The sequence below is a fragment of the Paracoccus caeni genome (assembly GCF_016629665.1).
In the GTDB taxonomy this organism is placed as follows: domain Bacteria; phylum Pseudomonadota; class Alphaproteobacteria; order Rhodobacterales; family Rhodobacteraceae; genus Paracoccus; species Paracoccus caeni.
Map to the genome: position 1 here is coordinate 1 of NZ_JAEPRQ010000005.1, position 55,142 is coordinate 55,142.

General features: G+C 63.0%; 56 protein-coding genes, 1 other RNA gene and 1 pseudogene (1 of these 58 running past the window's edge). 27 read left to right on the forward strand and 31 right to left on the reverse strand.

From position 1 onward, the window contains the following. Positions 1-117: pseudogene (locus JJJ17_RS13390) on the forward strand (IS5/IS1182 family transposase); the annotation flags it as partial. Positions 118-160: 43 nt separating this feature from the next. Here the strand turns inward: JJJ17_RS13390 and JJJ17_RS13395 are convergent. The 3 genes from JJJ17_RS13395 to JJJ17_RS13405 are packed head-to-tail and all read right to left on the reverse strand — an operon-like array spanning position 161 to position 2,682. Further along, positions 161-1,180 (reverse strand): histone deacetylase family protein, encoded by a 1,020-nt coding sequence (locus tag JJJ17_RS13395; protein WP_325168809.1) that lies wholly within the window; start codon positions 1,178-1,180, stop codon positions 161-163. Further along, positions 1,180-1,725, reverse strand: coding sequence for a DUF924 family protein (locus JJJ17_RS13400; RefSeq protein ID WP_325168810.1), 546 nt, complete (start codon positions 1,723-1,725; stop codon positions 1,180-1,182). Before JJJ17_RS13400 ends, JJJ17_RS13395 begins: the two co-directional genes overlap by 1 nt. 21 nt (positions 1,726-1,746) lie before the next feature. After that, complete coding sequence (locus JJJ17_RS13405) at positions 1,747-2,682, reverse strand: pirin family protein (protein ID WP_200687315.1); 936 nt, start codon at positions 2,680-2,682, stop codon at positions 1,747-1,749. Positions 2,683-2,860: 178 nt separating this feature from the next. Between JJJ17_RS13405 and JJJ17_RS13410 the strand changes: the two genes are divergently transcribed. After that, the gene (locus tag JJJ17_RS13410; RefSeq protein ID WP_200687317.1) at positions 2,861-4,375 is read left to right on the forward strand and encodes a VOC family protein; all 1,515 of its coding nucleotides are present in this window, start codon (positions 2,861-2,863) and stop codon (positions 4,373-4,375) included. Between the two features lies 1 nt (position 4,376). After that, entirely contained in the window at positions 4,377-4,706 is a 330-nt protein-coding gene (locus JJJ17_RS13415) for a GNAT family N-acetyltransferase (protein ID WP_200687319.1), read from the forward strand. Positions 4,707-4,778: 72 nt separating this feature from the next. On the opposite strand, the gene JJJ17_RS13420 is transcribed toward JJJ17_RS13415, so the two are convergent. Further along, a complete protein-coding gene (locus JJJ17_RS13420) occupies positions 4,779-5,459 on the reverse strand; it encodes a L,D-transpeptidase (protein WP_200687320.1) in 681 nt (226 codons plus the stop codon). A 223-nt stretch (positions 5,460-5,682) separates the two neighbouring features. Between JJJ17_RS13420 and dalA the strand changes: the two genes are divergently transcribed. Both dalA and map read left to right on the forward strand, forming a co-directional pair. After that, a complete protein-coding gene (gene dalA, locus JJJ17_RS13425) occupies positions 5,683-6,195 on the forward strand; it encodes a divisome-associated lipoprotein DalA (protein WP_200687322.1) in 513 nt (170 codons plus the stop codon). 87 nt (positions 6,196-6,282) lie between these two features. Beyond that, on the forward strand, positions 6,283-7,032 hold the full coding sequence (map, locus tag JJJ17_RS13430; RefSeq protein ID WP_200687324.1) for a type I methionyl aminopeptidase: 750 nt from the start codon (positions 6,283-6,285) through the stop codon (positions 7,030-7,032). A gap of 27 nt (positions 7,033-7,059) precedes the next feature. Here the strand turns inward: map and JJJ17_RS13435 are convergent, their stop codons facing one another. The 6 genes from JJJ17_RS13435 to hslO form a co-directional block, all read right to left on the reverse strand. Continuing rightward, positions 7,060-7,575, reverse strand: coding sequence for a L,D-transpeptidase family protein (locus JJJ17_RS13435; protein WP_200687325.1), 516 nt, complete (start codon positions 7,573-7,575; stop codon positions 7,060-7,062). 66 nt (positions 7,576-7,641) lie between these two features. Continuing rightward, positions 7,642-8,865 carry a class I SAM-dependent RNA methyltransferase gene (locus JJJ17_RS13440; protein ID WP_200687327.1) on the reverse strand — a complete coding sequence of 408 codons (1,224 nt, stop codon included), beginning with the start codon at positions 8,863-8,865 and terminating at the stop codon, positions 7,642-7,644. Next, positions 8,862-10,706, reverse strand: a complete 1,845-nt coding sequence (locus JJJ17_RS13445; RefSeq protein WP_200687329.1) for an ABC transporter ATP-binding protein — start codon at positions 10,704-10,706, stop codon at positions 8,862-8,864. The genes JJJ17_RS13440 and JJJ17_RS13445 overlap by 4 nt, the downstream gene beginning before the upstream one ends. After that, positions 10,703-11,863 (reverse strand): CCA tRNA nucleotidyltransferase, encoded by a 1,161-nt coding sequence (locus JJJ17_RS13450; RefSeq protein ID WP_200687331.1) that lies wholly within the window; start codon positions 11,861-11,863, stop codon positions 10,703-10,705. Before JJJ17_RS13450 ends, JJJ17_RS13445 begins: the two co-directional genes overlap by 4 nt. Next, on the reverse strand, positions 11,860-12,453 hold the full coding sequence (locus JJJ17_RS13455) for an NUDIX hydrolase (protein WP_200687333.1): 594 nt from the start codon (positions 12,451-12,453) through the stop codon (positions 11,860-11,862). Before JJJ17_RS13455 ends, JJJ17_RS13450 begins: the two co-directional genes overlap by 4 nt. Next, positions 12,450-13,481 carry an Hsp33 family molecular chaperone HslO gene (hslO, locus tag JJJ17_RS13460; RefSeq protein WP_200687335.1) on the reverse strand — a complete coding sequence of 344 codons (1,032 nt, stop codon included), beginning with the start codon at positions 13,479-13,481 and terminating at the stop codon, positions 12,450-12,452. Before hslO ends, JJJ17_RS13455 begins: the two co-directional genes overlap by 4 nt. Positions 13,482-13,653: 172 nt before the next feature. On the opposite strand from hslO, the gene JJJ17_RS13465 reads away from it, so the two are divergent. Beyond that, positions 13,654-14,103 (forward strand): NUDIX domain-containing protein, encoded by a 450-nt coding sequence (locus JJJ17_RS13465; RefSeq protein ID WP_200687336.1) that lies wholly within the window; start codon positions 13,654-13,656, stop codon positions 14,101-14,103. A 22-nt stretch (positions 14,104-14,125) separates the two neighbouring features. On the opposite strand, the gene JJJ17_RS13470 is transcribed toward JJJ17_RS13465, so the two are convergent. The 5 genes from JJJ17_RS13470 to JJJ17_RS13490 form a co-directional block, all read right to left on the reverse strand. Continuing rightward, positions 14,126-15,382 carry a PP2C family protein-serine/threonine phosphatase gene (locus tag JJJ17_RS13470; protein WP_200687338.1) on the reverse strand — a complete coding sequence of 419 codons (1,257 nt, stop codon included), beginning with the start codon at positions 15,380-15,382 and terminating at the stop codon, positions 14,126-14,128. Between the two features lie 116 nt (positions 15,383-15,498). Beyond that, entirely contained in the window at positions 15,499-16,746 is a 1,248-nt protein-coding gene (ilvA, locus tag JJJ17_RS13475; protein WP_200687340.1) for a threonine ammonia-lyase IlvA, read from the reverse strand. A 52-nt stretch (positions 16,747-16,798) separates the two neighbouring features. Beyond that, complete coding sequence (locus JJJ17_RS13480; RefSeq protein ID WP_200687342.1) at positions 16,799-17,533, reverse strand: hypothetical protein; 735 nt, start codon at positions 17,531-17,533, stop codon at positions 16,799-16,801. A 115-nt stretch (positions 17,534-17,648) separates the two neighbouring features. Further along, positions 17,649-17,828 (reverse strand): hypothetical protein, encoded by a 180-nt coding sequence (locus tag JJJ17_RS13485; protein WP_200687343.1) that lies wholly within the window; start codon positions 17,826-17,828, stop codon positions 17,649-17,651. Positions 17,829-17,930: 102 nt separating this feature from the next. After that, positions 17,931-18,701 carry a hypothetical protein gene (locus tag JJJ17_RS13490; RefSeq protein WP_200687345.1) on the reverse strand — a complete coding sequence of 257 codons (771 nt, stop codon included), beginning with the start codon at positions 18,699-18,701 and terminating at the stop codon, positions 17,931-17,933. A gap of 105 nt (positions 18,702-18,806) precedes the next feature. Between JJJ17_RS13490 and JJJ17_RS13495 the strand changes: the two genes are divergently transcribed. The 3 genes from JJJ17_RS13495 to JJJ17_RS13505 all read left to right on the forward strand — a co-directional run bounded on the left by JJJ17_RS13495 (position 18,807) and on the right by JJJ17_RS13505 (position 22,241). Beyond that, a complete protein-coding gene (locus JJJ17_RS13495) occupies positions 18,807-20,033 on the forward strand; it encodes an argininosuccinate synthase (protein ID WP_200687347.1) in 1,227 nt (408 codons plus the stop codon). Positions 20,034-20,379: 346 nt separating this feature from the next. After that, positions 20,380-20,913 carry a molybdopterin adenylyltransferase gene (gene mog / locus JJJ17_RS13500; protein WP_200687349.1) on the forward strand — a complete coding sequence of 178 codons (534 nt, stop codon included), beginning with the start codon at positions 20,380-20,382 and terminating at the stop codon, positions 20,911-20,913. Positions 20,914-21,053: 140 nt separating this feature from the next. Beyond that, the gene (locus tag JJJ17_RS13505; RefSeq protein WP_325168811.1) at positions 21,054-22,241 is read left to right on the forward strand and encodes an HPP family protein; all 1,188 of its coding nucleotides are present in this window, start codon (positions 21,054-21,056) and stop codon (positions 22,239-22,241) included. A gap of 174 nt (positions 22,242-22,415) precedes the next feature. Here JJJ17_RS13505 and JJJ17_RS13510 read toward each other — a convergent pair whose 3' ends face one another. The 6 genes from JJJ17_RS13510 to ssrA all read right to left on the reverse strand — a co-directional run bounded on the left by JJJ17_RS13510 (position 22,416) and on the right by ssrA (position 26,629). Further along, positions 22,416-22,649 carry a ribbon-helix-helix domain-containing protein gene (locus tag JJJ17_RS13510; protein ID WP_200687351.1) on the reverse strand — a complete coding sequence of 78 codons (234 nt, stop codon included), beginning with the start codon at positions 22,647-22,649 and terminating at the stop codon, positions 22,416-22,418. Continuing rightward, positions 22,642-22,824, reverse strand: coding sequence for a DUF4169 family protein (locus JJJ17_RS13515; protein WP_200687353.1), 183 nt, complete (start codon positions 22,822-22,824; stop codon positions 22,642-22,644). Before JJJ17_RS13515 ends, JJJ17_RS13510 begins: the two co-directional genes overlap by 8 nt. Before the next feature lie 142 nt (positions 22,825-22,966). After that, the gene (fumC, locus tag JJJ17_RS13520) at positions 22,967-24,361 is read right to left on the reverse strand and encodes a class II fumarate hydratase (protein ID WP_200687355.1); all 1,395 of its coding nucleotides are present in this window, start codon (positions 24,359-24,361) and stop codon (positions 22,967-22,969) included. Positions 24,362-24,455: 94 nt separating this feature from the next. Further along, positions 24,456-25,364, reverse strand: coding sequence for a dihydrodipicolinate synthase family protein (locus JJJ17_RS13525; RefSeq protein ID WP_200687357.1), 909 nt, complete (start codon positions 25,362-25,364; stop codon positions 24,456-24,458). A gap of 15 nt (positions 25,365-25,379) precedes the next feature. Beyond that, a complete protein-coding gene (locus JJJ17_RS13530) occupies positions 25,380-25,856 on the reverse strand; it encodes an SspB family protein (protein WP_200687663.1) in 477 nt (158 codons plus the stop codon). Positions 25,857-26,274: 418 nt separating this feature from the next. Continuing rightward, positions 26,275-26,629: a transfer-messenger RNA gene (gene ssrA / locus JJJ17_RS13535) on the reverse strand. Between the two features lie 77 nt (positions 26,630-26,706). Here ssrA and JJJ17_RS13540 point away from each other — a divergent pair. Further along, entirely contained in the window at positions 26,707-26,985 is a 279-nt protein-coding gene (locus JJJ17_RS13540) for a PepSY domain-containing protein (protein ID WP_200687359.1), read from the forward strand. Positions 26,986-27,061: 76 nt separating this feature from the next. Here JJJ17_RS13540 and gndA read toward each other — a convergent pair whose 3' ends face one another. From gndA to JJJ17_RS13560, 4 genes are all read right to left on the reverse strand, one after another. Next, complete coding sequence (gene gndA / locus JJJ17_RS13545; protein WP_200687361.1) at positions 27,062-28,465, reverse strand: NADP-dependent phosphogluconate dehydrogenase; 1,404 nt, start codon at positions 28,463-28,465, stop codon at positions 27,062-27,064. A 244-nt stretch (positions 28,466-28,709) separates the two neighbouring features. Beyond that, a complete protein-coding gene (locus JJJ17_RS13550; RefSeq protein ID WP_234464099.1) occupies positions 28,710-29,153 on the reverse strand; it encodes a PaaI family thioesterase in 444 nt (147 codons plus the stop codon). An 81-nt stretch (positions 29,154-29,234) separates the two neighbouring features. Beyond that, the gene (gene pdxY, locus JJJ17_RS13555) at positions 29,235-30,095 is read right to left on the reverse strand and encodes a pyridoxal kinase (RefSeq protein ID WP_234464100.1); all 861 of its coding nucleotides are present in this window, start codon (positions 30,093-30,095) and stop codon (positions 29,235-29,237) included. Next, positions 30,092-30,769 (reverse strand): MOSC domain-containing protein, encoded by a 678-nt coding sequence (locus JJJ17_RS13560; protein WP_200687362.1) that lies wholly within the window; start codon positions 30,767-30,769, stop codon positions 30,092-30,094. Before JJJ17_RS13560 ends, pdxY begins: the two co-directional genes overlap by 4 nt. Before the next feature lie 212 nt (positions 30,770-30,981). On the opposite strand from JJJ17_RS13560, the gene JJJ17_RS13565 reads away from it, so the two are divergent. Then, on the forward strand, positions 30,982-32,103 hold the full coding sequence (locus JJJ17_RS13565; RefSeq protein ID WP_200687364.1) for a Ppx/GppA phosphatase family protein: 1,122 nt from the start codon (positions 30,982-30,984) through the stop codon (positions 32,101-32,103). Between the two features lies 1 nt (position 32,104). Next, complete coding sequence (locus JJJ17_RS13570) at positions 32,105-32,857, forward strand: RlmE family RNA methyltransferase (RefSeq protein WP_200687366.1); 753 nt, start codon at positions 32,105-32,107, stop codon at positions 32,855-32,857. On the opposite strand, the gene JJJ17_RS13575 is transcribed toward JJJ17_RS13570, so the two are convergent. Both JJJ17_RS13575 and miaA read right to left on the reverse strand, forming a co-directional pair. Continuing rightward, complete coding sequence (locus JJJ17_RS13575; RefSeq protein ID WP_200687368.1) at positions 32,842-33,894, reverse strand: helix-turn-helix domain-containing protein; 1,053 nt, start codon at positions 33,892-33,894, stop codon at positions 32,842-32,844. The genes JJJ17_RS13570 and JJJ17_RS13575 overlap by 16 nt on opposite strands. Before the next feature lie 85 nt (positions 33,895-33,979). Next, on the reverse strand, positions 33,980-34,879 hold the full coding sequence (miaA, locus tag JJJ17_RS13580) for a tRNA (adenosine(37)-N6)-dimethylallyltransferase MiaA (protein ID WP_200687369.1): 900 nt from the start codon (positions 34,877-34,879) through the stop codon (positions 33,980-33,982). Positions 34,880-34,980: 101 nt separating this feature from the next. Between miaA and pyrH the strand changes: the two genes are divergently transcribed. The 9 genes from pyrH to JJJ17_RS13625 all read left to right on the forward strand — a co-directional run bounded on the left by pyrH (position 34,981) and on the right by JJJ17_RS13625 (position 44,761). Then, on the forward strand, positions 34,981-35,715 hold the full coding sequence (gene pyrH, locus JJJ17_RS13585) for a UMP kinase (RefSeq protein ID WP_200687371.1): 735 nt from the start codon (positions 34,981-34,983) through the stop codon (positions 35,713-35,715). A gap of 14 nt (positions 35,716-35,729) precedes the next feature. Continuing rightward, positions 35,730-36,515: an ion transporter gene (locus tag JJJ17_RS13590; protein ID WP_200687669.1), complete on the forward strand. Its 786-nt coding sequence runs from the start codon at positions 35,730-35,732 to the stop codon at positions 36,513-36,515. Between the two features lie 438 nt (positions 36,516-36,953). Beyond that, positions 36,954-37,517 (forward strand): ribosome recycling factor, encoded by a 564-nt coding sequence (frr, locus tag JJJ17_RS13595; RefSeq protein ID WP_200687372.1) that lies wholly within the window; start codon positions 36,954-36,956, stop codon positions 37,515-37,517. Positions 37,518-37,524: 7 nt separating this feature from the next. Beyond that, the gene (uppS, locus tag JJJ17_RS13600; RefSeq protein WP_200687373.1) at positions 37,525-38,259 is read left to right on the forward strand and encodes a polyprenyl diphosphate synthase; all 735 of its coding nucleotides are present in this window, start codon (positions 37,525-37,527) and stop codon (positions 38,257-38,259) included. Beyond that, positions 38,256-39,104 (forward strand): phosphatidate cytidylyltransferase, encoded by an 849-nt coding sequence (locus tag JJJ17_RS13605; protein ID WP_200687374.1) that lies wholly within the window; start codon positions 38,256-38,258, stop codon positions 39,102-39,104. The genes uppS and JJJ17_RS13605 overlap by 4 nt, the downstream gene beginning before the upstream one ends. Positions 39,105-39,107: 3 nt before the next feature. Continuing rightward, the gene (gene dxr, locus JJJ17_RS13610) at positions 39,108-40,256 is read left to right on the forward strand and encodes a 1-deoxy-D-xylulose-5-phosphate reductoisomerase (protein WP_200687375.1); all 1,149 of its coding nucleotides are present in this window, start codon (positions 39,108-39,110) and stop codon (positions 40,254-40,256) included. Further along, complete coding sequence (rseP, locus tag JJJ17_RS13615) at positions 40,253-41,584, forward strand: RIP metalloprotease RseP (protein ID WP_200687376.1); 1,332 nt, start codon at positions 40,253-40,255, stop codon at positions 41,582-41,584. Before dxr ends, rseP begins: the two co-directional genes overlap by 4 nt. Before the next feature lie 100 nt (positions 41,585-41,684). Then, the gene (gene bamA, locus JJJ17_RS13620; RefSeq protein ID WP_200687377.1) at positions 41,685-43,985 is read left to right on the forward strand and encodes an outer membrane protein assembly factor BamA; all 2,301 of its coding nucleotides are present in this window, start codon (positions 41,685-41,687) and stop codon (positions 43,983-43,985) included. Continuing rightward, complete coding sequence (locus JJJ17_RS13625) at positions 43,985-44,761, forward strand: OmpH family outer membrane protein (protein WP_200687378.1); 777 nt, start codon at positions 43,985-43,987, stop codon at positions 44,759-44,761. Before bamA ends, JJJ17_RS13625 begins: the two co-directional genes overlap by 1 nt. Positions 44,762-44,763: 2 nt before the next feature. Here the strand turns inward: JJJ17_RS13625 and JJJ17_RS13630 are convergent, their stop codons facing one another. Together JJJ17_RS13630 and JJJ17_RS13635 are read right to left on the reverse strand one after the other, a co-directional pair. Then, entirely contained in the window at positions 44,764-45,258 is a 495-nt protein-coding gene (locus JJJ17_RS13630; RefSeq protein ID WP_200687379.1) for a hypothetical protein, read from the reverse strand. An 822-nt stretch (positions 45,259-46,080) separates the two neighbouring features. Continuing rightward, on the reverse strand, positions 46,081-47,019 hold the full coding sequence (locus tag JJJ17_RS13635) for a nucleoside hydrolase (RefSeq protein ID WP_200687380.1): 939 nt from the start codon (positions 47,017-47,019) through the stop codon (positions 46,081-46,083). Positions 47,020-47,139: 120 nt separating this feature from the next. On the opposite strand from JJJ17_RS13635, the gene JJJ17_RS13640 reads away from it, so the two are divergent. Beyond that, positions 47,140-48,951, forward strand: coding sequence for an ABC-F family ATP-binding cassette domain-containing protein (locus JJJ17_RS13640; protein WP_200687381.1), 1,812 nt, complete (start codon positions 47,140-47,142; stop codon positions 48,949-48,951). Between the two features lie 272 nt (positions 48,952-49,223). Here JJJ17_RS13640 and JJJ17_RS13645 read toward each other — a convergent pair whose 3' ends face one another. Beyond that, positions 49,224-50,195 carry a putative zinc-binding metallopeptidase gene (locus tag JJJ17_RS13645; protein WP_200687382.1) on the reverse strand — a complete coding sequence of 324 codons (972 nt, stop codon included), beginning with the start codon at positions 50,193-50,195 and terminating at the stop codon, positions 49,224-49,226. A gap of 278 nt (positions 50,196-50,473) precedes the next feature. Between JJJ17_RS13645 and rplU the strand changes: the two genes are divergently transcribed. From rplU to JJJ17_RS13660, 3 genes are all read left to right on the forward strand, one after another. Further along, entirely contained in the window at positions 50,474-50,893 is a 420-nt protein-coding gene (rplU, locus tag JJJ17_RS13650; RefSeq protein WP_200687383.1) for a 50S ribosomal protein L21, read from the forward strand. Positions 50,894-50,905: 12 nt separating this feature from the next. Continuing rightward, positions 50,906-51,178: a 50S ribosomal protein L27 gene (gene rpmA / locus JJJ17_RS13655; RefSeq protein WP_200687384.1), complete on the forward strand. Its 273-nt coding sequence runs from the start codon at positions 50,906-50,908 to the stop codon at positions 51,176-51,178. A gap of 91 nt (positions 51,179-51,269) precedes the next feature. Beyond that, complete coding sequence (locus tag JJJ17_RS13660) at positions 51,270-51,851, forward strand: GNAT family N-acetyltransferase (RefSeq protein WP_234464101.1); 582 nt, start codon at positions 51,270-51,272, stop codon at positions 51,849-51,851. 104 nt (positions 51,852-51,955) lie between these two features. Here JJJ17_RS13660 and JJJ17_RS13665 read toward each other — a convergent pair whose 3' ends face one another. After that, the gene (locus JJJ17_RS13665; RefSeq protein ID WP_200687385.1) at positions 51,956-53,335 is read right to left on the reverse strand and encodes an amidohydrolase family protein; all 1,380 of its coding nucleotides are present in this window, start codon (positions 53,333-53,335) and stop codon (positions 51,956-51,958) included. Positions 53,336-53,474: 139 nt separating this feature from the next. Between JJJ17_RS13665 and JJJ17_RS13670 the strand changes: the two genes are divergently transcribed. Both JJJ17_RS13670 and JJJ17_RS13675 read left to right on the forward strand, forming a co-directional pair. Next, entirely contained in the window at positions 53,475-54,320 is an 846-nt protein-coding gene (locus JJJ17_RS13670) for a LysR family transcriptional regulator (RefSeq protein ID WP_200687386.1), read from the forward strand. A gap of 44 nt (positions 54,321-54,364) precedes the next feature. After that, on the forward strand, positions 54,365-55,142 hold the 5' portion of the coding sequence (locus JJJ17_RS13675) for an LLM class flavin-dependent oxidoreductase (RefSeq protein WP_200687387.1). It continues 212 nt past the right edge of the window; the window shows 778 of its 990 coding nt (coding positions 1-778); its start codon is at positions 54,365-54,367; its stop codon lies beyond the right edge, outside the window.

Sequence of the window (55,142 nt, forward strand, 5' to 3'; positions counted from 1 at the left end):
AACAAGCTGAAAAACAGCCGCCGGCTGGCAAACCGCTACGACAAAACTGCAGACAGTTTCCTCGGCTTCGTAGACGTCGCCTGCATCAGGCTATGGCTCCGCCATTCGTCAACATGACCTAGATGTACCACCTAGGGATGAGTTGCGGTTCTTGGCTTCGCTAGGTCCACGGACGCAGGAATGCCTCGATATTGTCGCGGAGGTCGTTGGACAGATAGCCGCCTTCCTGCACGATTACCGTGGGCAGGCCCGCCGCCCGGATAAGCTCGGCGGCGCGGGTGAAGGCGGCTGTCGTCACCTTCATTCCCTTGAACGGGTCGTTTTCATGCGCGTCCAGCCCAAGCGCCAGAACCAGAACGCCGGGTTGAAAATCGGCGATCCGGGCCAGCGCCTTGTCGATGGTGGCGAGCCACAGATCGTCGCCGCTACCTTGCGGCAAGGGCAGGTTGAGGTTGAAACCTTCGCCCGCGCCTGATCCGGTTTCATCGGCATAGCCAAGGAAGAACGGATAGAAATTCGACGGATCGGTATGGACGGAAACGGTCAGCACATCGGCGCGGTCGTAGAAAATCTCTTGCGTGCCGTTGCCGTGATGAACGTCGATGTCCAGCACAGCAACGCGTGGATGTATATCCAGCAGGGATTGCGCGGCGATGGCCGAATTGTTCAGGAAACAATGCCCGCCCGCATTATCCGCCGTCGCGTGATGGCCGGGCGGGCGGCACAGCGCGTAGGCGGCGGGCGCACCATCGCGCACCGCAGCCGCAGCGGCCAGCGCGGTATCAGCCCCGCGCAGGGCGGCGGCCCATGTGTGTTGGCCCAAGGGGCAGCCGGTATCGGACAGATGCCAGCCCGCGCGCCCGGTAATGCCTGCGGGATAATGGTGGCGGTCCTTTTGCGGATGCAGGTTCGGCACCACCTCTGGCCCGGCATTGGGCATCTTTTGCCACTCGGCCCATGCGGTTTCGAGGAAGGCCAGATAGTCCGGCGTATGCACCTGCCGGAGCGCAGCCTGATCCGCCACGGGAGGTGATTGCGGCGTCAGGCCCAGACGCGCGAGCCCGGCCAACAGGCGATGAGCGCGTTCGGGCAGTTCCTTGTTGGTCGAGGGCACGCCCCGCAGCATCCAGAACTGCGGGTCATGAGCCTCGGATTCGGGGGCGTAGAAGACCGGCAGCATCAGAAGCCGGTATGGGTTTTCAGAAACTCGGTCTCTTCCGGGGTGTTCTCGCGACCCAGAACTGCGTTTCGATGCGGGAAGCGATCAAACTCTTTGACGATATCACGATGCTCGACAGCGAATTTCAGGCTGTAGTCACTGCCCAGTGCCTCATAGAGCTTCACGCATCGTTCCTGATCGGCCAGATCCTCGCTATGCATGAAGGGCAGGTAGAAGAAGGTCCGCGCATCCTCATCCACCTGCTGGTCATAGCCGCGATCCAGCGCCTCGCGCGCATATTCCAGCACAAGGTCGTTGCTTTCGAAGCTGCGCGGAGAGCCGCGGAACATATTGCGGGGAAACTGGTCCAGCGTGATGATCAGCGCCAGCGCGTCATCGGCATTGTCCAGCCAGCCGGGCAGTTTTCCCTGTGCCGCCGCCTCATAGGTCTCGCCGAATTCGCTGATGATCTTGCGGTCGATCTCTTCCGATTTGTCGAACCAATAGGGCTTCATCTCTTCCGAGAACCAGAAGCTGCGGATGGCGTCGGGGGTTTTGATCGTCACGGGTCTCTCCTTAATCGGGCCTTAATCGGGCAGCGGGATATGTTCATCGCGATCATCGGGCGGCAGGTCGAATTGTCCCAAGCCCCAACGTTCCTCGCGCCATTCGCGTTTCGCCTCTTCGATCTTTTCGCGGGACGAGGCGACGAAGTTCCACCAGATGTAACGCGGCCCGCCCAGCGTCTCGCCGCCAAGCGCCATCAGCCGGGCGCCGCGGTCGCCCGACTGGACGGTGATCTGATCGCCGGGGCGGAAGATCATCATCTGCCCGGCCTGAAATTCCTGCCCGGCAATGGTGACCGAGCCTTCGGTGATATAGATGCCGCGATCCTCGTGATCGCTTGGCAGCGGAAACAGGGTGCGCGGTTGCAGGACCACGTCCAGATAGAAGGTGTCCGAATACAGCGTCGCCGGGGCGGTTTCGCCATAGGCGCGGCCAAGAATCAGCCGGGCATTGATGCCCTGATCGGCGATCTCGGGCAGTTCTTCCTTGCCGTGATGTTCGAAAATCGGGGTCATATCCTCGCAATGTTCGGGCAGGGCGATCCATGTCTGGATGCCGAACAGACTGTGCGGACCCGCGCGACCCTCGGCAGAGGTGCGTTCGGAATGGGTGACGCCCTTGCCCGCCACCATCCAGTTCAGCGCGCCGGGGCGGATGATCTGATCGCTGCCGATGCTGTCGCGGTGGTGGAAATCGCCGCGATAGAGATAGGTGACCGTGCCCAGCCCGATATGCGGATGCGGGCGCACGTCGATGCCCTGGCCGGTCAGAAACTCGGCCGGGCCGGCCTGATCGAAGAAGATGAACGGGCCGACCATCTGCCGTTTCGGGGCGGGCAGGGCGCGGCGCACCTCGAACCCGCCCAGATCGCGGGACCGGGGAATGATCAGCGTCTCGATGGCGTCGGTGCCGATTTCGTCGGGGCAACCTGGCGTCAGCGCGGGGTTCCAACTCATCACGCTTCTCCTTGATTGGCTTCGCGTCGCTGTGATCAATGGTATGTACGAAAGAGGTCCGGGGCCAAGGGGGAAAGCGTTCGGGATCGCCGAACGCGGGGTTGCGGCCCGTCCCGATGGCGCCCGGCAGCGGGGAACCGCATCTTTGCAGAGTTCGTTCAATGAAGGCAGGAGTGTCATGACCAGCGGTATCCATCACGTAACGGCCCTTACCCGCGACGTTCAGGCGAATGTCGATTTCTGGATGGGTTTCATAGGGTTGTCGCTGGTCAAGCAAACCGGCGGCTTCGAGGATGCCGAACAGTTGCACCTGTTTTACGGCGATCCCGAAGGCAATCCCGGCAGCCTCATCAGCTTTCTGGTCTGGCAGAAGGGCGCAACAGGGCGCGTGGGCCACGGACAGGTGGCCGAAATCTCGTTGGCGATCCCGCGTGGCCGGATCGGCGACTGGCTGACCCGCGCCATGCAGCAGCGTCTGCGGATCGAGGGCCCGTCGCGCGAATTCGGCGAGCCGGTGTTGCGGCTGAAAGACCCCGACGGGATCATCGTCAAGCTGGTCGGCACCGATATTCCCGATACCGGCTGGCCCGCCGCGCCCACCCGGCTGCGCGCCGTCACCATCTGGAGCGAGGTTCCCGAACAGACCGTCAGCTTCCTTGGCCGCTTCGGCTATCGTCAGGATGCGGTCGAGGGTGGCGTGACGCGCCTGATCTCGGACACGGATGTTCTGGATATCCGCGATGCCTCGGGCTTCGTGCCGGGCATTCAGGGGACTGGGGTGATCGATCACGTCGCCCTGCGGGTGGCCGATGTCGATGAGCTTGAGGAAAAGCGGGTGGCGCTTGCCGGTCGGAATGCGGGCGATGTGACCTGGCATGACCGCAAGTATTTCACCTCGCTTTATGTCCGCGAGCCGGGTGAGACGCTGATCGAGATCGCGACGGACGGCCCCGGCATGGCCATTGACGAAGCCCCGGATCAGCTTGGCCGCAAGCTGCTGATCCCGCCACATTTCGAAGACACGCAGGATCTGCGTGTCCGGTTACCGCAATTTGCCCGACCGGGCGAGGAGAGGATTCCCATGAGAGATCTACCTTTCGTGCATCAACTGCGTCAGCCCGACGCGCCCGACGGATCGGTGATCCTGCTGCTGCACGGCACTGGCGGGAATGAAACCGACCTGATGCCGCTGGCCCATCGCATCGCGCCAAATGCGACGCTGCTGGGGCTGCGTGGCCGTTCGACCGAAGAAGGCATCGCGCGGTTCTTTCGCCGCAATTCGATGACCACCTTCGATCAGGACGACATCAAGTCCGAGGCCGAGGCTTTCGCAGGCTTCTGGGAAGGCGCGATCGCGGCCTATGGTCTGGACCCGGAAAAGATCACCGTGATGGGATATTCCAACGGCGCGAACTTTGCCGGGGCGGTGATGGCCTTGCATCCGGGCCTGATCCGGCGCGCGATCATGCTGCGACCGATGGCGGTTCTGGACGATCTGCCGCAGGTCGATCTGGCCGGGACCAAGATGCTGACCGTGACCGGCGCGCGCGACCCCTATGGCCCCTATGCGCCGCGCCTGAACGAATGGCTGGCCGCGTCCGGGGCCAATCTGGACGCCCGCGTGGCCGAGGCCGGGCATGAATTGTCGCAGGCCGATCTGAGCATTGCCGAAGAGTGGATGAAAGGTGAGTGAGATGAGTGAGATTACGGTAACCAAGGAAGACCTCGACGGGCGGCATGGCCGATATGTTGCCCGGGTCGAGGGCATCGATGCCGAGGCCGAACTGGTCTTCACCAATCGCGGCCCCGGAAAGATCAGCGCCGATCATACCGGCGCGCCCGACGCCCTTCGCGGCACGGGTGCTGCTGCTGCGCTGGTTCGGGCATTGATTGACGACGCGCGCGAGAACAGCTTCGTGATCATCCCGCTGTGCCCCTATGTCCGGGCGCAATATGCCAAGCACCCGGAATGGGCGGACGTGTTCACCACCAAGCCCGGCGAAGACCCCGAATTGCCCGGTTGAAAATCAGCCTGAACCGCAAACAAAAAGAGGCCGCATTGCGGCCTCTTTTTCGTTCAGCGGGTCGGCAAGTGGTCAGAGGACCAGAACCTGCGTCCCGATCTTCGCCAGTCCGAACAACTGGGCGATATGTTCGTTGTAAAGCCCGATACAGCCGTTCGAGGATTTCCGGCCGATCTTGCGCGTGTCGTGGGTGCCGTGGATGCGGTAATACTGCCAGCCCAGCCACAATGCATGGGTGCCCAAGGGATTGTCCGGTCCGGGCGGGACGAAATCCGGCCATTCCGGGTTGCGGGCCTTCATCTCGGGCGTGGGCGCCCAGCTTGGACCCTCGACCTTCTTGATGATTTCGGTCCGGCCGGTCCGCGTCAGGTCTGCGCTGACCGGGATCGAGGACGGATAGACGTGATAGATGCTTTCATCCTCGGACCAGTAATGCACCGCGCGCGAGGTGAGATCGCACAGGATCGCACCATTGGTCAGGTTCGAGAAATGCGGCCGCCAGTCCTGCGCATGGAAGCTGGAGATATTGTGCCGCTGATCGGCGGCGCTGTCGTATTGCACCTGACCGGCATCCGGCGTCGCGCCCATCGTTGCGCCTGTCGCACCGTCATAGGTCGGACCGCCGCCATAGATGGGCTGGCCGGTATAAGGGTCGATCTGCTGCGCAAAGGATGGCAACGCCAGACCGGCTGCGCCAAGCGCTACAGCCGAGCCAAGGAAAGCACGACGATTCAGAGCAGGTGATTTGCTCATCGGAGAATGTCCTTCGTTCGGAACAGCCGTTCTTACGGACGGCCTTGCTACTCTGCCTCAAGGGGTTGGATTTATATAGTCTGCCCGCGCGATTCCGGCAATTCAAACTGAAGCCGGCTTGCAACGCTGCCACAACCTTCGCTGCTCACGCATTATTGCGTTTGAAGGGCGAAGGGCCATTCGGTAGATCTTGCGGCAAAGAAAAGCGAGGGATGGCGACTAGATGTTGAATTTCAAGGTGATTGCGACACTGTCGCTGGTCGGACTGACGGCCTGTGCACCGCGCGGCGTCCCGCAACTGACGCCGGACGGGCAGCCGCTGCCGGTTTCCCATGCCATCGATGCCCGAGAATCTGAGGTAATTCCGCAGCGCGTGTTGCAGCAAATCAACACGTTGCGGGGGAATGTTGGGTCTTCGCAGCTTATGCTGAACCCACAGCTTTCCGCGGCGGCGATGGCGCATTCGCGGGATATGTCGGCGCAGAACCGGGCGTGGCACTGGGGCTCGGACGGGTCTTCGCCGCTGGATCGCGCCCGGCGGCAGGGATATATGGGCCATATCATCGGCGAGAATATCTCGGAAACCTATGAAAATGACATCCAGACGCTGAATGCGTGGATGACCATGCGGGACACCCGCGACATCATCATGGACCCGGCGGCGACCAGTCTGGGTCTGGCCTGGTATCAGGAACCCTCGGGCAAGTTGTGGTGGACGCTGCTGACCGGCAGTTGAGCCGTTGATCCCGACCGGAAACAGCCCCGCTTTGACGGGGCTTTTCTTTTTCGTAAGAATGCCGGGTCGTTTCAGGAAAGGCAGCGCATGACCATCACCCAACAGGAAGAGCTTGAGGGCATGAAGGTGATCGGCCGGATCGTCGCCAATACCATGCGCGATATGGCGAAAGCGATCGAGCCGGGAATGACGACCCGCGAGTTGGACCAGATCGGTCGTGACATGCTGGAGCGCGAAGGCGCGGTCCCGGCGCCGGAATCGACCTATGGCTTTCCGGGCGCCACCTGCATCAGCGTGAACGAAGAGATCGCCCATGGCATCCCCGGCGACCGGGTGATCGCGGCGGGGGATTTGATCAATATCGACGTGTCTGCCTCGAAGGACGGCCTTTATGCCGATACCGGCGCGACCTGGCGGGTAGGGCAGGTCAGCCCGGAGCTGGACCGGTTGTGTCGCGACGGCAAGCGGGCCATGCAGATCGGTATAGACCAGGTCGGCAGCGGCAAGCCGATTTCGGGGATCGGCAAGGCCATCGGGCGCTTTGCCTCGGCGCGCGGCTATACGCTGATCTGCAATCTGGCGAGCCACGGCGTTGGCCGGTCGTTGCACGAATATCCGCAGGAGATCGCGACCTGGCCCGACAACCGTGACAAGCGCCGCATGAACAGAGGTCTGGTGCTGACGGTCGAGCCGTTCCTGTCCAAAGGCGCGCTTTGGGCGAATGAGGGCGATGACGGCTGGACCCTTTACGGCGAGCCGCCCGCCCCGGTCGTTCAATATGAACATACGGTGGTCGTGACCGATCGCGGAGCGATGGTTCTGACCTTGCCGGGCTAGGCGCGGCCCGCCCGGCGATGCGGTTGATCAGGCGTTGATCACCACCGGGATACCGCCCTGCACCATGGCGAAGATCTCTTCGATTTCTTCGTCCTTCACGGCGATACAGCCCGCCGTCCAGTCGCGGTTGTTCGGCGCGAAGCGATTGCCTTCCGGCCCCCAGCCATGGATGAAGATGTCCCCGCCCGGCCTGCGACCCACGGCTGTCGCAAAGGCACGGTCCTGATCGTTCGGATAGGACACACCGACCGACAGATGATAGCGGCTGCGCGGATTGAAGCGGTCGATGAAATAGACCCCTTCAGGCGTTTTGCCGTCGCCTTCGAACTGCTTGTGACCGACCGGCTGGTTGCCAAGGCCGATATCGTAGGATTTCAACACGGTCTGACCGCTCAGCAGATACATTCTGCGCGGGCCTTTATTGACCACGATCTGCGTGACGGGGGGGCCGCTATAGCCCCGGAACTTGGATTCCGGCTTTCCACACGCCGCCAGCAGAGCCAGCAGCGAAAAGGTCACCGTTCGTCGGTCTGCGCGATACATCACTGCCTCTGACGTTTCTTCGGTTTTTTTATTCTCTACCGAATAGCATAGAATCCAGTGATTTGACTAGCTTCTGGCAAATTTCGCGACAATTTCGACATGCGGCGACCAACGGAACTGATCCACGACGGAAAGATTTTCCAGCTTAAACCCGCCATCGGCGAGAATCTGCGCATCTCTTGAGAAATTCACCGGATCGCAGGCGACGAAAGCGATGCTTTGGACGCCGGATTTCGTGATCTGATGGCATTGCGCCTCGGCCCCAGACCGTGGCGGATCGATCACAATTGCGTCAAAGCGGTTAAGCTCGTCGGGCAGAAGCGGGTTGCGGGCAAGGTCGCGAATCTCGGTGGTGACGCGGTTCAAGCCCGGCGCGGTGCGCCATCCCGCATCCAGCGCGGCCAGCGGCGTGCCCAGCCCCTCGACCGCGTGAACCTGCGCCCGCGCCGCCAAGGGCAGGCTGAACGTGCCACATCCGGCGAACAAATCAACGATCCGGCTGGCTCCTTCGGTGTGGCGCATGACCCCGTTCAACAGCGCTACCTCGCCCTCGGCGGTCGCCTGCAGAAACGCGGCGGGCGGCGGCACAACAAGCGCGCGGCCAAAGGGCAAAGCGGGCGTTCGGCGGGTGATCGGCTGACCGTCCCAATCAAGCCGCGCCAGATCGCCTTCTTCGGCCAAAGCCGCGAGCGTCTGGAACAGCGCCGCATCCATCGGCTTGCCGCCTGTCACCGCCACGTCCAGCCCGGCAGGCCCGTGGATCACCGTCAGTGTCAGTTCGGCAGAGCGTGACACGCCTGCCACGACGATCCGTCGCAGCAGGGGCAGCGCTGCCGTGATCTCGGGCCGCATGACGTGGCAATCGGTCAGATCGACGATAACCTCCGAGGCGCGGGCGTGAAAGCCAAGCAACGCGCCCTTCTTCGTCCGCCGCCCCGACAGGACCGCCCGCCTGCGCGAGCGCGGGGGCGAGACATGAAGCGCCTCGACCGTCGCGGCCAACCCGCGCGCCTCAAGCGCTGCGACGACCACCTGCCGCTTCCAGTCGGTCGTGAACCCTTCCGAGGCATGCATCAGCGAACAGCCCCCGCAGGCGCGGAAATGCCCGCAGATCGGCTTCACTCGCTGCGATGACGGTGTCACGATCCGCGGCGCGGCAATACGGCCATCGACCGCCTCGCCCTCAATCTCCTCGCCGGGCAGGGTCAGGGCGGCCAGCGCGCGCCCGTCCTCGCCGACTGCGACGCCGTCCCCCTTGCGGCCCAGACGTTCTACGCGCCAGAGGCTCATTCCGCGGCCTCCTGCGTGCCAAGGAAGCCGCCCGACTGACGGTTCCAGTAGCGTGCATAAAGCCCGTCCAGCGCCAGCAATTCCTCATGCGTGCCCTGTTCAACGATCTCGCCTGCATCCATGACGATGATCCGGTCCAGCTCGGCAATGGTGGACAGCCGGTGCGCAATCGCCAGCACCGTCTTGCCCTTCATCGCGCGGGAAAGCGCGGTCTGCACCTGCGCCTCGACTTCGCTGTCCAGGGCGCTGGTCGCCTCGTCCAGCACCAGAATGGGTGCATCCTTCACGAAAGCGCGGGCCAATGCGATCCGCTGCCGCTGTCCGCCCGACAGCTTCACCCCCCGCTCGCCCAGATGCGCGTCATAGCCCCGCCGTCCGGTGAAATCGCGCAGGCCAAGAATGAAGTCATGCGCTTCGGCAGCGCGCGCGGCGGCCTCGATCTGTTCCTGCGTGGCGTCGGGGCTGCCATAGCGGATATTGTCACGGGCCGAGCGGTTGAACATCGCCGTTTCCTGCGTGACCATCGCGATCTGGCGGCGCAGGCTTTCCTGCGTCACCTCGCGGATGTCCTGCCCGTCGATACGGATGCTGCCCTTTTCAACGTCGTAAAGCCGCAGCAGCAGTGCCACCATTGTCGATTTCCCCGCACCCGAGGCACCGACGATGCCGATCTTCTCGCCGGGTTTCACATGCAGGTCGATCCCGCGCAGCCCACCTTCGTCGCGGCCATAAGCAAAGCCCACATGGTCGTAATCGACCCGCCCCTGCACCCGCGACAGCGCGTTGGCGCCGGGCTTGTCGGTCAGCGAATGTGGCGGCGACAGCGTTCGCATGCCGTCCTCGACCTCGCCGATACTGCCCCACATACCCATCAGGGCCATGCTGACCCATCCGGTCATCTGCGACAGCCGCATCGCAATCGCGCCCGAAGTCGCCACATCGCCCGGCGTTGCCAGCCCGTCGCGCCACAGGATGATCGAGCCGCCGACAAGGATCACTGGCAGAATGCCCGCGATGATCATCAGCGACGCCCGGAACGCGCTGCTGATCACGCCGAAATCCAGCGCCCTTTCGCGAAAGCCCGCCATCGCGCTCAGCGCTTCGCGGTCCTCATGCTCGGCATGCGAGAACAGTTTGACCGTCTTGATATTGGTGATCGTATCGACGACCTGCCCGGTCACCATCGCCCGCGCCGAAGCCCGTGCCCCGGATTTCGAACGGATGCGCGGCAGGAAGAAGCGGATCAGCCACAGATAGGCCAGCAGCCACAGGATCAGTGCCACCGCGCCCCATCGATCGACGCCGACCAGAAAGGCCACCGAGCCAAGGACCGAGGCCAGCGCAAAGGCCACCACGTTGACCATCTCGGTCGCGACATCGGTGACGGCGCGGGCGGTCTGCATCTGCTTCTGTGCCAGCCGCCCGGCGAAGTCGTTGTCGAAGAAGGTGACGGAATGGCCCATGGTCCAGCGATGGATGCGCGACAGGACCAGCGGCATGATGTTCGGGCCGACGATCACGCTGGAGGTCGCGGTCGAGAAGCCGAAGATGATCGGGCGGATGATCAGGAAGAAGCCGGCGAAGATGGCAACGGCCATGGCGCTGTCGGCCCAGAACGTCTCGGCACTGCCGGAAGCCACCGCATCGACGACGATGCCCAACAGCACCGCCGCCCCGACATCTGCCGCCCCGCCAAGGGCCGAGGCCACCGCCGCCAGCGTCAGCCCGCCCCACGCGCCGGACAGGCACCACCGAAAAAACGCCAGAAGCGTATTCGGCGGCGGGCCGTCCGCCGGGCGGAAGGCGTCGATCATGCGGCCAAGACGTTGATGCAGGCTCATTCTTCCTCTCCGGCAAGCAATGCGGCGTCGATCAGCGCCGGTGCGGGGGTCTTGAAGCCGCTTGCGATCCACAGCGCTTCGGCGGCCTGCAATCCACGCCCGATCGCCTTCCCGGTCAATGGCGGTGACAGATCCCGCGCCGAGATCGGCAAAGGCGACGAGGCCGCATCCGCCAACCGCTCGCGCCAACCTTCGGGCAGCGCCTCGCCCTGCGCAATGTGGATCAGCGCCAGATCCGTCGCGGTCTCAAGCCCCAGATGATAGCCTGCCGCGTCAAGCCCCGGTTTCGCGGCGATGGCGTCGCTCAGCACGGCCTGCGCCTTTGCCTCGCCCCGTGACAGCCGCAGCATCCCGGCAGGATCATCCGCACCAAGCGCGGCCAATCTGCGTGACCAGTTGGGCGGCGCATCCTCTTCAGCAGCGATCAGCGCCGCAAGATGTGACGGATCGGCGCCAGGCAGGATCTGGACCAGCACCCCGGTCTGGGCCATCAGTGCAATCGCAGGTGCGGGATTGGGTGCCGACAGCAGTTTGCGCATTTCGGCGCCGATACGCTCTTTCGCGATCCGGTCCAAACCGGGGCGCAGTTCGGCGCAGGCGGCGATGGCCTCGGGCTGGGCCTCGCGGCCATACCACGCCAAAAAGCGGAAGAAGCGCAGGATGCGCAGGTAATCTTCAACGATCCGCGCCTTGGGGTCGCCGACGAAACGCAGCCGACCGGCGTGCAGATCGGGGATGCCACCGACCGGGTCGATCACCCGGCCCGTGCGATCCGCGTAAAGCGCGTTCATGGTGAAATCGCGCCGCGCTGCATCCTCGGCCAGTTCGCCGGAAAAGGCGACGGTGGCGTGGCGGCCATCGGTTTCGACATCGCGGCGGAAGGTGGTGACCTCGAAGCCAATGCCCTCACTGACGACGGTGACGGTGCCGTGGTCGATGCCGGTCGGAACCGGCTTCAACCGTGCCGCGCGGGCAAGTGCGACCACTTCTTCGGGATGGGCATCGGTCGCGATGTCGATATCGTCTACCGTGACGCCCAGCAGCGCATTCCTGACCGCCCCGCCGACCAGATAGGCGCGGTGCCCGCCTTGTTCGATCATGTCCAGAACCGCGATCAAGGCGGGATCGGACAGGATGGTTGCAGGGATCACGGTCATGCGCGCACCCGTTCGGCCAGTCCCAGCAGCATCCGTGCCGTTGCGCCCCAGAGATAATAGGGACCATAGGGTGCGATGTAATAGCTGCGCCACTGGCCTCGCCACGGGCGTCGCTCGATCCGGTAGCTGGCGGGATCGGCGATATGCGAGAAGGGCAGGGTGAAGATTTCGTCAACCTCGCCGGGTTCGCGGCGGGGGGTGAAGGGACCCCGGATCAGACCGACCAGAGGCGAGATCAGAAAGCCCGTCACCGTGCTGTGCGGTGGCAGATGGCCGATGATCTCGACGGCGTCGGGCTGAAGCCCGACCTCTTCCCAGGCTTCGCGCAATGCGGCAGCGGTCTCGTCGGCGTCGCCGGGATCAACCTTGCCGCCGGGCAGCGAGATCTGACCCGGATGGTGACGCAGGCCCGAGGCGCGTTTGGTCAGCATCAGCCGTCCGTCGTCGGGATGGAATGCCGCCAGCACCCCGGCGGGGCGCAATGTCCCCGCCGGCGGTGCAAATTCAGGGTTCAGGTCAAAGTCCGAACTGGCCGTTGCCGGTTGCGACAGCGCCTTTCGCAAGATGTGTTCAGACCACTCGACCGTCACTTCTCTGCCTTGTCCTCGCTGTCCACGGATTCCAGCGGCTTGCCTTCGGCATCGACCGTCGCCTCGAAACCAAGGCTCTGCGGATCGAATTCGTAATGCGCGCCACAGAACTGGCAATCAGCGGTGACGATGCCGTCGTCGGTCGTCATATGCGCGATATCCTTGGCCGAATAGATCGACAGCGTGTCGCGCACCCGGTCCGACGTACAGGAGCAACCGAATTCCACCCGCTGCGTGTCAAAGACCCGCGGGGTTTCCTCGTGGAACAAACGCAGCAGCAAATCGGTCGGCCCGATCGAAGGACCGATCAGTTCCAGCACCTCGACCGTATCCAGCAGGATATTGGCACGGTTCCAGTCCTCGGATTCCGCGCCCTGCAGGATGTCCGCAGCTTCGATCAGACCGCCTTCACCGCTGCCGCCTTTTCCAGCGTCCATCGGCTCACCGGGAAGCGTTTGCAGCATGACGCCGCCCGCACGCCAATGCCCGGCCTCGCCCGACAGGCGCGAATAGCCGCTGGCAAGCTGGAACCGGGCCGGCAACTGCTCGGACTGCGCGAAATAGGTCTGCGCACAGGCCGACAGAGAACCGCCGGTAAGCGGGGTGATGCCCTGATAAGGCTGCGTGCCTTCGCCCTGATCGATCAGGATCGCGAAATAGCCTTCGCCGATCTGGTCGAACGGGGCGCTGTTATCCAGCCGGTCGGCGTCGAAACTGGCCCATGCGCGGATGCGGGCGGGCTTGTCGTCAGCTTCGGGTGCGTAAAAATCGGCGGCGATCGTGCGGATCGCGCCGCTGCCACGGACCTGCAGGCTCAGCTTCCAGCGCAGTTTCATCGTCGGGCCGATCAGCGCCATCAGCAGCGCAAGTTCGGCCACCAACGCACTTACCGGGGCGGGATAGTCGTGGCGCGAGAGGATATGGTCCAGCACGCCATCCAGCCGCGCGATGCGGCCGCGGATGTTCGAGCGGTCCAATTGGAACGGCAGAACCGTGTCGTCCCAGGCGATCTGGTTGATTTTGCTCATGGCATATCCTTGAAGACTCTTGTGGCCAGCGCAAGGGCGGCCTGTTCCCGCCCAATATAGGGTATTCGCGCGCGATCCCAAGGGGCCAGCCCGGCAGTGCCCGGCTTCCCCCGTCCCGCTTTCCGCAGTAGAGGGAACGGGTTCAGGGAAAGAGTTGCAGGACGGGGCGACGATGATACCAAGATACGGCAATGCGCCAAGGCCGGGCCTGCACTATCGTCGCCGACCGGGCGCCTATGCCATTCTGTATCGCGATGGTCGTTTGTTGCTGACCCATCAGGCCCAGCCCGAACCTGAATTTCAGTTGCCGGGCGGCGGTCTGGACCCCGGCGAGAACGGGATCACGGCGCTGCATCGCGAGGTCTTCGAAGAGACCGGCTGGTCTATCGGAGAGGCGCGGTATCTGGGCTCCTATCGCCGGTTCTGCTTCATGCCCGATTATGGTTTTCACGCCGAAAAGCTGTGTCAGATCTGGTTGGCCCGTCCGTTGCGCCGGCTGGGCGAGCCGTCGGAGATCCATCACCGCGCTGTCTGGATGACCCCGGATCAGGCGGATACGGCGATTGTGGACCCCGGATCGCGCGCCTTTCTGCGGCACGCGCGGTCTTTAAGGGGCTGGTGACGATACGACGCCTTGCGCCCTGTCAGCGTCGCGGGAAAGCGACTTGTTCGCCCGAGCCCTGATATTCGATCAGCAGGGCGGAAATGTCGTCCTGTCTTTCGCCATTGCAGAATTCCGATACCGACCACGCCATCGATTCAAGGAAGGAATGCCCCGACAGATAGGCGTTCGTGTGCATGATCGCATTCAGCCCCTTATCCCCCAAAAGCGTACCGTTACGGTCCTGTGCCTCGACAATGCCATCAGAGCAGAGCAACAGCCGGTCGCCCGGTTCAAGCTGGACCTCGATCTCGTCGAAGACAGGGTTTTCCATAAGCCCGATCGGCATGCCGCCGATGCCAAGGCTTTCGATCTCTCCTGATTTGCGATGCAGCAGGGGCAGGGGATGACCGGCCAGAACCATATTCATCCGGCCCGTGACATGGTTCAGTTCGCCGTAAACCATAGTGAAATAGGTATCGGTCCGCATCTCCTCCAGCATCATGTTGTTGAAGAAATGCGCCAGCGAGGACGGCGGAGCAGCGGCAGAATTCGTCTGCGCAGCGCGAAGCGCCACGTTCTGTTCGGATGAGCCGGAAAGATGCACGGATAGCTGCGCCGTCAGCAGCGCCGCCGCGACACCATGGCCGGATACGTCCAGCGCATAGAGGCCGACACGATCCTTGCCGATGGGAAAGAAGCCCACCAGATCGCCACCGATATGACCGGCTGGACGCAAAAGCACCGACATGTGCATCTGCCCGAACCGCCCGGTCCGTTCGCGGACAAGACCCTGCTGCAGCTTGCGGGCGTCGCGCATATCACGCTCCATCGCGTCCTGCGCCTGCCGCAATGTTTGCAGTGTTTCGTTCAGCCGGGCATTGCTGTCGCGCAGTTCGCTTTCGATCCGCAACACCCGTTCGCCCGCCATCAGGCGGGTCAGAAGCTGGAACGGCGCAATCGGGGTCGTCAGCACATCATTGACGCCGATCTCCAGCACGCGGGCGATTTCGGAATGCGCTCGCGCATAGGTCATCAGGATGACATAGCCATAGCTTTTGCGGGGCAGATCGCGAAAGGCGAGGTACAGTTCCGGTCCGGTAAGGCCGGGCAAATCCCAGTCTGCCACTAGAAAATCCGGATCGACGCGACGCGCCATCGACAGGGCTTCTGCCCCGGAATCCGCCTGCAGGACGTTGTAGCCGGATGCGGAAAGCTGCGACCGGAGAAGGTGACGCCGATCGGCATTGTCATCGACCAGAAGAACCGTCCTGACATTGTCCGGAGCGGTCTTGGTCATGTGGAGCGAGGAGGAGGACTGATTCGCGTTTTTCATACACCCGTCTTACGCCCAGGGCCGTAAATATCGGGTAAATCGCGGCCCGTGACGGGGCCGCGAGATGCGATCAGATAGGGTCAGACCAGAAGTTCGGCCAGCAACTCATCGTTGGTGATGTCGCGATAATCGAAACCGGATTGCTTCATCCGTTGGGTGAAGGTGGTCAGGTTCGAGGGATCGTTCGTCTCGATCCCGATCAGGATCGAGCCGAAATTCCGCGCCGATTTCTTCAGATATTCGAACCGCGCGATATCGTCATGCGGACCCATCAGCTCCAGCAGATCGCGCAAAGCTCCGGGGCGTTGCGGAAGGCGCAGGACGAAGTATTTCTTTATCCCGGTAAAGCGCAGCGCGCGTTCCTTCACCTCGGGCAGGCGTTCGAAATCGAAATTCCCGCCCGAACAGACGCAGACCACGTTCTTGCCTGCCAGATCGCCCAGATCCTCCAGCACATCGACGGCGAGCGCGCCTGCCGGTTCCAGAACGATCCCCTCGGTGTTCAGCATTTCCAGCATGGTGCGGCAGATACGATCCTCGGGGGCCAGATGCACGTCCGAGGGACGGAAGCGGCGAAGGATTTCAAACGGCAACGCACCGATCCGGGCGACGGCCGCGCCATCGACGAAATTATCAACCGCGGGCAGGGCGACGGGGGCACCCGTCTCCAACGCGGCCTGAAGGCTGGCTCCGCCCAAAGGCTCGGCAAAGGCAAAGCGGGTGTCCGGCGAAAGCTCTGCCAGATAGCGGGTCACGCCTGAGGCAAGCCCGCCGCCGCCGACCGGCAGCACCACCAAATCCGGCGCGGTGCCAAGCTGTTCAAGCATTTCCAGCGCCACCGTGGCCTGTCCCTCGATCACATCCAATGCGTCGAAGGGCGACAGGAAGGTCGCCTCGTGTTGGACCGCAAAAGCCTGCGCGGCGGCGAGGGTCTGGTCGAAATAGTCGCCGGTCAGGACAATCTCGATTGCGTCGCCGCCGAAAATCTTGGTCTTGTCGATCTTCTGCTTCGGCGTGGTGACCGGCATGAAGATCGTCCCCTTGGCGCCGAAATGGCGGCAGGCATAGGCCACGCCCTGAGCATGGTTGCCGGCGCTGGCGCAGACGAAATGCGCGTTGGTCGCGGCACCGGGGTGGACCTGTTTGCGCATGGCGTTGAAAGCGCCGCGCAGCTTGTAGCTGCGGACGGGGGTCAGATCTTCGCGCTTCAGCCAAATGTTGGCGCCATATTTCGCCGACAGATGGTCGTTGCGCTGCAACGGGGTAGGCTCGAACAGGTCGCGAAGCGCGGCCTCGGCCTGACGGACGGAGGCGACAAAGTTTTCCATGGGTCAGCCCATGCCGCGAAAGTGCGGCTTTGGCAAGGCCCGCCGCAACGGATCAGCGCAATGGCCTGCCTTTACCGTAATATCCGTAAAGCGTCGTCACCAGACTGAGTTGGATTATGACGCTGACCATCAGCCAAAGCAGCCGATAGCCCGCCAGTGCGACCAGCAGCATCTTTGAAGGCAGGTGGTCGGTATCGGGGAAGAGGACACTGAGCAGAATATCTTCGGTCGTGGTCGCAGTTATCCCCGCCACCATGACGATGACGGCGATCAGGGCCAGGGTGCCCCGCGCCCCGCTGCCGCGCCGGAAGACTTGTTGCAGATGCTCGCCAATCGCAAGGCCGGGCAGTTGCGAGAACAGGTAGAGGCTGAGGATCGTCACCACCAGATACACCGCCAGCATATAGGCCGAGGCCCAATACCACCAGCCGGGCATGCCGAAGGGCACGATATGCGTGGCCAGCGTGCCAGCGAAGAAAAGCAGCGCGCCAAGGATCAGCAGGAAGGGGATGCACATGATCCCATAGCTCAGCATCTCGCGAAAATGCACGGGTGGGACCCAACCGATCTGTGCGCTCAGCAGGATTTTCCGATGAAAGTTGACCGCGCTCCATAGCAGGCAGAAAGCGCCGATGGCGATCAGCGTGACAATGCCCAGCTTCGGGGAATAGCCGATAGGATCGGCAGACATCACCATCAGCGTCATCACGAATGCAGCGATCATGATGAAGCATGGCAGCAGGAATATTTTCAGCGTCTGCAGGAAATCCACAAAGATCTCCAGCACGGCATTCTTTAAAATTCGGAGCGCAAGCATCGGTAAATCGCCGTTTTTTCAGGACAATGTCCCGGCTCAATCTATCGGTGAGGGCGCTGCTGCGCGATAAGAGGATTTTGGCCGATCATGAAACCGCCGATGCTGCACCTTTCGGCGTCACCGATCGATAGATGGCGATAAGCAGGATCATACTCGACACGGCGTTGCTGCCCTTAGGGATGCCCAGAAACTCCAACCCCTCGTCAGGAAGCATCGAGCCGTCGCCAAAGAAGTCGAGCAGTTGCAGCAGCCAGATAAGCGCCATCAGGTGCAGGACTTGTCAGGGCTGACGAATGACCTGCCTGATGGCATCCCCGACCAGATCACCGGCGCTGACAGCTTGTATGATGCGGTCCTTTGATGCCTGTCAGCGCAGCTCACGTTTCTCGACGAAATAGCCGTAAAGGGTGGTGAGGATCGACAGGCTCAACAGCATCCAGAACCAGTAAGTGACCAGTTGCAAGACCAGCGTCGGTATGACCCCCAGACCAAGGTTAAAGATCAGGATGGAAAACAGATACCGATCGAACAGTAACTGAAGTGCCGTCATGAAAAGTGCGAGGGCAAGGAGCGTGCCCGTCGCCCCGATGGTTTCGCGCCACGCGATGGTGATAGGTTGTTGAGCTCCGATTGCCGCAGCCGGAAGACCGATCGACAGGCGCAGGACCAGGGTCATCAGAAGCGCCGCGAAGATCAGATTGATCAAGACGGTCGCTGCCAGGCCTAACTGTAACATACCCAGAAGCGCACCCGCGACGAAGCCGAACGCCAAGAGGACCGGGATAATGATAAGCCCGATGGCAAGCATTGAAATCGCATATTTCCAGACCGGGCGACCCTTGAAGCCCGGCAGCAGACCCTGCCGTTCATGCAGCAGCACGTATCGGTGCCAATTCACCGCGATCCAGATGGTCGTCAGTGCGAAGATCAGCGCAAAGGCAATAATCGGCAGGATCATATCGCCGAACGTGCTGATCTGCGTGGCATCGATCTGGGGCTTCCGCGTGGTAATGAAAGCAAGAGCTCCTGCGCCTGCAAGAACCTGCAACAGCATTGGCAAGAAAGAGATCGCCAGCGCCTGCCGCCAGTTGCCGATCAATTGCAGAAAGGAATGTTTCAGTATGCGGAGCGCCAGCATGGTAAGATCCTGAATGAATGTCGCAAAGCATTATCTGTCGCATGCTCTTGTGACAACGCGCGAATGGGCCTATTCCCTGCGAAAATTCGACAAAGGGTAAACCGCATGTCCGACGCGCCGAAAAAAGTCGTCCTTGCCTATTCGGGCGGGCTCGACACCTCGATCATCCTCAAATGGTTGCAGACCGAATATGGCTGCGAGGTCGTCACCTTCACCGCCGATCTGGGGCAGGGCGAGGAACTGGAACCGGCCCGCGCCAAGGCCGAGCTTTTGGGCATCGCGCCCGAGAATATCCATATCGAAGATCTGCGCGAAGAATTCGTCCGCGATTTCGTCTTCCCGATGTTCCGCGCCAATGCGCTGTATGAGGGGCTGTATCTGCTGGGCACCTCGATCGCGCGGCCGCTGATCTCGAAGCGGCTGGTCGAACTGGCACATCAGCACGGCGCCGATGCCGTGGCGCATGGCGCGACCGGCAAGGGCAACGATCAGGTCCGGTTCGAGTTGTCGGCCTATGCGCTGGACCCCTCGATCAAGGTGATCGCGCCGTGGCGGATCTGGGATCTGACCTCGCGCACCAAGCTGATCGAGTTTGCCGAAGCGAACCAGATCCCGATTGCCAAGGACAAGCGCGGTGAGGCGCCGTTCAGCGTCGATGCGAACCTCTTGCACACCTCGTCCGAGGGCAAGGCGCTGGAAAACCCTGCCGAGGCCGCGCCGGATTACGTCTATCAGCGCACCGTCAACCCCGAGGATGCGCCGAACGAGCCTGAATTCATCGAAGTCACGTTTGAAAAGGGCGATGCGGTCGCGATCAATGGCGAGGCGATGTCGCCCGCCACGATCCTGACCCGCCTGAACGAGCTTGGCGGCAAGCATGGCATCGGTCGTCTGGACTTCGTCGAGAACCGTTTTGTCGGCATGAAATCACGCGGGATTTACGAAACGCCGGGCGGCACCGTGCTGTTGGAAGCGCATCGCGGCATCGAACAGATCACGCTGGATAGCGGCTCGGGCCACCTGAAGGACAGCCTGATGCCGCGCTATGCAGAGCTGATCTATAACGGCTTCTGGTTCAGCCCCGAACGCGAGATGCTGCAGGCGCTGATCGACAAATCGCAAGAGCATGTCTCAGGCACGGTGCGTCTGAAGCTTTACAAAGGTCTGGCGACCTGCGTGGGTCGCTGGTCCGATCAGTCGCTTTACTCCGAGGCTCATGTCACCTTCGAGGACGACGCTGGCGCCTATGATCAGAAGGACGCGGCGGGCTTCATCAAGCTGAACGCGCTGCGGCTGAAGCTGGTGGCGAACCGGAATGCGCGGGTAAAATAAGCCCGCCTTTACCGACACAGAACCCCGCCAGCCCAAGCTTGGCGGGGTTTTTCTTTGGCTGCATCTCACCAAACCGCTTCGTTCAAGAGAGAGTTCGCCCGGAATCAAGTCGCCTTCAGGCGACGCCGGGCAGTGCCCGACCGCCCGGACGGGCGGGCACTTCGGTGAGGTTTCGCACTACAGAAAAGTTCGACGGGGTGGCACGATAAAGTGTCAAATACGAGCGTTGCTGTGCCCACCCGCGGTCGGGCAATGCCCTCAGCTCTCTTGAGCCGAAGTCGCAGCGGCACTTTCCTTTCCCGCGCCTCTCCGCCAGACTTTCCCTGTCCCAACGAAAGCTGTTCGCATGACCCGTCCCGCCCGTATCGCCATCCTCACCGTCTCGGACCGTGCCGCGCGCGGTGAATACGAGGACAAGGGCGGTCCCGGCGCCGAAAGCTGGCTTCGCGAGGTGATCACCTCGCCGATGGAAATCGCCCGCCATATCGTGCCCGATGGTCGTGAGGGTGTCGCCTCGAAACTGCGCGAACTGGTCGAGCACGGCGCGGACCTGATCCTTGTTACCGGCGGCACCGGCCCCGCGCCGCGTGACCAGACGCCCGAGGCTGTCGCGGATGTCGCCGAGAAAGAGCTTCCCGGCTTTGGTGAGGAGATGCGCCGGGCCTCGCTGGCCGAGGTGCCGACGGCGATCCTGTCGCGACAGACGGCGGTGATCCGCGATGCCGCGTTGATCATCACGCTGCCCGGCAAGCCTTCGGCCATCGCCACCTGCCTGAACGCGGTCTTCGCAGCGGTGCCCTATTGCCTCGACCTGATCGGCGCGGCGCGGATCGAGACCGACCCGCGACAGGTGAAGGCGTTCAGACCGGGCGAGAAGTAGCAGCGGTTCCCGATCCTTCGCGGGCCGTCGCGCAGTCATGTCGTGGCTGGATGACGGAACGACGTTCTGATGCCTTGCAATCCTCGCGGATGCGGGGATAACGGCGCATCTGAACGTGCCTCATAAAAGAGCAATCTGCCGTGGTTCTGCTTGCGAAAAGTGCATTGAAGGCGATTGGGCCTGTCATCCCGGCAGGTTCATGGGTCGAGGCCCTGCGGGCGGGTTTGGGCGCGCTGGTGGGCCTGAGCGTTGCGGTTTTGCTGGTCTTTTCGGTGCAGGTCGATCTGCAGCTGGGATTGTATCTGATCGCGCCGTTCGGTGCCTCGGCGGTGCTGCTTTTTGCGGCACCGAGTTCGCCGCTGGCACAGCCATGGTCCACGGTGGTTGGCAGTTCTATCGCGGCGACGGTTGCGGTGACGATCTGCCTGCTGGTGCCCGAGCCGATCTTCCGGGTGCCGCTGGCGGTGGGCGGCGCGATCACGGCGATGATCGCGGCGCGGGCGATGCATCCGCCGGGGGGCGCGGTGGCGATGACCGTCGCGCTGAGCCCGGATGTGGTGCGTGAACTGGGTTATTGGTTCGTGCTGAGCCCGGTCGCGCTTGGAACGGCGGTGCTGGTTCTGGTGGCCATTCCCTATGCGCGGATGACGGGGCGTCGCTATCCGTTCCGGCAGTTCGATGATCCCAATGCGCGCGGCACGGTTGATCATGAGCCGGTCGAGCGGTTGGGGCTGACCGAGGAGGAACTGACGGGCATTCTGACGCGCTACCGGCAGTCGCTGAACCTTGGGGTCGAGGATCTGGCGCGGCTGATCGCAGCGGCGGAAATTCAGGCGGCGGGGCGCAGGGCGGGGCCGTTGGAGGCGCGGGATATCATGTCGCGCGATCTGGTGACGGTGGGGCCGGATGCCACGCTGACCGAGGTTGCGGATCTGTTCCGGCGGCACGGTTTTACCTCGTTGCCGGTGGTCGCGGCGGATGGGAATTTTCTGGGCGTGATCTTTCAGATTCACCTGATCCGTAAGGCTCGGGACGAGGGTTTCGGTCATCGCGAGCGGTTCTCTGTCGCGATGACGCGGTTGCTTGACGGAGCGCGCGACAAGCCGGTTCTGGCCTCGGAGGTGATGGCGGTGAATGTCCCGCAGACCCAGCCGGATGCGCCGATTTCCTCGCTTCTGGCGAAGATGGCGGATGGAAGCTGCGATGCCGTGCCGGTGCTGGATGGCGGGCAGATCGTGGGTATCGTCACCCGGACCGACCTGATCGCGGCGCTGGCGCGGTCGAGCCTTGATGTGCCGATTGCCGAGGACGAGGCGGCGGCCATTTGAGCCCTGCGCAACGGGTGCGGGCGTTGCATTCGGTATTTTTGCAACGAAGAAGCGGCTGTGTGGTTTAGTCCAGCAAATGCTGGGTGTTTTGCTGCACGGGGCGTACACCGCGCATGCACAAGGCGTACACAGGCTGTACACAGCTTGCGAACGCTGGGTGTTGCGTGGGGATGTTCAGTCGCGCTGAACTTCGGCCAGAACGAAAAGGCGGAGCGCGGTGGCAAGGCCAACCTCGGGCTGGCGGGCATGGTCGATTGCGGCGATCAGATTGCCGCGCGTCACCCCGCGCTGGCGGGCGAGTTGTCCGAGGATCAGCCAGAATGCGTCCTCAAGAGAGACCGAAGTGCGATGGCCGTCGATCGTCACCGAACGCTTGATCGGCGGCGTCAGGGGCGGCAGGTCAATCATGATCCTGCTGCCGGTGGCCCTCATGCTGGCGGGTGGCGCGTTCTGCCTCGGCCTTGCGAGCGTTGCGTTCGGATTTGGCCTCGCCGAACTTCGCCGCATTGGCATCGCCTGCCGCCCGTCGTTCGGCGCGGTCGCGTTGTTTGCGGACCTGTTTCAGATTGACGATCTTGTTCATGTCTCGACCGGCGGCGGTGGCGTCTGCGTCAGGGTAACAGGAAATCCGTGCGAAATCCAAGCGCGCGGGGCGGTGGCATGATTTCGCAGGAAAAAGGCGCGGCCGTTTTGACAGCCGCGCCCGGTCAGGTGCCGGAAGAAGATCAGCCTTTCGGGCCGATCATGTCCTCGGGGCGAACGATGCGATCGAAGGTTTCTTCGTCCACAAAGCCAAGCGCGACCGCCTCTTCCTTCAAAGTGGTGCCGTTCTTATGCGCGGTCTTGGCGACCTTGGTGGCGTTGTCATAGCCGATGGTGGGAGCCAAAGCCGTCACCAGCATCAGCGATTCCTTCATCAGTTTGTCGATCCGGGCGATGTTCGCCTCGGTCCCGACGACCATGTTGTCGGTAAAGCTGGACGCCGCATCGCCCAGCAATTGCATGCTTTGCAGCACGTTATAGGACATCATCGGGTTATAGACGTTCAGTTCGAAATGGCCCTGCGATCCGGCAAAGGTCACCGCCGCGTCATTGCCCATCACCTGCGCGCAAACCATGGTCAGCGCCTCGGCCTGGGTCGGGTTGACCTTGCCCGGCATGATCGACGAACCCGGTTCATTCTCGGGCAGGATCAGCTCGCCCAGACCCGAACGGGGGCCGGAACCCAGCAGGCGCATGTCATTGGCGATCTTGAACAGCGATGCCGCCACCGTCTTCAGCGCGCCCGAGAAGAACACCATCGCGTCATGGGCGGCCAAAGCCTCGAACTTGTTCGGCGCGGTGACGAAAGGCAGGCCGGTGATCTTGGCGATCTCGGCGGCGATTTCGCTGTCCCAGCCTTTGCGGGTGTTGAGCCCGGTGCCGACCGCGGTGCCGCCCTGCGCCAGTTCGTAGATGTCGGGCAGGGCCAGCTTGACCCGCTCGATCCCCTTGGCGACCTGATGGGCATAGCCGCCGAATTCCTGGCCCAGCGTCAGCGGCGTCGCATCCTGCGTATGGGTGCGGCCGATCTTGATGATGTCCTTGAACTCATTCGACTTTGCGACCAGCGCCTTGTGCAGCTTTTCAAGGCCGGGGATCAGCACGTCGCGGGCCATCATGCCGATGGCGACATGCATGGCGGTCGGGAAGGTGTCGTTCGAGGACTGGCCCATATTCACATGGTCGTTCGGATGGACCGGCTTTTTCGAGCCAAGCTCACCCCCCAGAATCTCGATGGCGCGGTTCGAGATGACCTCGTTCGCGTTCATGTTCGACTGCGTGCCCGAGCCGGTCTGCCAGACGACCAGCGGGAAGTTGTCGTCGAACTTGCCTTCGAAAACCTCGGTCGCGGCCTGTTCCATCGCCTTGCCGATGCCGGAGTCCAGATCGCCATGCGCCTGATTGATCCGCGCCGCCGCCAGCTTGATCGCGCCAAGCGCGCGAATGATCGGCACCGGCTGACGTTCCCAGCCAATCGGGAAGTTGATGATCGAGCGCTGCGTCTGCGCGCCCCAGTATTTCGAGGAGTCCACCTCGAGCGGGCCGAAGCTGTCGGTTTCGGTGCGGGTGTTGGTCATCGCTATATCCCTCGCGGTTTCGCCGGGGTTTTAGCCCCCCGGCGCGGGATCTGCAATTCGTATGCCAATGTATGCTGGCGCTATCATGCGCCGGTCAGGCTGCATTCAAGGTCGAAAGCGCCTCTTGCAGGGTGGCATGTTGGTCCTGTGGCAGCGGCTGGATCGGCAGCGGGGGCTGGGCGGTCGTGATGCCCAGCAGATTGGCTGCCGTATAGACGACGCGCAGGCTGCCATATTGCCGGAACAGCGCCCAGAGCGGCGAGAAGCAATCTTGCAGGCGTGCGGTCTGAGCCGCGTCGCCCCGCATCGCGGCATGGGCCAGTTTCAGGGTCGGTTCCGGCAAAAGCCCGGCGATGACGCTGAACCAGCTATCCGCCCCGGCCAGCAAGGCGTCGGGGCATTCCCAGTCACCGCTATAGCCGATGATGAAGCCGTCCGGCAGGTCGGCACGAAGGTTCGCGATCTCGACCTCGAAACCGCCATCGGCGGGCAGGGGCATCTTCACCGCCTCAATCGTCGGCAGCGCGGCGAGGCGTTGCAGCAGGGCGGGAGTGAAGGTGAAATGCGTGGTCGAGGGGTTGTTGTAGATGCAAAGCGGCAGGTTCGTCGCCCCGGCAACCGCGGCGTAATGGGCCAAGACCTCGGCCTCGGTCAGGGGCGTGTAGGACATGGGAGCCATCAGCAGACCATTGGCACCGGCGTCGTCGGCATGGCGGGCCAGTCTGACCGCATCATCGGTCCGCAATGTGCCTATGCCGACGATGACCGGAAGCTGTTCGCCGATCTGGTCGATGGCGGCCTCTGCGGCCAGCATCCGTTCGTCCGGGGTCAGATAGGCATAGGTGCCGGTGCTGCCCAGAATGCAGATGCTGTCGAGGCCGTGGCCGTCAGCGCGGGCGCCCGCAAGATGTGCAAGAAGGCGGCGGAAGGCGTCGGCATCCAGTTTGCCGACCGTATCCGTGGGGGTCAGTGGAAAGCCGGACAAGCCATTGAAAATGCCCATGACGTTGGCCGAAGTCTATTTGCGCCAGCGGTCAAGCTGAACGACCTCACCGCCGCCGGGAGGATCGTCGTCGGGCGAATCATCGCCGCCGGTTTCGTCGCTGTCTTCGTCTTCATCCTCGTCGTCCTCATCGGCGTCCTGCGTTTCGAATCGCAGGCCGAATTCCACCGAGGGATCGACAAAGGTGCGCAGCGCGTCGAAGGGAATCCGCATCGGCTCGGGCGAGTTGCCGAAGTTCAGGGTGATGGTGAACCCCTCGTCATCGACGTTAAGGTTTTCGAACCAGTGCTGGATGACGATGGTCATTTCTTCCGGGTAACGCTCGCGCAGCCAGTCGGCCATTTCGACGCCTTCTTCGCGCGTGTCGAAGGTGATGAAGAAATGATGTTCCCCCGGCAGGCCATGCGTCGAGATATCGTCCAGAACCTCGGCGATCAGCCCCTGCATCGCGCGATGCATCATCTTTCCATAATCGATCCCGGACCGCGCCATGCCTTCACCCTTCATGATTGGCGCACAGCATAGGGATATGAATCCAGTTGAAAAGGGGGGCTATCGCGCGATGCGGGAAGATTTCGGGCCGTCTGCAAGGAGAGGTAGCCCAGCATCAGCGGTGCTGGAACAAGGGCAGCTTGGCGGTGTGGCCAAGGTTCGGATCGTGCAAGCCCGCGCCGCAACACTCTGCTGATGCGGGATCACGCCTTTTCAGCGGCTTGTGACGATCCACGTTTGCTGATGTTTCGCTGAGGCGATCCTGCGTTCGCGAATGATGAGTCGGCGCGCTGTTGTCGGGCTGACCCGGCAGGCAGAACATTTATCAATATCGATAAACAGTCTTAGCAAATGGATGGCTGAAATAACGTTCTGCGTGTGCAGGCGTAGGCGTTGCAGGTCAGATTGTGGGGGGGAAAGTGCAGGATTCTGTTGCCAGGCTCCTGCGGGCCCCGCCTTACGCTGCTAGGCGCAAGGACTTAGGTTTCGGTTACCCGAGCTGCTTACGCAGCCAGAGCGACCGGAGCACGGTTGTCGTTGGCAACTGTACATTTTGCACCGATAACGGTGGTAGCTCACCGAGACAAAGCAAACATCTTTAGACGTTCGTCGATCCTGTTTCGACCCCATGAGCCCCCAACGAAGGTGGTTTGGTGGAGTCGCCGGGTACCGCCCCCGGGTCCGATCCGCTTATTACATGCGCGTTTATGTCCATAGCCCGGCTTGCGCCGAACAGATCGAATATATGGGGGCGGAACGCCGCTCGCAAGGGGCGGGGTGGCGGTCGGCTTGGAACCTGTGGGCGGGGGATACGTTGGGTGGGCACGACCAAGCAAAGAGGAAACGACACATGATCAAACAAGCCTCAGCCCTCGTTGCACTGGCCACGATTGTTGCCCTGCCGACCACGATTCTTGCCCAGCAGGCCGACCGTGACGTGCCGCCCGCTGGTTCGATGGCACTGTCCGAACTGGTTCAGAAGCTGGAAACCGATCTGGCATCGGAACTGGGCACGATCACCGATGTCTCTTGGGATGACGACGGCTTCTGGGACGTCGAATACCGGAATACCGAAAACCGTGAGGTCGAGATTCGCGTGGATCCCGCCAGCGGTGAGGTTCAGCAATAGTTTAACCAGTGTGACGTTACCAAAACACCCGCCAAAGCTGGCGGGTGTTTCTTTATTCACGGAAGGCGTTCGTGGTTCAGCCTTGCTGCATGGCCCATGGGCCGTGACTGTCCTCGATCCCGTCCAGACGCTCGAAACCATGCGCGCCGAAGAAATCGCGCTGCGCCTGGATCATGTTCGCCGTGCCGCGCGACGTGCGCATCATGTCGAACCACATCAGCCCGGAAACAAGTGCCGGGACCGCATGTCCCGCATCGATCGCTTCGACCACGACGCGGCGCAGAGACGGCAGTGCCTTTTCCACCAGATCGGCGAAGAACGGGGCCAGAACCAGATTGCGGGCCGGATCTTCGGCCAGTGCCTCGGCCATGTCGTTCAGCATGGTTGACCGGATGATACAGCCCGCCCGCCAGACTTTCGCGATCTCGGGCAGGTTCAGCGTCCAGCCGAAGGGCTTCGACGCTGCCGCGATCATCGCAAAGCCTTGCGCATAGCAAAGGATTTTGCCCGCGATCAGCGCCTGTTCCAGCGCGCCGGTGTCGAAATCGGCGCGTTTCGGGGCGGCGCCGAACCGCGCCTCGCCCGCCTTGCGCTGATCAAGCTGACCCGAGACGTTGCGCGCCATCACCGCCGCCTCGATCACCGGGATCGGGGCTGCCAGATGCTGCGCCTCGATGGCGGTCCAGCGGCCGGTGCCTTTCTGGCCCGCACGGTCAAGGATCACATCGACGATCGGCTTGCCGCCATGCGGATCGGCGGTCGCGGTCACGGCTGCCGAAATCTCGATCAAGTAGGATTGCAGCGGGCCTTCGTTCCAGCGGCTGAACACTTTCGAGATCTGGGCCGCATCCATACCCATGCCGTCGCGCATGATGCCGTAAACTTCAGCAATCATCTGCATGTCGGCATATTCGATGCCGTTATGCACCATCTTCACGAAATGGCCCGCGCCTTCATCGCCCATCCGTGCGGCGCAGGGCGTGCCGTCTTCGGCCTTGGCGGAAATGGCGGTCAGGATATCGGCGACGCTGGACCAGTCGGCCTCGCTGCCGCCGCCCATGATCGAGGGACCATGCCGCGCGCCTTCCTCGCCGCCCGAGACGCCCATGCCAAGGAAATGGAACGGCAGACCGGCCTGATTGCGGCGGTTGGTGTCGTGGAAATCGGCGTTGCCCGCATCGATCACCAGATCATCCGGGCCAAGATAGGGGGTCAGCGCCTCGATCTGCTGATCGACGGCGGCACCTGCCGGAACCATCAGGATGATGGCGCGGGGGGGCGTGATCGCCTCGACCAGTTCCTTCAGGCTGTCGGTCGGAATGACCCGGTCTGCAAGTTCACCGGCATCGGCCTTGAAGCGGTGGGTAACATCGGTGGTGCGGTTCCAGACCGCGATGGGAAATCCTTTTTCAGCGATGTTCAGTGCCAGGGCCGCGCCCATGGTGCCTAATCCGATCAGACCTATCCGAGCCTGTGCCATGTCAGAACATCTCCTGTTTTCTTCTAACGTAGTCAGTGATTACGCTAACATATAGTGAGTGTCACGCCATCATCTGAGGGGGTGTCAAGGATGGCGTTTCAGGGTTGCGGAATTGTAGGTCGGTCATCGCAGAAGGTGAAGCGCGTGGCCGACCCCAAGGCGGAAAACGCGCCGTCGCGGCGGGATCGATTTTTCAGCCCAATCGCTGCCATCTCCGGCTTGCCTGCGTTGCTTCGCACCAGCGTCACCCTCTGGGCCGCATCTGCATCAATGTCTGCAATCCGGTCGCCACATGCACCCGTCTGTTGCCGGTCACGCCCCAGACATCAAGCTGACACACGGTCAGATTTCGACCCGGCTTGATCACCCGGCCCACCGCCTCCAGCCGGTCGCCCTGACCGGGATTCATCAGGTTCAGCTTGAACTCGACCGTCAGCACCGAACTATCGGGATCGAACAGCGTATAGGCCGCATAGCCCCCGGCGGAATCGGCGATGGCCGAGCTGCCGCCAGCGTGGAAATAGCCGTTATGCTGGGTCAGGTCGTCGCGAAACGGCAGGATGATCGTCACCTCTCCGGTGCGGATGGTGGTCATCGTTGCCCCCATCAGCCGCATCAGCCCCTGCGACGCAAAACTGTCCCGCATCCGCAGAACCGTTGCCTCGTCCAATGCTTCGCCAATCTGCATCGCCGCCCCCGTTTTGCCTCCGAAGGTCATGAGAGGGCAAAGCCCGCGTGGGGAAAAGCCCCCAAGGCCTGTGACCTAGGGTCAGATGCTCAGCAGCGCGCGGCGGAATGACGGCTCATAAAGCACGATTTCGCGCGCGCCGGCCTTTGCGGCATAGTCGAGCGCCCGGCCCGTCAGATCCTGCGCCCGGGCCACTGCCTGAGGCAGCGCATCGCCCCGGCCCAGCCCGGCCATGACCAGCCCGGAAAAGAGATCGCCGGTGCCGGGCAGGGCGACGGGAATATGCGGTGTGGGGTGACGCGAAACGCCCCGAGGCCCGATGATCACGCTTTCCAGATGCCCGTCGGGGCTGTCCCGCAGCACGCAGCCGGTCGCGATCAGCGAGGCTTCGGGCGCGAGGTGCAGCTTGGCCGCCGCGGTCTCGACATCGGCAAGGGTGGTGATCGGCGTGCCGGTCAGATGGCCCAGTTCGAAAGAGTTTGGCGTCGTCAGATCGGCCATCGGCAACAGGCGGTCGCGCATCAGCCGGGCCAGTTCGGCGGGCACGTAAAGCCCCGGCCCGTGATCGCCCATGACCGGATCGCACAGATAGCGCAGCGACGGATTGGCCACCTTGGCCCGCGCCACGAAATCGGCGGTCAGTTCCGCCACCTCGACCGAGCCGATATAGCCCGTGATCAGCCAGACCGCCCGCTGCGGCAGGCCACGCTCTTCCGCGCCCAGCAGCAGGTCGGCGAAAATGGCGGGGGGAACCGGCGCACCGCGCAGCGTCGGATAATCGGGTGTGTTGGAGAACAGCACCGTCGGGATCGCCGCCACCTCCAGCCCCGCCGCCTGCATCGGAAAGACCGCCGCCGAATTGCCGACATGACCGTGGACCACCTGACTTTGGATCGAGATGATCAGCGGCGCCTTGTCGATCCGGGTGTCGATGTCGCTCATGTCTTGCCCTCCAGCCTTGGTCGCCAATCCTCGACCCGTCCGCTTTCCAGCCTGCGGGTGGCATAGCGGCGCCATCCCTCGGCCAGCACGTCCAGCGCGGCGATCTGTTCCAGCGCATCGCGGTTCAGCCGGTCCACATACATGACATGCCAGAGCCTGCGCAAAGTCCAGTCGGGGGCCAGCCGGTCGATCCGCGTCATCCGGTCATCCGGCGCAACCATGCCGGTCTGAAGGACGCGGTAATACCAGCCGGTGCGGCCCGTCCCCTGCACCCGCCGCGCCATATCCGGCACGCCGAAGCGGTGGTTCAGTTTCCAGCAGGGCTGCCGCCCCTGCGAGACCTGTATCAGTGCCTCGCCCAGCCTGAAGATATCGCCGACGGCCACGTCATCCTCGGTCAGGCCATAGGTTGACAGGTTTTCGCCGAACGCGCCGGGTTCCCGCAGAACCGGCAGCGGGCCAAGATCGTCGCGCCACGCGGAATAGTGATCGCGGGGATAGTGATGGACGGCCTTTTCCGGCCCACCATGAACGCGCCGGTCGGCCTGCTCATCGGTCTCGAACCCCTCGGGGCCAAGATGCAGCGCCTCTGCGACCGGGCGCTTGACGATACCGCTGTGGCTGTCACTTCCGGCCAAAGGTGCGGCTTTTCCAGTCAGCAGGGTGATCAGCATCGGCGTTCCGGGGCAGGGGTGAGGGTGCAAGCACAGGAAGGGAAACAGGAAAGCCGTGAACCGGCGCTTGGCCGGTCCCGGTCGGAAAGTGATAGACCCGGCGCCGCGCCTGTTCAATCCGTTCGCGCGGCCCACTTCTGTCGGCGCTGCCCCTTGAATGAACACGGGCGGCAAGCTACTTTTTATTCAACTTGTCATCGGAGGGCGTGATCATGACGCCCAAGCGTCCTGCGGGTGCGGACGCGTTCCCGAGAAAAACGGTCGAGCCGTCTGCCACCCGCAACGTCGAGGAAGGGCAGCTTTATGCTGCGCTGGACCTCGGGACCAACTCGTGCCGGATGCTGATTGCCCGACCGCGCGGCAGTCAGTTTCAGGTTGTGGACAGCTTCTCCAAGCCGGTTCAGCTTGGGCATGGGCTGGAAGCTTCGGGACGCCTGTCCCGCAGCTCGATGGCGCGTACCGTTCACGCGCTTCAGGTGTGCCGGCGCAAGCTGGAGCAGCACCGCGTCGGCAATATGCGTCTGGTCGCGACGGAAGCCTGTCGCCGGGCGCGCAACAGCCGTGATTTCCTGCGCACCATCCGCCGGGAAACGGGCCTGCCGTTGGAGGTGATCGACGCCGAGGAAGAAGCACGGCTTGCCGTCATTTCCTGCGCGCCGCTGGTCAGTCACCGGACCGAGACCCTGCTGGTCGTCGATATCGGCGGCGGCTCGACCGAGCTGGTCTGGATCGATCTTGAAGATGTCGAACCGACCGAGCGGTCGCGGGCCATCATGCGGCTGTCGGACGGGTTCACCAATCCGGTTCCGGGCGGCGCGCGGGTCGTTGACTGGATCAGCGTGCCGCTTGGCGTGGCGACGCTGCGCGACCAGTTTGCCGATGTCGAAGACGATCAGGGCCGGTTCGCGCTGATGTCGTGGTATTTCGAAGAGATGCTGTCGGGCTTTTCCCCCTATGCCAATGGCTCGCCGGATGAGGGTTTCCAGATCATCGGCACCTCGGGCACCGTCACCACCGTCGCGGCCAGTTTCCTTGGCCTGCGCCGCTATGACCGGACCAAGGTGGACGGGCTGGAGATGACCACCGAACAGATCGACCGGGTCATCCATTCTTATCTGCAGCTTGGCCCCGATGGCCGCCGCGCCGATCCCCGGATCGGGCGGGAACGGCACGCGCTGATTATGTCGGGCGTGGCGATTCTGCAGACCCTGATGCGGGTCTGGCCCACGAACAAGCTGTCGGTCGCGGATCGGGGGCTGCGCGAGGGGTTGCTTTACGCCCAGATGGTGCGCGATGGAGTGCTGACGCCGGACGGAATGAACGGAGTGGCATGAAATGACGAAAATACCGGGCAGCCGCGCGGGCAAATCCAGCGGGCGCGGCCAGCGCGATCTGCGCGTGCGGGTGAAGACCGCGAAGGGGCGGAGGCTCAGCAGCAAACTGTGGCTGGAGCGGCAGTTGAACGATCCCTATGTGGCCCGCGCCAAGCGTGAAGGCTATCGCGGCCGGGCGGCGTTCAAGATTTTGGAACTGGACGACAAGTATCGGTTTCTGCTGCCGGGTGCGCGCGTCGTGGATTTGGGCTGCGCGCCGGGCGGCTGGTGTCAGGTCGCGGTCGAGCGCGTGAACGCGCTTGGCGAGAAGTCGGGCAAATCCGTCGGCAAGGTTCTGGGCATCGATCTGCAAGAGGTCGATCCGATTGCGGGTGCCGAAATCCATGTGCTTGATTTTCTTGAGGATGGTGCCGATCAGCAGGTCAAAGACTGGCTTGGCGGGCCCGCCGATGTGGTGATGTCCGATATGGCCGCATCATCCTCGGGCCACAAAGGCACCGACCATTTGCGCATCGTCGCGCTGGTCGAAGCGGCGTTGCAACTGGCCTTCGACGTGCTGGAACCGGGCGGGACGTTTGTGGCCAAGGTGCTGGCTGGCGGGGCAGAGGCCGACATGCAGGCATTGCTGAAGCGCAACTTCGACAAGGTTGCCAATGTGAAGCCGCCCGCAAGCCGCAGTGATTCATCCGAAAAATTCGTGGTTGCGACCGGGTTCCGGGGTCGGAAAGACCCCGAGGATCAGGACCGGGACTGAGCGCGGAACACCTCGGGCGTGCGGCCTGTCGCTGCGACGAAGGCGCGGGTGAAATGGGCGTGGCTGGTATAGCCCAACTCTGACGCGATCCGTGCCGGAAGCGTGTCGGTTTCGCGCAGGACTCGCACCGCGCGATCCAGCCTGAGACGATGGACCAGCTCGACCGCGCGCTGTCCGCGCGCGGCAAGACAGGCCCGATCCAATGCCGCGCTGGTCGTGTTCAGTTGCGCGGCCATCTCGGCAATCAGGTCGCAGGAGCCAAGACGAGTTGCCGCCAGCGCAAGAAACCGCTCGACCAGCGGTCTGTCGGGCAGCGGGGGAGGCGTGGTCGCAATGCGGTCACGCTCTGGCTCCAGTTGGCTGAGGCGCAGCGACAGCAGATTCATCAGACAGGCGATGGTGGCGGTCTGCGGCGCGCGCGCCTCGGCGGCAAGATCGTTCAGCGTGGCAAGAAATTGCGGGCCGTGGCCGCCGATATGCGCGGAAAGCCCCTCGACAGGGAACGCCGGTGAACTGCGCCCGGCAAGGGCTGCCGAGATCAGGGCGACATGCCCCTCGGCCCCCGGCGCGGGCAGGGTCGCGAAGGCGGTCCCGGCCGGGATCAGCCGCAGATCGCCGCGCCGCATGATGTGATGGCGGCGCGGGAAATCAAGTTGCATCCGCCCCTCGGTCACCCAGATCAGCGTGTGGTCTGGCCGGGTGCGCGGTTGTGGCGGGCGGGCGGGACTGCCCCAGACGAAGGCCGCAATGGGCAGCAGGCGCAGACCCGGCTGCGGTCCAGCCGGGCGACCGGCACGGGCCAGTGGACGCGCGATCAGTTTCGCGATTGCCGCCAGATGCGCGTTTTCGGGGTCTTGATCGTCGCCCGGCACTTCGGCGGAATTTGGCGGATAGGTGGGATTGCGCGGCGGGAGAGGGGCGTTGCCGGAGGGGTTGGTTTCCGCGCTGGAATCGGGAATGCGTTCACCTGTCGCCCGCAAGCGGCTGGGCGAGAATGGAAAACCAGATTGCCATTCCGATCGTTCGAACACTGACATGGTTCGCGCCCAAGACACCCTATAATAGGCGAATTATCGCCGGTATCGTCGGGCTGTTCAATGAGTCGTCAGCGTCAACCGAAGATCAGCGAACCTGTGTGGTTTTCGCATCGACCGGCCATTGCTGCCAGTCCTTCATCCGTCCACGGAACCAGATCCGCTGCGATTTCGCATATTGCCGGGTGGCGATGATCGCGCGCTCGGTCGCGCTGTCCAGATCAGTCTGGCCGCGCAGATGGGCGATCAGTTCGGGCGCACCAATCGCCCGCGCCCATTGCCGTGTCGGGTCCCATTGTGGGCGCATCGCCCGCGCCTCGTCCAGCGCACCCTGCGACATCATCTGGCGAAAGCGGATCGCGATCCTGTCGGCCAGCCAGTCGCGGTCGGTGGTGATCAACAGCCGCTGGCTTTCCTTGGTGCCGATCAGCGGCGGCGGCGTGTCTGCCTGCCACTCGGCCAACCCACGCCCGGTTGCGCGCAGCACTTCCCACGCGCGCTGGACTCGGGCGGGGTTCAAGAGGTCGATCCGGCTGGCTGTCAGCGGATCAAGCCCGTCGATCATCCGTGCCAAGCCGTCCTGTTGCCGCAGAAGTGCATCGCCCTCGGCCCGGATTTCGGGTGGGACGGGCGGAACATAGGCCAGACCCTGCGTCAGCGCCGTCAGATAAAGGCCGGTGCCGCCGACGATGATCAGCCGCTGAGGCAACAGGTTCTGCACATCCTTCAGCCAGTCGCCGACCGAATAGCTGCGATCGGGTGTGACATGGCCGTAAAGGGCATGGGGGGCTTTTGCCTCGTCCTCGGGCGAGGGGCGGGCGGTCAGGACGCGCCAGCAGGACCAAATTTGCAGGGCATCGGCATTGACGATCAGCCCGCCTTGCTGGCGCGCAACTGCAAGTGCCAGCGCGGATTTGCCACTGGCTGTCGGCCCCGCAATCAGCAGGTGGCGTGACGGGTCGATCTGATGCAAGCTGTTGCTGTCCATCCGGTGTTTACGGGCTGTTGATTACCCCGACCTTTTGCGACATTTTGCGCCGCGATGAAAGCCAAGGCCCCACGCGAATGCCGCCCAAGGAAGGACCAACCATGACCGACGACACGGGCGCCGCGCCCACCCAGTATGGCCGCGTAATGCTGAAGATTTCGGGCGAGGCGCTGATGGGGGATCAGGGTTTCGGCCTGCATCCGCCCACTGTCGCGCGCATCGCCAATGAGGTGGAATCGGTCTCGGCCATGGGGGTCGAGGTGTGCATGGTCATCGGTGGCGGCAATATTTTCCGTGGTCTGCAGGGCAGCGCGCAGGGGATGGAGCGGACGACCGCCGACTATATGGGCATGCTCGCCACGGTGATGAACGCGCTGGCGATGCAATCGGCGCTGGAGGCCAAGGGTCTGCATTGCCGGGTCATCAGCGCGATCCGCATGGATGAGGTTTGCGAGCCCTATATCCGCCGCCGGGCCATTCGCCACCTTGAGAAGAAGCGGATCGTGATCTTCGCCGCAGGCACCGGCAATCCCTATTTCACCACCGACACGGCGGCGACGCTGCGCGCGAACGAGATGAATTGCGAGGCGATCTTCAAGGGCACCAAGGTCGATGGCGTCTATGACAAAGACCCGAAAAAATTCGACGATGCAAAGCGTTACGGCGAAGTGACCTATGACGAGGTGCTGCAGAAACATCTGGGCGTGATGGATGCCTCGGCCATCGCGCTGGCGCGGGACAACAAGCTGCCGATCATCGTCTTCTCGCTGGACGAGCCGGGCGGGTTCCGCACCATCCTGCAGGGCAAGGGCACCTATACGCGCGTCCACGGCTGAGAGTTGTGGGCCAGATCAGCCGCGCCGTGGAACGGTTCGTTTATGACCCCGCCGTGGGCCGATTCATCACCTTCGTCATCCTGTTCAATGCGGCGGTTCTGGGGCTTGAGACCTCGGCCGGGATCATGGCCCGGTTCGGGGGTCTCATCACCGCGCTGGACCGACTGTGCCTGACGATTTTCGTGATCGAAATCCTGCTGAAGCTGGCCGCGCGCCGGTTTGGGTTCTTCCGCGACGGATGGAACGTCTTCGATTTCGCCATCGTCGGCATTGCGCTGGTTCCCGCTGCGCAGGGGCTTTCGGTGTTGCGGGCAATGCGGGTTCTGCGGCTCCTCAGGATCGTCTCGGTCACGCCGCGCCTGCGTCGGGTGGTCGAGGGCTTTTTGTCCGCGCTGCCCGGCATGGCCAGCGTCTTTGTGCTGATGGGGATCATCTTCTACATCTTCGCGGTGATCGCGACGAAACTGTTCGGGCAGGATTTTCCTGAATGGTTCGGAACACTTGGCCGTTCCATCTACACGCTGTTCCAGATGATGACGCTGGACAGTTGGTCGACCGGAACCGTTCGCCCGATCATGGAGGTCTTTCCCTGGGCCTGGGTTTTCTTCGTGCCCTTCGTGCTGATCACCACCTTCGCGGTGATGAACCTTGTGGTTGGCCTCATCGTCAACTCGTTGCAGGACGCCCATCACGCCGAGGAAAATCAGGCGACCGAGGCCTATCGCGATGAAGTGCTTGCGCGGCTTCAGGCGATCGAGAAGCGACTGTCCCAGAGACCCGGCGATGAGGATCGCGGTTAGGGGCGCGCGACGGCTGCGGGCGTTCATAAATGGACCTGTGCCGTCGCCTGCGCCGATCAAAGAAGAGTGAGCAGCTTCGCGGAAGGTGGATCGAACAGGGGCAGCAGCAACTGCTTTGGCAAGAAGTTGGGGCGGGTGTTCATCCGATCTTCAGCTTTTCCGGCCTATATGTCGCGAGAACGAAGCAGCGGAGGGCTGAGCAGATGAAGCGTTTCGACCAGCGCAAGCGAGGTCGCCGAGGCTGTCAGTATGCTGAAACCTTTTGCAGTCTTGCTGGAAAGCGATGGTTTTGAGGCGCTTGGCGTCCAAGAGATGAAAACCGGCCATTGATCGGCGTCAGCTCGCGCGGTGGCCCGCCCATTCGGGGGGCAAAGGCTTTGCCATGCCTTGGAAATCCGGTTACAAGCGGTAAAAATTACGACGCAGAGGCAGGCCGGCATGGCAGACGACATCGAAATCGACATTGACGATCTGGAACGGCGGATGAAAGGCGCGATGGAAAGCCTGCGCCATGAATTCGGATCGTTGCGCACGGGCCGCGCATCCGCCTCGATGGTCGAGCCGGTTCAGGTGGACGCTTACGGTCAGATGACTCCGATCAACCAGCTTGGCACCGTCAACGTCCCCGAGCCGCGGATGGTCACCATCAATGTCTGGGACAAGGCGATGGTCGGGAAGGTCGAAAAGGCCATCCGTGAAAGCGGCTTGGGCATCAATCCGCAGCTGAACGGCACCATCATCATGTTGCCGATTCCCGAATTGAACGAAGAACGCCGCCGTGAGTTGACCAAGGTCGCCGCGCAATATGCCGAAAGCGCCCGCGTCGCCATTCGCAACGTGCGCCGCGATGGCATGGATCAGGTGAAGAAGGGCAAGACCAATGGCATGCCCGAGGATGACCAGAAATTCTGGGAAGGTGCGGTTCAGGAACTGACCGACAAGATGATCGCCAATGTCGATCAGGCGCTCGAGGCCAAACAGGCCGAAATTATGCAGGTTTGAGGGTATTATGGTCGCGGAAACCGCAGAATTGCTGGATACGGGTGGAAGCGAGCAGCGCCCTCGCCATATCGCCATCATCATGGATGGCAATGGCCGCTGGGCGACCGAGCGGGGCTGGCCGCGTCTGGTTGGCCACCGCCGCGGGGCAGAGCGCGTCAAGCAGATCGTTCGCGCCTGTCCGGGTTTGGGGGTGAACTGGCTGACCGTCTATGCCTTCTCGACCGAGAACTGGAAGCGCTCGACCGAAGAAGTCATCGGTCTGATGAAGATCTTCCGCCGCTATATCCAGATGGAGGCGGACGGGCTGGCCGGTGAAGGCGTCCGGTTGCGCTTTATCGGCGGGCGCGAGCGGCTGGACCCGAAACTGCAGACGCTGATGTCCTCGATCGAGGCGCGGACGGCGGGCAATTCGCGCCTGAACCTGACCGTGGCGATCAATTACGGCGGCCGGGACGAGTTGACCCGTGCCTCTGCCCGGCTGGCACAGAAGATCGCACGGGGCGAGATTTCAGAGCCGAGCGAGGCTGATTTCGAGGCATGTCTGGATACGGCGGGCCATCCCGACCCGGATCTGATCATCCGCACCTCGGGTGAGACGCGGACGTCGAACTTCCTGCCATGGCAGGCTGCCTATTCCGAATATGAATTCACGCCGACGCTGTGGCCGGATTTCTCGCCCGAGCATCTGGCGACGATTCTGGATCGCTTCGGCCTTCGGGAACGGCGTTTCGGCGGCGTATGACCGACGCAGGGGGGGAGACCGCGCCGAAGTCGCCTTCGGGAAAATGGGCAGACCTGTCACGGCGGATCGCCTCTACACTGGTTCTGCTGGGCATCGGGGTGTTGCTGGCCTTTGCCACCGGCATCTGGCTGCGGCTGGGCATGGCGGTGATTTCTGCCGTCACTTTCTGGGAACTGGCATCGATGACCGGCTGGCGCGGCAAGCGCCATCCGCCGGGGCCGTTCGGGGCGTGGAGGCCGCTGGCGCTGGCGATCATCGCCGGTTTCGCGCAGGCCTCGGCTTTGATGTACGAGAATGTCTGGACCTGGCTTCTGCTGTTTTTGCCAATCGTCGCCGGGATTCCCGGCGCTGAAAGGCGCGACCGCTGGACCTATGCGATTTTCGGCATGGCGATCCTGCTGGTCGCCTACGGGCTGGTCTGGTTCCGCGAGGAATACGGGCTGCATTTCGTGCTGTGGCTGATGGGAATCGTCATCATCTCGGACACGTTGGGCTATTTCGCCGGGCGGATGATCGGAGGGCCGAAATTCTGGCCGTCACTGAGCCCGAAAAAGACGTGGTCGGGCACGGTTGCGGGCTGGATCGGTGCGGTGATTTTTGGCGCTGTGCTGTATCTGACCGGCGCGGGCGATGCCTCGCTGATCTGGGTGTCGCCGCTGGTGTGTTTTGCAGGGCAGTTGGGTGACATCGCGGAAAGCTGGCTCAAGCGGCGGGCAGGGGTTAAGGACAGTTCCAACCTGATTCCGGGACATGGCGGTTTCATGGATCGATTTGACGCAGTGACGGGCGCGGTGCTGGCGACCATTCTGATCGGGCTGGTGACGGCGCTTCCGGTGGTGAACTGAAATATGCGGCGTATCTCTATTTTCGGGGCGACCGGCTCGGTCGGGGAAAACTGCGTTGACCTGATCCGTCAGGCGGGCGGTTACGATGTGGTCGCCGTCACCGGGGGCCGCAATGTCGAGCGGCTGGCCCGGACGGCCCGCGAATTGCGGGCAGAGATAGCAGTCACCGCGCATGACGATCTGCTGGACCCGCTGCGCGATGCGTTGGCGGGCAGCGGTGTCGAGGTCGCGGCGGGGGCGCAGGCGCTGATCGAGGCGGCGGGGCGACCTGCCGATTGGGTGCTTTCGGCCATCGTCGGTTCGGCCGGGTTGGCGCCGGGGCTGGCGGCGCTGGCGCAGGGCAATATTCTGGCGCTGGCGAACAAGGAGTCGCTGGTTTGCGCCGGGCCTTTGTTGCGGCGCGTGGCGGCCAAGGATGGCGCCACGATCCTGCCAGTCGATTCCGAACATTCGGCGATTTTTCAGGCTCTTGGCGGCGAAAGCCTCGATGGCGTCAAGGATGTGACTATCACCGCATCGGGTGGGGCGTTTCGCGATTGGCCGTTGGAGCGGCTGGCAGCGGCGACGGTGGCCGAAGCCTCGACCCATCCCAACTGGGCCATGGGGCAACGGATCACCATCGACAGCGCCAGCATGTTCAACAAGGCGATGGAAGTTATCGAAGCGAAAGAATTCTTCGGGCTTCGCGCCGATCAGATCAGGGTGCTCGTCCACCCGGAATCGATCATTCATGCCATGGTGCGGCATGTCGATGGCGGCGTCATCGCCCATCTTGGCGCGCCGGATATGCGCCATGCCATCGGCTTTGCATTGAACTGGCCGCGGCGACAGCCCTTGCCGGTCGCCGCTCTGGATCTGGCAAAGCAGGGTAGCCTGACATTTCGCGAGCCGGACGAGACGCGCTGGCCCGCGCTGCGGCTGGCGCGTGAGGTGATGGCGGCGGGCGGCATGGCGGGGGCGGTCTTCAACGCCGCAAAGGAACAGGCGCTGGACGATTTCATCGCCGGTCGGATCGGTTTCACGCAAATGGCACCCCGGGTCGAGGAGACACTGGCGGCGCTGTCGGCAAAGCCGGGATTTGCGGATGATGCGGGGGATCTGGAAACGGTCCTTGACTGGGACCGCGCCGCCAGACAGAAGGCGGCGGCATGACAGATCTGATCCCCCAGTTCGGCGGCACCATCTGGACGCTCGCGGCCTTCGTGATCGCGCTGGCGGTGATCGTCTCGGTCCATGAGTTCGGCCATTACTATATCGGTCGCCTGTCCGGCATCCGGGCCGAGGTGTTCTCGGTCGGGTTCGGCCCACGGCTGATCTCGCGCCGGGACAAGCGGGGGACGCTGTGGCAGGTGGCTGCGGTGCCCTTGGGTGGGTATGTGCGGTTCATGGGCGATGCCAATGCGGCAAGCGCCGGGACCGGGCGGCCTGTCGATCCCGCGCTGATGCGGCAGACGCTGAGCGGCGCACCGCTTTGGGCGCGGTTCGCGACCTTGCTGGCGGGGCCGGTGTTCAACTTCATCCTGTCGATCCTGATCTTCGGCGGCTTCGCACTTGTGCAGGGGCTGCCGTCGCCGGATGTGGTTGTGGGTAAGATCGCCGAGGCACCCGAAGAAATTGTGAACGAGTTGCAGCCGGGCGACCGGGTGCTGGCCATTGGCGGCAATCCTGTTGCGACATGGCGCGATATCAGCGATCTGGCCGAGACGCTGCCGGTTGCCGCCACTCAGGACTGGCGGGTGGAGCGCGACGGGCAAGAGATCACCGTGCAGGGACCGGACCCGATGCCGGCGCGGATCAGCGGGGTTGCACCGCGCAGCGCCGCCGCCGATGCAGGGCTTAGGGCGGGCGATGTGGTTGTTGCCATCGACGATCAGCCGGTCGCGCGTTTCACGCAGATGCGCGAGGCGGTCGAGGCGGCCGAGGGGCAGCCCATCGCCATGCGCGTCTGGCGTCCGGGAACGGGCGAGGCCGACTATACGCTGATCCCGAAGATGCAGGATCTGCCTGCCGAGGGTGGCGGATACGAACAGCGCTGGCTGCTGGGCGTGACCGGCGGCGACAGCTATTTCACCCCGCAGATGCGCAGCGCAGGCCTGGTCGAGGCATTGTGGCTGGGCGTGACCCAGACATGGAACATCATCGTATCGTCGCTTTCGGGGATGTGGGCGATGATCTCGGGCCAGATCGGCACCTGCAATCTGGGCGGCGCGATCAGCATTGCCGAAAGCACCGGCCAGGCGGCCAGTGCGGGCGGCGCGAATTTCCTGTGGTGGATCGCGGTCCTGTCGGCGGCCATCGGATTTCTCAATCTGCTGCCGATCCCGGTTCTGGATGGCGGCCACCTGATGTTTTACACTTACGAGGCGATCACTGGCCGCCCACCGTCTGACCGGGTGCTGAACCTGCTGACGGCAATTGGCATGGCGGCGGTGCTGAGCCTGATGATTTTCGGACTCACCAACGATCTTTTCTGCCCATAAGGCGCGATGCGCTTTTGACAGGGCAGGCGGATTGAGGCAAAAGTTTAACCAAATGAAAGCGCCGACAGTGCGCTGATGCAGGCTTGAAAGAGGGGCGGCAATGACACGGAAACTGGGCAGAGGCGCGGTCGCGCTGGTCACGGCCTTGACGATCGCGGCACCGGCGGCACTGATCCCCGCGCCCGCTTCGGCTTATGTCTTCAACGATGTCCGGATCGAGGGCGCGCAGCGGGTTGAGCCTGCAACCGTTCTTTCCTACGCCAATATCGCGCGTGGGCAGGATGTCTCGGCGGGCGAACTGAACGCAGCTTTGCAGCGGTTGCAGAATTCGGGCCTGTTCGAGACGGTCGAGGTTGAGCCGCGCGGCGGCGTACTGGTCATCCGGGTCAGCGAATATCCGACGATCAACCAGATCAGCTTCGAGGGCAACCGCCGGATCAAGGACGAACAGCTTGCGCAAGTTGTGCAAAGCCAGTCGCGCCGGGTCTATGAGCCGTCGCAAGCCCTGTCCGACGCCCAGAACATCGCGAATGCCTATGCCGCCGAGGGCCGGATGGCCGCGCGGGTCGATCCCAAGATCATCCGCCGCAGCGACAATCGCATCGATCTGGTCTTCGAAATCCGCGAAGGTGACCTGACCGAGATCGAGCGGATCAGCTTCACCGGCAACCGCGCCTTCAGCGACCGCCGCCTTCGTGACGTGCTGGCGACGAAACAGGCGGGCCTGCTGCGCCGCATCATCCGCGCCGATACCTTCGCGCCGGAACGGATTCAGGTCGACCAGCAGATGCTGACCGATTTCTACCGCTCGCGCGGCTATGCCGATTTTCAGGTGCAGGCTGTCGCCCCCGAAATCGCGCGGGAACGCGATGCCTTCTACATCACCTTCAACATTCAGGAAGGCCCGCGCTATCGCTTTGCGCAGGTGAACACGGTCTCGGAAATTCCGGGCGTCGATGCCAGCGCCTTTGCGGCGCAGAACCGGGTCAATCAGGGCGATGTCTATAACCCCGCCGCCATCGATAACACCATCCGCCGGATGGAGACCGTCGCGATCCAGCAGGGGCTGGATTTCGTCAATATCGAGCCGCGCGTTACCCGCAATCCGCAGAACCAGACGCTTGACCTGACCTTCGCGCTGACCCGCGGCCCGCGCGTTTTCGTCGAGCGGATCGATATCGAGGGCAACACCACCACGCAGGACCAGGTGATCCGCCGTCAGTTCACCACGGTCGAGGGCGATCCGTTCAACCCGCGCGCCATCCGCAACACGGCAGAGCGTATCCGGGCGCTTGGTTACTTCTCGGACGCGCAGGTCAACAGCCGTCAGGGCAGCAGCGATCAACAGGTCATCGTCGATGTGAACGTGGAAGAACAGCCGACCGGTTCGCTGTCCTTTGGTGCGTCTTACGGGGTGGCCTCGGGTGTGGGTTTGAACGTCGCGCTGAACGAGACGAACTTCCTTGGTCGCGGTCAGACGCTGGGCATTTCGATTGCGACGGCAGATGGCGATCAGCAGTCCTCGATCAACTTCGCCGAGCCGTTTTTCCTTGGCCGCGATCTGCGCTTTGGGTTCAACACCTATTATAACGTCACTGAGAACCTGAATTCGGACTACAACACTCGCTCGGTCGGGTTGCGCCCGTCGATCGAGTTCCCGATCTCGGACAATGGCCGGCTTGAGCTGCGCTATCGCATCTCGAAAGAGACGCTGAGCAATCTGGATGAGGACAGCTCGCGCATCCTGCGCGCGGAAGAGGGGCAGCGCGTCACCTCGTCGCTTGGCTATAGCTATCGCTGGGATACGCGGATCACCGGGCTGGACCCGCTGACCAATTACAAGCTGAACTTCAGCCAGGATTTCGCCGGTCTGGGCGGCGATGTGAAGGCCGTCACCACGACGGTTCTCGCAGGCGTCGAAAGCAATGCATGGCGCGAAGAGATCACCTTGCGCGGTGAATTCGAGGCTGGCTCGATCCATGGCTACGACGATTATTCGCCGTGGATTCTGGATCGCTTCCGGGGTGGCTCGAAAATCCGCGGGTTTGAGCCGAACGGGATCGGCCCGCGCGATCTGGGTGCCGAGAACGAGGACGGTCTGGGCGGCAACTATTTCTGGGCGGCGCGTGCTGAAGCGCAGTTCCCGGTTGGGCTGCCGGAAGAATATGGCATCACCGGCGGTCTTTTCGCCGATGTCGGCTCGATCTGGGGTCTGGATGACACGCGCGGCAGCGGTGGCCATACGGTCGATGACGGCATGAAGGTGCGCGCCTCGGTCGGGGCATCGATCTTCTGGACCACGCCGATCGGTCCTCTGCGATTCAACTTCTCGCATGCCGTGAAGAAAGAGGATTATGACGAGGAACAGAACTTCGACCTGACCATCTCGACGCGGTTCTGATGCTGCGACGGGGTTCGGGACGGAACTTCGGGGCCGGGCTTGCAATCGCAGGTCTGGCCCTTGTCGCTTGTCTGACCGTCCCGCTGCCCGCTGTGGCGCAGGACGATGGCGTCGGTCCCCCCATTGGCGGGGTTGAACCCGGCCAGCAGCCCGCGCCACCTGCAACCAGCGCGGATCTTCCCGCCAGCACCATCCCTGCATCGCCCGGCGATCAGCCCGATGTTCAGTCGGAAATCGTCACCATCGATCAGGAGATGCTGTTCACCAACTCCATCTGGGGCAAGCGGACACAGGCGCGTCTGGACGAGGAAGGGCAGCGGCTGGAGGCCGAGAACGAGAGGCTGGTCACACAGCTTTCGAATGAAGAGGCGCAGTTGACGGAAGAGCGCGCGACGCTTGATCCGGCAGAGTTCCGGCGTCGGGCGGAAGCCTTCGATGTCCGCGCCACGCAGGTTCGCCGCGAGCGGTTGCAGGCTGTTCAGGATGTGAACGGCTGGGCGGCGGCGGATCGCGCGGCCTTCTATCGCGCCGCCTTGCCGCTGATGGGCGAGGTTATGAGAGAACGTGGCGCGGTTGCGGTGCTGGACCGGCGGACGGTTTTTGTCTCGCTGGAAGCCATCGACATCACCAACGATCTGGCGGCGCTGCTGGATGAACGGCTTGGTGACGGCGACGGCGTTGTTCCATTCGTGCCGGGGCAGTCAAACGGCGGGGCACCGACCGAAGATGCGGGCGCGCCTTCCCCTGAAATGGTGCCGGAACAGCCTGAGCAGTAAGCTCAGGCGGTGCTGCGAGAGGTCCAGCGCAGCAGCGCGGCAAGTGAGAGTATACCACAGACCAGCAGAACGGCAGAGTCGGGCAGCGGCACGGTCGGAATCTCGGGAATGACCGGAACTTCAGGATCAACCGGCACGATGGTTCCAGGGGTGCCGTTGTCGCCGGTGCTGGAGCCGCCCCAGATGATCGGAATAACAGGAACACCGGGCACGCCCGGAACACCCGGCACGCCGGGGACACCTCCGGGGGGGACGCCGCCAGCCGGGGTTGTGATGGCGCCCAGATATCCGGGCGCGCCCGCATAGGGGCTGAATGCCGCGTCGGTCATCATCACGCCGGGGGGGACCTTTCCCGCCAGCGCGGCATCGTCGCCGACGACCAGCATCACGTGATCGCCATACTGATCGCGCGCGCTTGACCAGACAGCGGGACGAAAGCCGATGCCGGGGAAAAAGTGAATGCAGGGGGTCAGTTCGGTGCAAGAGGGCTGCTGCATGATCACACCTCGATCATGCGGGCAATAACGGACAGGGTCGGCCAAAACGGCCGAAAGCGACTCTTACCCATATTAGCACTCGTTAACAGAAATTTAACTTAACGAATGCGGACTAGACCCTGAGGCGCGGGGTCGATACCTGTCCTTTTCGTCAGTGACGATGAAGACACAATCTCCGATTTTCTGTTTCCGGGCCGGAACCTTGGTGCGGATGTGGAACGCGTTTTCCGAGGGCGGAAGGGGTCTGGCTTTCGTTCAGACCGCCGGAATCCGGCTAGGCACAGGCTATAATTTTTCCAACGCTGTTTTGAGGTATTTGTTAATTATTTGTAAAATAAGTTAAAATTATATGATTTTTGACGGATGATCGAGCGGCGGCTCTCGGCGCACCCTCTACCTCGCCTGACCTATACAGGTGGTGCATCATGCGGGAAGCCTCATTTTGCTTTGGCCCGATAGCGTTCGCCCGAGCCAAATTTATCCCTACGGCGATGTCTGGGCGCGGAAATCCAGAGGTATTTTTCACACCGATGTGACGATCATGTGTCGGATTTTTTACAGTCCCTGCAACGTATGGATGAGCCGTATTTTTCGGCATTCTTTATGCGGGTGCCGCGACGTTATTTGGGCCTCGAAGATTCGCGTGATTCGTTCGCCGGTGTTCGATTCAATGAAAAATATGCGTTGACGAGCCTGCGCCGGAACCGACCACGTTCGCTTTTCAACAATTCACGCGCTTGTTGTGAACGAAGTCGCAGTCGTCATCGAGACGCTTATTCGGCGGATCGCATTCGGTATTTCAGCAACGAAGAAACGGCGACGTCACGGCAGCGTCGCGATCCTTTCGCTGAGCAGATCGAACAGCCCGTCGCGGTTGAGGTTGCGGATGAAGAGGGCGTTTGCCGGTCGTCCGCTGACGCGCCACCAATCGGCCACGGTCATGCCTAGGGTGAATTCGCCCTGTGTCTCGATTTCGGCATTGATCTCGCGGCCTTCGAAGAGGTCCGGTCGGATCAGCCAAGCGATGGTGCAGGGATCGTGCAGCGGTGCGCCGAGGCTGCCGTATTTTTCGCGGTCGAAACGCTCGAAGAAATCGGTCCAGCTTGCGACCGCCGGGCCGCAGCGGCTGGGCAGGGCGCGCATGCCCTCGACCCAATCGCGCGAGGTCAGCGCTTGATGGGTGGCGTCCAGCGGCAGGACGGTGATCGGCGTGCCCGAGGCGAAGACGGCGGCGGCGGCTTCGGGGTCCACGTAGATGTTGAACTCGGCTGCCGGGGTGATGTTGCCAACCTCGAAATAGGCGCCGCCCATGAGGACGATCCGTGCGACGCGTGCCGCGATGTCAGGGGCCTTGGCGAAGGCGGCGGCGATATTGGTCAGTGGGCCGATGGGGACAAGGGTGACGGTGCCGTCTGGCTCGCGGCGCAACGTGTCGATGATGAAATCGACCGCGTGTTGTGATTGCAGCGGCATCGAGGGTGCGGGCAGGTCGATCCCGTCAAGGCCGGTCTTGCCGTGGACATGCTCTGCCGTGACCAGCTTGCGTTGCAGCGGCGCGTCGCATCCGGCGAAGACAGGAATGTCAGTGCGGCCCGCGAGTTCAAGGATCTTGCGTGCGTTCACCTCGGTCAGCGCCAGCGGCACATTGCCGGCGACGGCGGTGAGGCCCAGAATTTCCAACTCGGGGCTGGCGAGGGCCAGAAGGATGGCAACGGCGTCGTCCTGACCGGGATCGGTGTCGATGATGATCTTTTGCGGCATGTGGCCCCCCTGTTCCGAGCGATCATTTGTGGGCTGTTGCGGGGCGGGCTGCAAGGGGCTGTGCGGACAGATTGCATCGCCTCATTGACCGCCGCTGCAACCCGCGATAGGCGGCAGCGCATGGCACGCGCACCTTTACTTCAACTTACCGACATCTCGCTGACCTTCGGCGGCAATCCCGTTTTCGACGGCCTTTCGCTGACTGTTCAGCAAAGCGACCGGGTCGCGCTGGTCGGGCGCAATGGCTCGGGTAAATCGACGCTGATGAAGGTGATGGCCGGGCTGGTCGAGCCTGACCGCGGCGAAGTGGTGATGAGCGCGGGCAGCCATGTCGGCTATATGGAGCAGGACCCCGATCTGTCGGGCTTTGCGACGCTTGGCGACTTCGCCCGCGACGGGCTGGCCGAGGCCGAGGGCTATCGGGTCGAGATGGCAGCCGAGGGGCTGAAGTTCGATCCTGACCGGCCTGTGGCGACAGCTTCGGGCGGCGAGCGGCGCAGGGCGGCTTTGGCGCGGCTTCTGGCGCAGGCGCCAGAGCTGATGCTGCTGGACGAGCCGACCAACCACTTGGATATCGAGGCGATCGGCTGGCTTGAGGATCACCTGAACCAGACCCGCGCCGCCTATGTCATCATCAGCCATGACCGCGCCTTTCTGCGCCGCCTGACCCGTGCGACCCTGTGGATCGACCGGGGCGAGGTGCGGCGGCAGGAAAAGGGTTTCGAGGCCTTCGAGGATTGGCGCGAGGCCACCTGGGCCGCCGAGGATGACGCCCGGCACAAGCTGGACCGCAAGATCAAGGCCGAGGCGCGGTGGGCCGTGGAAGGCATCAGCGCACGGCGCAAGCGCAATCAGGGCCGGGTTCGGGCGCTGGCGGCGCTGCGGGCGGAACGGTCCTCGCAGATCCGTCGGCAGGGGGCTGCGGCGATGGCGCTGGAATCCGGGCCGCAATCGGGCAAGCGAGTGATCGAGGCGAAAGAGATCGCCAAGGCTTTCGGCGACCGGATCATTCTGAAGCCCTTCGATCTGCGGGTGAATCGTGGCGACCGGGTGGCCTTTGTCGGCCCGAATGGTGCGGGCAAGACCACGCTGATCAAGATGCTGACCGGCGAAATCGCCCCCGATCAGGGCAGCGTCACGCTGGGCACCAATCTGGAGATCGCGGTATTCGATCAGGCGCGTGCGGCGCTGAACCCCGATCAGACCTTGTGGGATGCGCTGACGGGCGATCCCGATATGCGTGTCTCGGGCCGGGCGGATCAGGTGATGGTGCGCGGCCAGCCCAAGCATGTCGTGGGCTATCTGAAGGATTTCCTGTTCGATGAGGCGCAGGCGCGTGCGCCGGTTCGCAGTCTGTCAGGTGGCGAAAAGGCCCGGCTGCTGCTGGCGCGGCTGATGGCCAAGCCGTCGAACCTGCTGGTCATGGACGAGCCGACCAACGATCTGGACGTGGAGACGCTGGATCTGTTGCAGGATCTGTTGGGCGAATATGACGGCACCGTATTGCTGGTCAGCCATGATCGCGATTTCATCGACCGCGTTGCGGATACGACCGTGGCGATGGAGGGCGATGGTCGGGCTGTGGTCTATGCCGGGGGCTGGTCGGACTATCGCGCCCAGCGGGGGCAGGATGCGCCGGTTGCGGTTGCGGCCCCGGTTGCGCAGAAAGCCGATCCGGTGGCGGAAAAGCCGAAAGCCGGAAAATCGGGGCTGAGCTTTACCGAAAAGCACCGGCTGGAACAGCTTCCCGCTGTCATTGCCCGGCTTGAGGCGGAAATCGCCAAGCTGGGCGAGTTCCTGTCCGCGCCGGATCTTTATGCCACCGCACCGCAGAAGTTTGACAAGGCGACCTCGGCGCTGGCCGAACGGCAGGCGGCGCTGGATGCGGCGGAAGAGGAATGGCTGGTGCTGGAAGAGAAAGCAGCGGGCTGATCGTCCCGGGTTGGGCGGCGTTTAGACGACGCTCGATGTCTGCCGTCGGTGAAGGTAGGGCGCCCGCCCGGGGACAAGGTGCCTGAAAGGCACCGCCGGGCAGTGACCAGACGCCCCCCGGCTGGGCACTTTGGTGAGGTCGTGCGCTACGGATATGTCAGGCGGGGCGGCACCATAAACGGCTGAGAATAAGCGTTGCCGTGCCCATCCGCGGCTGGTCTCTGCCCTCTGCTCTGAACTGCGACCGTCGATAGAGGCATGTTGCTTCGCCCCTAAGCGCCGCGTTGCAGGTGGTTTTTCAGCCAGCCGTGAGCAAAGCCGATCTTCTCGCGGGTTCTGGGCGTCAGCACGAAGGGATAGAGGTCGCTGTTATCCAAGGCCCGATTGATGTCGTTGATGGCGATGGCGACCTCGGCGGCGATGGTCAGCAGATGTTCGGCATCGTCGTCCTGATAGGGGGCATAGCCGGGCGGGACGCCCTGCATCGACAGGCCCGCGCTGACGAAACTATCGGTGAAATCGACGATATGCAGCAGATGGGCGCAGGTCTCGGCCCAATCCTCGTGCGGATGCGATGTGGCGTAGGCGGTGATGAAATCCTCGCCCGGCAGTTTGGGATTGGCGTAATGTTCCTGCAGCGCCATGCCGTAATCGGCCTGTTCATCGCCGAAGATCGCCCGGAAATCGTCAAGAAAGCCGGGCGCAATGGCCAGACGGTCGAACAGGAAATGCGCGATCTCGTGGCGGAAATGGCCGACCATGGATCGGTATTGCTCGCCCAGTTGATGCTGGCGCTGCACCCGGATCAGGCCATCCGCCTCGGTCACGTTGATGATAATATTGCCGTCCAGATGGCCCATGGTGATCTGCTCGGCCCGGCCGCCGATATTCTCGGACAGCATCTGGAAATGCGGGCGGGCGCCGGGATCGGTATCGGTGAACCAGTCCCAGTTCGACAGATTGGCCATGACCCACCGTTTCGCCCGTTCGGCCCGCGCCAGAAGATGCAGGTTCTCGTCTACACTGAGATCGGGAACCACATCCGACATCGCGCAGGACCGGCACAGCGTCTCGCCGGGGACGGCAGCCCAGTTGCACTGGATGGTGTCGCGGTTGACGCAGGGCTCGGCCTCGTTCCACATCGCTCGCGCCTCGGGCTCATAGTAAAGCGGCAGGCCGCAGGCGCAGAAGAGATTGTCGAAATAGACCCGATCACCAGAGGCCGGGCAGGTAAAGCTTTGCATCAACAGGCTTCCTTGTGCATACCCGCGGGGAATGCCCCGCGAATTGACCGGGTTCCGATAATTCGCATAAAAATCTGCACGAATGCCAGCCGGGTTCGGGTTGACTTGCAGGGCCGAATCCGCCATATCCACGGGACCGGCCGGGCATCAGCCCTTGGCCGGTTACTTATTTTGAATGTCATCCCGATATGCGGGGTGCGCAGTCCGAAGGCGGCAAAAGCCCGCAACGCCGGAACGATCCGGGGCCGAAGGACGCGAAAGATGAAGGAAACGAAGCGATGTTCGCGGTTCTGAAAACAGGCGGCAAGCAATACAAGGTGCAGGCGGGTGACGTGCTGCGCGTTGAAAAGCTGAATGCTGCTGCTGGCGATAAAGTCCAGTTCAACGATATTCTCATGGTCGGCTCGACCCTTGGTGCGCCGCTGGTCGGCGGTGCCTGCGTCCAGGCCGAAGTGATCGAACAGATCAAGGCCGACAAGGTGATCACCTATGTCAAGCGCCGCCGCAAGCACAGCTCGCAGCGCACGCGCGGCCACCGTCAGCAACTGACCCTGCTGCGCGTCACCGACGTGCTGGACAAGGGCGCTGACAAGACCGGTGTGAAAGCTGCCGTCGGCGCGCGCACCAAGGTCGAAGAAGCAGAGGCGAAGAAACCCGCCCGCGCCAAGAAACCGGCTAAAGACGCCGCTGAAGCCTAAGGAGACTGAGCCATGGCACATAAGAAAGCAGGCGGTTCGTCCCGCAACGGTCGCGATTCGGCCGGTCGCCGTCTTGGCGTGAAACTGTATGGCGGTCAGGAAGCGATCGCAGGCAATATCATCGTTCGTCAGCGCGGCACCAAGATGTGGCCGGGCGTGAACGTGGGCATGGGCAAAGACCATACCCTGTTCGCACTGACCGACGGCCATGTTGCCTTCAAAAAAGGCCTCAAGGGCCGCACCTTCATTTCGGTAATTCCTGCGAGCCTCGAAGCCGCCGAGTAACCCAAACGTAACATTTCGATGTTAGGGGGATCGGCGAAAGCCGGTCCCCCTGGCATTTTTATTCTGACCTTTTCCGGGAGGGGAAATGGTAATGTCAGCACCAATGCGCGAGGGAACGCGCCTGGATGACCTGAAGATCGACCAAGCCGCGCTGAACCAGCCGGTCATCCGAAGCGAGCGTTTCACCTTGCGCCCTTTGCGCGTCTCGGATGTCGGGATGATCGCGCATTACACCGCAGACCGTCGCGTGGCCGAAGGAACGCGGGCGATCCCGCATCCCCTGCCGCCCGGTGCGGCTGATGGTTTCGTGGCCCGCGCGCTGGATGCCAAACGGCAAGAGGATGTCTGGGCCATCGACGGGTCCGAGAACCGGCTGGCCGAGCTGCTGGGGGTCGTCTCGCTGACGCATATGGAGGATCAGCAGTCCGAACTGGGCTTCTGGATCGGGGCTGGCTATTGGAATACCGGCTTCGCGACCGAGGCGGTCGAGGCGCTGGTCCGTGCCAATCCGCATAAGTCGCGGACGCTGTTCGCCGAGGTGTTTCAGGACAATCCGGGTTCCGCCCGGGTGCTGACCAATTGCGGTTTCGTCTACCTGGGCGATGCGGAAAGCTGGTCGGTGGCGCGGAATGCACGGGTGCCGACCTGGACCTATCTGCGGAAGATGGGCTGAGGCGAAAGCACTCGCCGGAAGAAATTCGCGGGCAGGGCGGTTTGGACCACCTTGCCCGTTTTGCATTTCAGTGGCGGATTGTTCGCCTCTGCCGGGGTGGGCCGTCAGGCCTTCGCTACCTCACCAAACACCAACCGCCCCTTGTGGAAGGTCGCGGTCCGGGGCGAGCGGCGGGCAACTGCCTCGGCCGAGCAAGAGCTTGCCGCCAGCGTGAATTCGGCCGCATCGCCCGGCTGCGGCCATGCGCGGCTGCCATCCTCGGCCAAAGGCAGCACATCGCCAGAGCTGATCGCCAATGCCCGGTTCAGCGAAAGCTCGTTCCCGCGCGAATAAAGCTGCGCGCAAAGATTGGCCTTCTCCAGCATGTCGCCGGTGCCGAAGGGTGACCAGTGATCGATCACGCTGTCGGTGCCCGACATCAGCGTCACGCCCCGCGCGCGAAGCTGCGGCAGCGGCATGTTCAGGCGCCCGATGGGCACGGTCGAGGCAAGACTGATCCCCTGTTCCGCCATCCGCTCGGCCAGTTCATCGACTTCGGCTTCGGGCAGCCCGACAAACGCGAAGGCGTGGCTAAGCGTCAGGCGGTTCTTCAATTCCGGTGTCCGCTCGACCGTTTCGACCATGTAGCGGATGCCTGCGATCCCGTTTGGTCCGGTTTCATGCGTGTGGATGTCGATGGATTTGCCGTGGTCCAGCGCGATCTGGAACATCGCATCCAGCGATTTCGCCATATCGCCATCGACATTCGTGGGGTCCAGCCCGCCGACGAATTCAACGCCGAGATCCATCGCCTCACGCATCAGGCTGTCCGAGTTGGAATACAGCAACCCGTGCTGCGGGAAGGCGACAATCTCGCAGGTGAAGCTGTCCTTGCGGTTCTCAAGGGCAAGTTTCAGATGCTCCAGACTGCGCAACCCGCTGACCGGATCGATGTTGCAATGGCTGCGGGCATGGGTCGTGCCCTGCGACAGCAGCAGGTCGATCAACGCCTCGGCCCGTTGCTGCGATGTCGTCAGCAGTTCGGGCAGTAGTCGTTCTTCAAGCGCGATCTGATCGAAGATCGTGTTCTCGGGCGACCGGGCAGGGGCGCGCCACGGGCCGCTGTAAAAGGTCTTGTCCAGATGGATATGCATGTCGCGGAAGGCAGGCAGCAAAAGCTGACCGCCCGCCGAATAGCGCGCAATGGCCGGGTCCAGCACGGCGCCTTCGGGCAGGATCGCCTGTATCGCCCCGTCGCGGATTTCCAGCGCATGCGGCGCGGTCAGGGTGGCGATCACCAGATCGCCTTCGCGCTCAAAGCCGGTCTCAAGCAGCACATCGGTCAGATAGTAATGCGTCTCGGCGATCGAGGTGGCGCGGTTGTCGGCGGCGCCCTCGGCGGCGTGACCCGAGGCGGCGGACATGGCGAACGCGGCGGATGCGGTCATCAGGCCGCCTGATCCCCGCAGAAAGGCGCGGCGGCTGTGATGCTGAGTGCTGAGCATGGTGAATCCTCCCAAATCCAATGCCAGAGAGCCAGCCGATTCCGGCCCCGTTTCCTGCGACGGGGATAAAGCCGGCATGGATTATCTGGAAATTAAATTTCTGGATGATAATCATGCATAAAATAGATGAGGCCATCTGATGCTGGACCCACGCCTGCTGCGCGCCTTTGTCGGCATCGTCGAGGCGGGCAGTTTCACCCGTGCCGCCGACCGGCTGAACATGACGCAATCGACCATCAGCCAGCAAATCGCCCGGCTGGAAGAGGCGGTCGGGCATCCGCTGATCGAACGCGCCGCCCGCCCGGTTCTGCCGACCGCGCAGGGTGAACGTCTCTTGGGCTATGCCCGCCGCATTCTGGCACTGCAGTCCGAGGCGGCGTTGGTGCTGGGCGATCCAAGCGGCAGCAGCGCGATCAGAATCGGGTTGCCGGAGGATATCTTCAACCCGGTCACCTGCACCATGTTCCGCCATTTCACCCGCCGTTTCCCCGAGATCCGGCTGGACGTGACGGTCGGCCTCAGCCGCGATCTGACGCGACGCTACCGTGCCGCGGAACTGGATATGGTGGTGGTCAAGGAGCCGAAGGCCAGCGCCGATTGCCGGGCGGCGTTCGAAGAGCCGATGGCATGGTTTGAAAGCGCCGTTCTGCCACGAGACTGGGGCGATACGGTGCCGCTGGTGACCTTCCCGCCCGGCGGACTTTACCGCGACGCGATGTTCGAGCGGATCGAGCGTGAAAGAAAGCGCTGGCATGTCGCCTTTTCCGGCAACAGCCTGCACAGCGTCCTTCTTGGGGTCGAGGGGGCATTGGGGATCACCCTGCTGCCGGTCTCGGCGACGCTGGACGCAAGGGTCCGGCGATGCGAGATGTTCGGGACCGAGCCCGCTTTGCAGGCCGCGCTTTACGCATGGGAGACGGCAGGCCCGATCGGCGAGCTTGTGACCGGGCTGACCGGGGTTCTGGCACGACGCAGCGGTAGCTGATTTGCAGAGCTTGCAATCCGGCCGGTCGTGCCTAGCTACCTGACATGAGCAGCATTCCCTTTTCCCTTCTCGATCTGTCGCCCGTCCCCGAGGGGTTCGAGGCGTCGGATGCGATCCGTAACACGCTTGATCTGGCGCAAAAGGCCGAAAGTTGGGGGTATCACCGCTATTGGCTGGCCGAGCATCACAATATGCCGGGCATCGCCAGCGCCGCGACCGCCGTGCTGATCGGGCTGGTGGCGCAAGTGACCAGCCGCATCCGGGTGGGGGCAGGGGGCATCATGCTGCCGAACCATGCGCCGCTGACCGTGGCCGAGGCGTTCGGGACGCTGGCGACCGCCTTTCCCGACCGTATCGATCTGGGGCTTGGCCGCGCGCCGGGTGGCGACGGGGCGGTGATCCGGGCGCTGAGGCGTGATCCAATGGCCGACAGCTTTCCGCAGGATGTGGTGGAGCTTCTGGAATATCTTGGGCCGCCGCGAGAGGGCGCACAGGTCCGGGCGCTTCCGGGCGAGGGCACGAATGTGCCGGTCTGGATTCTGGGCAGCAGCCTGTTTGGTGCGCAACTGGCCGCGCATCTGGGTCTGCCCTATGCCTTCGCCAGCCATTTCGCGCCCGGCGATCTGGATCAGGCCTTTGCCACATATCGCGACCGTTTCCGCCCGACGCAGTTCGGGCAAGAGCCTCGGGCGATGCTGGCGGTGAACATCTTTGCCGCCGATGACGCGGATGAGGCGCATTTCCTGCGATCCTCGATGCAACTGGCCTTTGCGCGGCTGCGGACCGGGATGCCCGGCAAGCTGCCGCGTCCGACCCGCGACA

Excerpts from the sequence above, each read along its gene's own strand:
- map (WP_200687324.1), top strand. The coding sequence starts at position 6,283 with ATGACCATCACCCAACAGGAAGAGCTTGAGGGCATGAAGGTGATCGGC.
- JJJ17_RS13665 (WP_200687385.1), bottom strand. The coding sequence starts at position 53,335 with ATGCTCAGCACTCAGCATCACAGCCGCCGCGCCTTTCTGCGGGGATCA.
- uppS (WP_200687373.1), top strand. The coding sequence starts at position 37,525 with ATGGTCGCGGAAACCGCAGAATTGCTGGATACGGGTGGAAGCGAGCAG.
- frr (WP_200687372.1), top strand. The coding sequence starts at position 36,954 with ATGGCAGACGACATCGAAATCGACATTGACGATCTGGAACGGCGGATG.
- JJJ17_RS13575 (WP_200687368.1), bottom strand. The coding sequence starts at position 33,894 with ATGTCAGTGTTCGAACGATCGGAATGGCAATCTGGTTTTCCATTCTCG.
- bamA (WP_200687377.1), top strand. The coding sequence starts at position 41,685 with ATGACACGGAAACTGGGCAGAGGCGCGGTCGCGCTGGTCACGGCCTTG.
- JJJ17_RS13560 (WP_200687362.1), bottom strand. The coding sequence starts at position 30,769 with ATGCTGATCACCCTGCTGACTGGAAAAGCCGCACCTTTGGCCGGAAGT.
- JJJ17_RS13450 (WP_200687331.1), bottom strand. The coding sequence starts at position 11,863 with ATGACCGTGATCCCTGCAACCATCCTGTCCGATCCCGCCTTGATCGCG.
- JJJ17_RS13510 (WP_200687351.1), bottom strand. The coding sequence starts at position 22,649 with ATGATTGACCTGCCGCCCCTGACGCCGCCGATCAAGCGTTCGGTGACG.
- JJJ17_RS13515 (WP_200687353.1), bottom strand. The coding sequence starts at position 22,824 with ATGAACAAGATCGTCAATCTGAAACAGGTCCGCAAACAACGCGACCGC.
- JJJ17_RS13670 (WP_200687386.1), top strand. The coding sequence starts at position 53,475 with ATGCTGGACCCACGCCTGCTGCGCGCCTTTGTCGGCATCGTCGAGGCG.
- hslO (WP_200687335.1), bottom strand. The coding sequence starts at position 13,481 with ATGAGCAAAATCAACCAGATCGCCTGGGACGACACGGTTCTGCCGTTC.
- JJJ17_RS13465 (WP_200687336.1), top strand. The coding sequence starts at position 13,654 with ATGATACCAAGATACGGCAATGCGCCAAGGCCGGGCCTGCACTATCGT.
- rseP (WP_200687376.1), top strand. The coding sequence starts at position 40,253 with ATGACAGATCTGATCCCCCAGTTCGGCGGCACCATCTGGACGCTCGCG.
- ilvA (WP_200687340.1), bottom strand. The coding sequence starts at position 16,746 with ATGGAAAACTTTGTCGCCTCCGTCCGTCAGGCCGAGGCCGCGCTTCGC.
- JJJ17_RS13640 (WP_200687381.1), top strand. The coding sequence starts at position 47,140 with ATGGCACGCGCACCTTTACTTCAACTTACCGACATCTCGCTGACCTTC.
- JJJ17_RS13565 (WP_200687364.1), top strand. The coding sequence starts at position 30,982 with ATGACGCCCAAGCGTCCTGCGGGTGCGGACGCGTTCCCGAGAAAAACG.
- dalA (WP_200687322.1), top strand. The coding sequence starts at position 5,683 with ATGTTGAATTTCAAGGTGATTGCGACACTGTCGCTGGTCGGACTGACG.
- JJJ17_RS13410 (WP_200687317.1), top strand. The coding sequence starts at position 2,861 with ATGACCAGCGGTATCCATCACGTAACGGCCCTTACCCGCGACGTTCAG.
- JJJ17_RS13485 (WP_200687343.1), bottom strand. The coding sequence starts at position 17,828 with ATGGCGCTTATCTGGCTGCTGCAACTGCTCGACTTCTTTGGCGACGGC.
- rplU (WP_200687383.1), top strand. The coding sequence starts at position 50,474 with ATGTTCGCGGTTCTGAAAACAGGCGGCAAGCAATACAAGGTGCAGGCG.
- JJJ17_RS13570 (WP_200687366.1), top strand. The coding sequence starts at position 32,105 with ATGACGAAAATACCGGGCAGCCGCGCGGGCAAATCCAGCGGGCGCGGC.
- JJJ17_RS13395 (WP_325168809.1), bottom strand. The coding sequence starts at position 1,180 with ATGCTGCCGGTCTTCTACGCCCCCGAATCCGAGGCTCATGACCCGCAG.
- pdxY (WP_234464100.1), bottom strand. The coding sequence starts at position 30,095 with ATGAGCGACATCGACACCCGGATCGACAAGGCGCCGCTGATCATCTCG.
- JJJ17_RS13550 (WP_234464099.1), bottom strand. The coding sequence starts at position 29,153 with ATGCAGATTGGCGAAGCATTGGACGAGGCAACGGTTCTGCGGATGCGG.
- JJJ17_RS13470 (WP_200687338.1), bottom strand. The coding sequence starts at position 15,382 with ATGACCAAGACCGCTCCGGACAATGTCAGGACGGTTCTTCTGGTCGAT.
- JJJ17_RS13435 (WP_200687325.1), bottom strand. The coding sequence starts at position 7,575 with ATGTATCGCGCAGACCGACGAACGGTGACCTTTTCGCTGCTGGCTCTG.
- gndA (WP_200687361.1), bottom strand. The coding sequence starts at position 28,465 with ATGGCACAGGCTCGGATAGGTCTGATCGGATTAGGCACCATGGGCGCG.
- JJJ17_RS13525 (WP_200687357.1), bottom strand. The coding sequence starts at position 25,364 with ATGGGCATTTTCAATGGCTTGTCCGGCTTTCCACTGACCCCCACGGAT.
- JJJ17_RS13635 (WP_200687380.1), bottom strand. The coding sequence starts at position 47,019 with ATGCCGCAAAAGATCATCATCGACACCGATCCCGGTCAGGACGACGCC.
- JJJ17_RS13490 (WP_200687345.1), bottom strand. The coding sequence starts at position 18,701 with ATGCTGGCGCTCCGCATACTGAAACATTCCTTTCTGCAATTGATCGGC.
- JJJ17_RS13420 (WP_200687320.1), bottom strand. The coding sequence starts at position 5,459 with ATGAGCAAATCACCTGCTCTGAATCGTCGTGCTTTCCTTGGCTCGGCT.
- JJJ17_RS13440 (WP_200687327.1), bottom strand. The coding sequence starts at position 8,865 with ATGAGCCTCTGGCGCGTAGAACGTCTGGGCCGCAAGGGGGACGGCGTC.
- JJJ17_RS13415 (WP_200687319.1), top strand. The coding sequence starts at position 4,377 with ATGAGTGAGATTACGGTAACCAAGGAAGACCTCGACGGGCGGCATGGC.
- dxr (WP_200687375.1), top strand. The coding sequence starts at position 39,108 with ATGCGGCGTATCTCTATTTTCGGGGCGACCGGCTCGGTCGGGGAAAAC.
- JJJ17_RS13530 (WP_200687663.1), bottom strand. The coding sequence starts at position 25,856 with ATGGCGCGGTCCGGGATCGATTATGGAAAGATGATGCATCGCGCGATG.
- pyrH (WP_200687371.1), top strand. The coding sequence starts at position 34,981 with ATGACCGACGACACGGGCGCCGCGCCCACCCAGTATGGCCGCGTAATG.
- mog (WP_200687349.1), top strand. The coding sequence starts at position 20,380 with ATGACCCGTCCCGCCCGTATCGCCATCCTCACCGTCTCGGACCGTGCC.
- JJJ17_RS13540 (WP_200687359.1), top strand. The coding sequence starts at position 26,707 with ATGATCAAACAAGCCTCAGCCCTCGTTGCACTGGCCACGATTGTTGCC.
- JJJ17_RS13605 (WP_200687374.1), top strand. The coding sequence starts at position 38,256 with ATGACCGACGCAGGGGGGGAGACCGCGCCGAAGTCGCCTTCGGGAAAA.
- rpmA (WP_200687384.1), top strand. The coding sequence starts at position 50,906 with ATGGCACATAAGAAAGCAGGCGGTTCGTCCCGCAACGGTCGCGATTCG.
- JJJ17_RS13645 (WP_200687382.1), bottom strand. The coding sequence starts at position 50,195 with ATGCAAAGCTTTACCTGCCCGGCCTCTGGTGATCGGGTCTATTTCGAC.
- JJJ17_RS13625 (WP_200687378.1), top strand. The coding sequence starts at position 43,985 with ATGCTGCGACGGGGTTCGGGACGGAACTTCGGGGCCGGGCTTGCAATC.
- JJJ17_RS13405 (WP_200687315.1), bottom strand. The coding sequence starts at position 2,682 with ATGAGTTGGAACCCCGCGCTGACGCCAGGTTGCCCCGACGAAATCGGC.
- JJJ17_RS13495 (WP_200687347.1), top strand. The coding sequence starts at position 18,807 with ATGTCCGACGCGCCGAAAAAAGTCGTCCTTGCCTATTCGGGCGGGCTC.
- JJJ17_RS13630 (WP_200687379.1), bottom strand. The coding sequence starts at position 45,258 with ATGCAGCAGCCCTCTTGCACCGAACTGACCCCCTGCATTCACTTTTTC.
- JJJ17_RS13445 (WP_200687329.1), bottom strand. The coding sequence starts at position 10,706 with ATGAGCCTGCATCAACGTCTTGGCCGCATGATCGACGCCTTCCGCCCG.
- fumC (WP_200687355.1), bottom strand. The coding sequence starts at position 24,361 with ATGACCAACACCCGCACCGAAACCGACAGCTTCGGCCCGCTCGAGGTG.
- miaA (WP_200687369.1), bottom strand. The coding sequence starts at position 34,879 with ATGGACAGCAACAGCTTGCATCAGATCGACCCGTCACGCCACCTGCTG.
- JJJ17_RS13660 (WP_234464101.1), top strand. The coding sequence starts at position 51,270 with ATGTCAGCACCAATGCGCGAGGGAACGCGCCTGGATGACCTGAAGATC.